We start from the raw sequence: 41,792 nt of genomic DNA on the forward strand, positions 1-41,792 counted from the left end.
AAACCTACTTCGGATGGCTTACCAAGGACAAGGTTGTGGACCCGGCTTCCATCGGATGGAGCAACAGCAACGCAGTTGCCGCCTTTGCCTCCGGCAAGGCCGGGTACCTGATGATGACCACCTCCAGCTCCCTCCCGACGCTCGACAAGTCGGCGGTCGCGGGCAAGTACGCCTACACGGCCATGCCGACGACGGCGCCGGGCCAGTCGTCCCCGAAGGGCGACGGCGCGAATGCCGCCAGCATCCTGTCCGGTGACAACGTGGTTGTCGCCGACTACTCCAAGCAGAAGGACCTGGCCTTCGCCTACATCAACCTGATCACGTCCAAGGACGAGCAGTTGAACTACCAGAAGATCTTCGGTGACCTGCCTGCCAACGCCGAAGCGCTGAAGTCGCTGGACAACCCCGCGCTGAAACCGGTTGCCGACACCGCAGCGAAGTCCAAGGCCACTCCGTTCACCGGAGCCTGGGGTGACATCCAGCTCGCCCTCACCAACGTAGTGGTCCAGTCGATCCCTGACCTTTCCAAGGGTTCCGTGGACGACTCGAGCCTCCAGGCGCGCATCAAGGACGCACAGTCCAAGGGCCAAGCCTCACTCGACCGGGCATCCAAGTAAGCAGGAACCGACATGTCCACCGATTCACTGACTGCGGGCAAGCCGATGCGCCGTAAGTCGTCCCGCGACGCCAAGCCGGGCCCGCAGTCTCAGGACAATACCTCGAGGCGCCGCAAGGGGCTGAGCGAACGCAACCGCCCCTTGTGGATGCTGATCCCCGGCGGCCTGCTGATGATCATCATCATCGTGGTGCCGCTCCTGCTCGGCATCTTCATGTCAGGCCTGGACCTTGACCAGTATTCGCTGCGCAAGTGGGTCAGCGCTCCGTTCATCGGAGTCCAGAACTTCGTCGAAGCGCTGACCGCATCGCCTTTGCTGCACGCCATCTGGCTCAGCGTCAGCTACTCCTTGCTCGCCATGGTGGTCACCATCCCGCTCGGCATCGCCGGTGCGGTCGCCACCCAGAACGCGTTCAAGGGCCGGGCAGTAATCCGTTCCATCTTCCTGATCCCCTATGTCCTTCCCTCCTTTGTGGTGGCGACGGTCTGGCGGACCATGTTCCAGCCGGGCAGCGTCATCGATTCACTGCTGCATTCGGTGGGCATCGATGCCGGCCTGTGGCTTAACGGCCCGAACTCATATTGGACGCTGATCCTGGTCCAGATCTGGGCATCGTGGCCGTTTGTCTACTTGCTGGCGTTGTCCGGGCTCCAGTCAGTGGACCATGAGGTCCACGAGGCCTCGGCCCTGGACGGCGCCCTGTGGTGGAACAAACTCCGCTACGTGGTCTTCCCCTACCTCAAGGGTCCGCTCTCGTTGGCGTTCCTGATCGGCATGCTGCACCACATCAACAACTTCACCTTGCCGTTCGTCCTGTTCGGGATACCCGCTCCGTCCGATGTGGAGCTGCTTCCGATCCTCACCTACGTCACCAGCTTCCAGAGCTTCCGGTTCGGGCTCAGCGCGGCCATGGCGTTCATTTCGCTGATCCTGATCGCGATTCCCTTGTTCGTCTATTTGCGGGCCGTCAAGCTCGACGACGCCGAAACACCCGGAGGCAAGAAGTGAGCACCGCAACTGCAGCCGTCGGACGCCAAGCAAGCGAGGACTTCCGTCCGGGCTCCAAACGCCAGCACGAAGTGACCCGGCTCATGCCGGGGCCCATGCTTGCCATCATCCTGACGGCGTTGTGTGCCCTGGTCCTGATTCCGGTGGCCTACATCTTCCTCGCATCCGTGAACTCGGATATCGGCGTGGCCAGGGGCGAGTTCCTGCCGTCCAGCTTCTCCTTCGAGAACTATTCGAAGATCTGGACGAGCGTTGGACTGGCCACCGGCCTGACCAACAGCGTGCTCGTGGCAGGGTCCACCGCGGTGGTGTCCGCGCTCATGTCGATCGCCACCGCCTACGTCCTGGTCCGTTACCAGTTCCGCGGCCGGTTGACGATCCTTCGCGGGCTGTTGGGTCTCCAGTCGGTGCCCGGCACCCTCATGGTCCTTCCGGTCTTCGTACTGTTCTCCTCGTCGGCCACCTACCTGGGTATCCAGGTCATCGGCACGCAGTGGGGCTTGTTCATCACCTATCTGACCTTCGCGATGCCGTTCTCGACGTGGGTGATGGTCACCTATCTGCGCGGCCTGCCGCGCGAACTCGAAGAGGCCGCAAGGATCGACGGCGCCAGCAACATCGGCGTGCTGGTGCGGATCATCCTCCCCCTGAGCTGGCCCGGCGTCGTCGTCTCCGGTATTTTCGCCTTCCTGCTCGGCTGGAACGACGTCTTGTTCGCCTCAGTCATGACCCGGCCCGAAAGCCAGACGGCCGCCGTCGCGCTCCAGGTATTCGGTGCCTCGCAAGAAGGCGGTGCGATTCCGTTCTACGGCCAGATGATGGCAGCTTCCCTTGTGTGTGCTGCCCCGGTGGTCATCCTGTACCTGATTTTCCAGCGTTACCTAGTGGGCGGCCTGACCGCCGGAGGAGTCAAGTAAGTATGAGTACGCCAGCTGTCGAATGGGAGCTCTCGGGCTTCGGCGACGAAATCGACGACGACCCCAAGGTCCAGATCGCCGTGATGCAGGCCTTGGGCGCCAACCACATTGAGGTCCGCAGCGCCTGGGGCACCAACATCGTGGATCTGGACGACGCGCAGCTTGGTGAATTGAAGTCCTTGTTGGATGCCGCGGACATGAAGGTATCCGCGATCGCCTCGCCGATCGGGAAAGTGGATGTTTCCCTTCCCGTCGAGCACGAGGTGGAAAGGCTCCGCCGCGCAATCAACGCCGCGAAGGTCCTGGGCGCGCGCTACATCCGGATCTTCTCCTTCTACTACGGCGCGGACGTGGCGGTGGAGAGCATCCGGGATGCGGTCATCGAGCGCATGCGTGCCCTCGCGGACGTGGCCGAACAGTCCGGCGTCGTCCTTCTGCACGAAAACGAGAAGGACATTTACGGCGACATCCCCGAGCGGGTCCTGGACATCATCGAAACCGTGGCTTCTCCCGCGCTGAAGGTCGCTTGGGACGCGGCGAATTTCGTCCAGGTAGGCGTCAAGCCTTTCGACGAAGGCTACGCCAAGCTCCGTCCGCACCTTGAGTACCTGCAGGTGAAGGATGCCTTGTTCTCGAACGCTGCAGTGGTCCCGGCGGGCGAGGGCGACGGCGATGTCCTCCGTACCGTAGAAGCCTTGAAGGCCGATGGGTACACCGGGTTCGCCAGCCTCGAGCCGCATCTGGCCGGCGCCCATGGACTCGGCGGCTTCTCCGGCCCGACGGCGTTCGGCATCGCCGCAAGGGCGTTCGCGAAGGTCCTGAGCGAAGCAGGAGTGGAGGCAAAATGAGCGAAACTTCAAACGCTCAGTCGCAGATCCGGGCAGCGATCGTCGGGTGCGGCGTCATCGGCCGCACCCACTCGGCCGCCGCCCGCGAGTTCCCGGAGATCGTCATCACCGCGCTGGTGGATGTGGTTCCCGAGGCATCCGAGGCGCTGGCCGCAAAGATCGAAGCCAATGGCGACCCGAAGCCTGCGGTTTTCACCACGCTGGCCGAGGCGCTCGCCGCTGTACCCGTGGGTCTGGTCATCATCTCTACGCCCAGCGGACTGCACATCCAGCAAGCGCTGGAAGCGCTCGACGCCGGCAAGCACGTCGTGATCGAAAAGCCACTTGACGTTGACTTGAGCAAGGCGGACGAAATCCTGGCTGCGGCCGAGGCTGCCGAGGCGAAGGGCCTGGTGGCCACGGTGATCAGCCAGCACCGCTTCGATCCGGCCAGCAGGGTGGTGGACGAGGCCAGCCGGGCGGGCCGTTTCGGCACGCTGACCTCCGCGGTGGCCTCAGTCAGTTGGTGGAGGAGCCAGAGCTACTACGATTCGGGCGCGTGGCGCGGAACCTGGGCCATGGACGGCGGTGGAGCCATCATGAACCAGGGCGTTCACACCGTGGACCTGCTCTTGTGGTTCCTGGGCCGGCCTGTCGAGATCAGCGCCAAAACCGCCCTCCTCGCCCACGAAGGCGTTGAGGTTGAAGACACGGCCGTAGCCACCGTTACGTTCGAGTCCGGCGCGCTTGCCGTGCTGCACGCGACAACGGCGGCGTACCCTGGCCTGACGGTGCGCCTCCAGGTGATGGGCAGCAAGGGTTCAGCGGTGATTGACAACGACGACCTCGCGTACTTCCACGCGTCAGATGCCGCCGATCCTTCGGAGAGCAGCGCCATGGGCATCCTCGGAGGTGGTAACCAGGCCGCCGTCGAACTCGCCAAATATCCGGACGACAAGGTCGAAGCACTGGATCCGACGGTGTATCCGGCCGGACATGTCCGGCAGTACCGCGACATCCTTGCGGCGATCCGCGAGGGGCGCCCGGCCGGCGTCACTGTCCGGGACGCCCTGACCGCCTTGGCTACGGTGCGTGCCCTGTACGTCTCGGCAACGCTGGGGCAGCCGGTGCTGATCGCCGATGTCATCGCGGGCAAGTACAACGACGTGGAGGTCCGTACCGGCGGGTCCGCTTCCCACCCTGACACCCGTGCAGGGGTCTCGGCATGAAGTTCTCCGTCTTCACCGCTTCCACGCCCGAATGGTCGCCCGAGGAAGCCGCCACCAAGCTTGCCGCCCAGGGCTGGGACGGCGTCGAATGGCGGGTCACGGACCAGGCCGACGCGGCAGAACCGGGCTTCTGGGCAGGGAACCGTGCCACCTGGCCCATGAAGGGACTGGAGGATTCGGTCCCGGAGATTGCCCGGCTCACCGCCGAAGCAGGGCTCGAGTTCTCGGGCCTTGGCGGATACGCCCGCTGCGACAACCACGACGACGTCGAGCGGGTGCTCGCGGCGACCGCGGCCTTGGGTGCCAGGCAAGTCCGGGTGAACGTGCTGCCGCTGGGCAACTCGAACATGGGCGGCGGCGAACCCACAGGCCTGCCCTACCCGGAGCTCTTTGCCGCCACGCGGGAGCACTATGAGTGGGTCGCTTCGCGTGCAGCACACCACGGCGTCAAAGCCCTTGTGGAACTGCACCATGGAACCGTGACGGCGTCGGCCTCCGCGGCCCGGCGGTTGTTGGATGGGCTGGATCCGCGGCACGTCGGCGTTATCCATGACCTCGGCAACCTGCTGATCGAGGGCTGGGAATCACCGCTGCCCGCACTCCAGCTCCTGGGCCCGTACTTGGCACACGTCCACGTGAAGAACGCACGCTGGGTCCGCACCGACTCGAAAGACGAATCGGGCGGTGCGGTGTGGGTCAACGAATGGGCGCCCTTAGCCGAAGGACAAGCAAGCGTCCTGGCCTACTTCCGGGCGCTCGCCGACGTCGGCTACGACTCATGGGTCACGCTGGAGGACTTTTCCACCGAGCTTCCCCTGGAGGAACGGACGGCGTCCAACTTGGCCTATGTCCGCAAGGCAGCCGCGCTGGCTGGTTTCGCCTAGACCGTGCGCGACGCCTTCGCGCGGATATTTCCCAGGTTACGGCGGGTGACGGTGGCGCGCGGACCGGTGGCCTCGCGAGTTCCTGCTATGTTTTCCGAATGGGCCATGCTGTCACGCTGAAGAACGTCGCCGCCCACGCCGGCGTGTCCAGGACCACCGCTTCGAACGTGCTGACCGGCACGGGGCGCGTCTCCTCCGAGACCCGGGACCGCGTGCATCAAGCCATGCGGGAGCTTGGGTACGTTTACAACCGTGGTGCCGCCTCGCTTCGGACCCGGCGCACCACCACGGTGGGAGTCATCGTCACCGACATCGCGAACCCCTTTTTCGGCGAACTGCTCGTAGGGCTCGAGTCAGCCCTCGCCGAGGCCGGGTTCCGTTCCCTCGTGGTCGCGTCGTCGGACGATCCCGTGCGCCAGGATGAGCTCATCGCGGAGCTTCGTGAGTACCAAGTGGCCGGGCTTGCCATCATGCCGGCGACTCGCTCGGGGAAGAGCTTTCTTGAAGGCCTCGAAGCCTCGCGCATCCCGCACGTTTTCGTCACCAAGTACTTGGAGGGCGTATCCGCGCCCTACGTCGGCCCGGACGACCGATTGGGCGGCCGCCTGGCAGCCGAACACCTCCTTGGCCATGGATGCCGGTCGTTCGCGTTCGTGGGTGGGCTTGCGCGCCATCTTTCACGACGCGACCGGATCGCGGGGGTGCGGGCCGCGCTGGCTGACGCCGGAGTGGAACCGGAACGGTTCATCGACATCGAGAGCGCTTCAAATGGCGAAGGCGGGCTGCGGGCAGGGGAGCAGTTGCTTGAACGAGGCCAACTGCCGGAGGCGATCATTTGCCAGAGCGATGCGGTGGCCTTTGGTGTCTACCGGTCCCTGCGCATCGCGGGGAAAGCGGCAGGGGTCCGGGTGATCGGCTACGACGACGTCCGGACCGCGGCGCTTTGGGAACCTCCACTCACGTCGGTCGCAACCCGGCCCGAGCGACTCGGCCGCGCGGCCGCCGAACTGCTCCTCGATGAAATCGCCGAGCCCTCGGCGGGCGTCTCGGAGCGAGTCTTCGCCCCGGAGCTCATGATCAGGGAATCGTGCGGCTGCCACGGCACTTCCCAGTGACGGATGCTTGACAGTGACGTAGATCACCTGACACGATCAGCAAAGTGCTGAATCGATCCGGCAAGACTGTCGCCGGATGGATGCGCTTGTTTTTTACTTTGGTGGTGGATCGATTCGGCAAAGTTGCCGAATCGATCCACCACTAGGGCTCACTCGCCCACCACTCGCACGCCTTCCGACCTCAAGGAGCCGACTTTGGACCGTCCCGCCTTTTCAAACCCGTCGCCCGCCGGACCGCGCGGCGTCCGCACACGCTCAACCCGTCGNCACGCCTTCCGACCTCAAGGAGCCGACTTTGGACCGTCCCGCCTTTTCAAACCCGTCGCCCGCCGGACCGCGCGGCGTCCGCACACGCTCAACCCGTCGCCGAGGTGTGGCCGCCGCCCTCGCCGCCGCTGGTGCGATCAGCCTGGCCCTGAGCGGCTGCGGAACAAGCGCATCGCCGTCGGCCGGTCCCACGGCCCAGGCCGTGGACCCGGCTTCGGCCAAGGGAGCCTCCGGAAGCCTTTCGATTTGTGGCGGGCGGGACTCCGTGGGCCTCTACAAAGGCACGGTCGACGCATTCATGAAGGCAAACCCGGGGATCACCGCGAAGTACATCGTCCTGGGCGCCACGACCGACGATGCCCGGACCCAGGCCGTGCAGCGACTTCAAGCGAAGTCGGGCGAGTGCGATCTCTTCCTCACGGACGTGACGTGGACGCCCGAGTTCGCATCCCAGGGGTGGTTGCAGGACATGACGAAAGTGACCGACGCGGTCAAGGGCACACTCATTCCGTCGACGGTCGCCACTACTCAATACAAGGGCAAGTCCTGGGCCACGCCGTACTACACCAACGCGGGACTGCTCTACTACGCCAAGGACAAGGTGGCCAAGCCCGAAACGTGGAAGCAGGTCTATGCTGAAGCAGCGAAGGCTCCTGGAAATGGCCTGGTGTACCAGGCCAAGCAATACGAGGGCCTCACAGTGAACTTCCTTGAACTGCTCTACAGCGCAGGAGGGGACGTCATCGACGGCCAGGGGAACGTCAAGATCGATTCGCCCGAGACCCGAAAGGTGCTCGACTTCATGGCAAGCGGCGTCAAGAACGGCTCAGCAGACCGCGCCGTGCTGACGTATGAGGAGAACAGCACGCGCCTGGCATACGAGTCAGGCAAGTACGGCTACGAACGCAACTGGCCCAACGTCTACGGGCAGCTCAACGCAACGCCCCTCAAAGGTACGTTCGGAGTCGCTCCGCTGCCCTCCTTCGACGGCAGCTCCAAGGGGAGCGGTGTCCTCGGCGGATGGAACTTGGCGATTTCGGCTTTCTCGTCGAACCCGGGTGCCGCCGTCGCGTTCGTGAACTTCGAATCCTCGCCAGAATGGCAAAAGCACGTAGCGATGGACTACTCCCAAGCGCCGGCCGGTGAGGCGGCTTACTCGGATCCGGAGGTTCTCGCAAAAATGCCCTTTGCCCAAGAGCTCCTCGTCTCCGTCAAGGGCGCCAAGCCCCGGCCGGTTTCCCCGGTTTACGCGCAGATCTCCGAGGCCATCAACAAGAATGTCCACGCAGTCCTGGCCGGTGACTCGAGTACGGAGGACGCCGTGAAGAAGATGGCCGAGCAGATCAAGGCCGCGCAGGCGAGCTTCTGATGACGGCGATCCGCGCTCTGGTTCCCGAACGGTCCCGCAGCACGCGGGACCGGGCGGAGCGGCGCCTCGCAGCCCGGATGACGGCGCCATCGCTCATCCTCATGGCCCTCGTGGCCGCGGTTCCCATCGGATACGCCATCTGGCTTTCGCTCAACCAATACAGCCTGCGGCAGGCCGGGCTTTCGCGGTTCGTGGGCCTCGGCAACTACATCGACGCCCTCGCCGGCCCGGATTGGTGGCGGGCGTTCGGCCAGACCTTCCTCTTCGCTGCCTGCTCCGTTTCGCTTGAGATGGTTCTCGGCACCGGGATGGCGATGCTGCTCAACTTGGCGTTCCGCGGCCGGGCGTTCCTCCGCACGGTTGTCCTGGTGCCCTATGCCATCATCACGGTCGTCAGCGCGATCACGTGGCAGACCATGTTCGATCCGACCACCGGATTCGTCCCCCAGATCCTGGCGGCCTTCCACCTCCCCGGCGCGGGAGTTGTCTGGCTCGGCGAACAGGGCTACGCCTTGGCCGTGATCGTGATGGCCGACGTGTGGAAGACCACGCCGTTTGCGGCGCTGATCATCCTCGCCGGCCTGCAGGCGATTTCGCAGGAGACATACGAGGCCGCAGAGCTCGATGGGGCGAACCGATGGGAAACGTTCTTGCACGTGACGCTCCCGCTCCTTCGGCCCGCGATCGTTCTCGCCGCGATTTTCCGCACGCTGGACGCACTGAGGATCTTCGACTTGCCGTTCGTCCTCACACACGGGGCGAACGGCACCCAGTCGATGTCCATGCTCGCCTACGGCCAGCTGAACGAGAACCGGCTCGTCGGGCAGGGTTCGGCCCTCTCCATCCTGACGTTCTTGACGGTCATGATCGTCTCGGCCGTGTACATCCGGTTCGGGGGCGGGAACATCCGCGATATCGCCCGGGAGGACCATCGATGAGTACCCTGACCGCTTTGCGCCCGTCCGCCCAGCGCACCGGGACCAGCCGCGCCACCCAGCCAAGGCGCGAGAAGGGGCGCCTGCATCCGATCGTGTGGGTGTTCGCCGTCCTGGTCATGGGCTTCTCGCTCGTGCCCTTCTACTGGCTCGTCAGCACCTCGCTCAAGAAGGGCCCAAGCCTGGGCCAGGGCGAGCTCTTCCCAAGTCAACCGACCCTCGACAACTACCTCTCCGTGTTCGGCAACGGCGATTTCCTCCTGGCGCTTCGCAATTCGGTGATCATCGCGGTGGTAACCACGCTCGTCGCGCTCGTGTTCGCCTCGTTTGCCGCATACGCTCTGGCCCGCCTGAAGATGCGCCGCAAGGCGCTGGTCCTGACGCTGGTCCTCTCGGTCACGACGTTTCCCGCAATCGCGATCGCCGCCCCGATGTTCGCCATTTGGCGGGAGATCGGGCTGTACGACACGCTCCTCGGGCTCATCATCCCGAAGCTCACGTTCGCCCTGCCGCTTGCCATTTACACGCTGACCTCCTTCTTCCGGGACATCCCCAGAGAGCTCGAGGAGTCCGCCTACGTGGATGGAGCGACGCCGTTCCAAGCGTTCCGGCGGGTCATTCTCCCGCTCGCGATTCCGGGGCTCGCGACCACCGCGATCCTGGTGTTCATTTCGGTCTGGAACGAGTTCCTCCTCGCCGTGACGCTGACCAGCTCGCCGGCGGCGAGGCCGGTACCTGTAGCGATCGCCTTCTTCAACGGCATGAGCGAATTCGACGTTCCGCTTGGCCGGATCAGCGCCGCGTCGGTCATCGTCACCATCCCGCTCGTCGTCCTCGTGCTCATTTGCCAGAAGCGGATTGTCGCCGGGATGACCGCCGGCGCCGTCAAAGGCTGAGCCGCTTGCACGCCAGTTCACCCTAATCCGAAGCATCACTGAAATCACCGAAGAAAAGGAACCATCCCGTGAACCCCGAGCAGTCCGCAGTTCCCACACCGCTCAAGGTGGGCGTCGTCGGCATCGGCTGGGCCGGCCAGCAGCACCTCAAGGCCTACAGCAGGATTCCCGGCGTCCAGATTGCCGCCGTCGCCGGCATGGAAGAGGAACTGCTCCACTCCCTCCAGGCCGAATACGCCATACCCCACGCCTACCTCCGCTGGGAGGACATGCTTGAGTGCAAGGAGCTCGACGCTATCAGCGTGGCAGTCCCCACGTTCCTGCACGCTCCGATCGCCATCGCGGCCCTGGACCGCGGACTTCACGTCCTGAGCGAGAAACCGATCGCCCGGACCGCGGACGAAGGGCGCACCATGGTTGCCGCGGCCCGAAAGGCAGGCAGGGTCCTGGACGTCGCCTTCAATCACCGAAGGCGTGGAGACATCCAGAAACTCAAGTCAATCATCGACGCCGGGGAACTCGGCCGCCCCTACTACGCAAAGGCCTCGTGGCTGCGAAGGACCGGCATCCCGCGGCTCGGCAGTTGGTTCACGAACCCGGAACTCTCGGGAGGCGGCCCGATGGCCGATATCGGTGTCCACGTCCTTGACTACGCCCTGCATTTGCTCGGCGAACCGAAGGTCGTCAGCGTCACCGCGACTGTCCACGCCGAGCTGGGCCCCAAGGGCCGCGGCGGCAGTGCGCGCTTCTCGCCCATGAGCTCTGAGCACGCTTTCGAAGTCGAGGACTTCGCGTCGGCGTTCCTCCGGCTCGAGGGCGGCACCACGCTCCTCATCGAGGCAGGCTGGGCCAGCTACCGCGAGATGGACGACGTCATCGACTTCATGGTCTACGGCACGGATGGCGGCGCCGAACTAAAAGCCAAGGGATCGCCCTCCGCGCCCGTTGGCGAACTGAGGATCTTCACTGACAAGGACGGTGAAAACGCCGACTACTCGCCCGAAGCGCAACCAGGCCGGGGGCACCAGGCAGTCGTGGAGGAGTTTGTCGAGATAGTGCGTGGCGGCTCGGCCGTCTGGGGGGATCATGACGGTTCCCTTGCCCTCGGGCGGGCAGAGATCATTGATGCGTGCTACCTGTCAGCCCGCGAATCGAGGGAGGTTCAACTGTGAGCAACGCAAAGCCACTACGCATCCTGGTTTGGAATGAGGGCGTCCACGAGGCGCTCAATGAGCCACCGCACATCGGGGAGATCTATCCGGAAGGCATCCACGGCGCAATCGCGGCCGGGCTTCGAGAATCCCACCCGGGCGCCACGATCACGACGGCGACGCTCGCCGGCGATGAGGATCATGGACTCTCGGAAGAGGCATTGGCGGCGACGGACGTGCTGCTGTGGTGGGGGCACAAGGCCCACGCTGACGTCAGTGACCGCGTGGTGGAGCGCGTCCAGAGGCACGTACTCGGCGGCATGGGTTTGATCGTCTTGCACTCCGGGCACTTCGCCAAAATCTTCACCAAGCTCCTTGGTACGAGTTGCTCGCTCGCATGGCGTAATGACGGCGAGCGCGAACTGGTGTGGACGGTCAAGCCTTCGCACCCCATCGCTGACGGTGTCGACAACCCGATCGTCATTCCCGAGCAAGAGATGTACGGCGAGTTGTTCGATATTCCGGATCCGGACGACCTCATCTTCATCAGTTCGTTCGCAGGCGGCGAGGTCTTCCGCTCCGGAGTGACATTCACTCGCGGCAAGGGCAGGATCTTCTATTTCAGCCCGGGCGACCAGGAGTACCCCGTGTACCACCACCCGCAGATCCGCCGGGTCATCGCGAACGGCGTCTCGTGGGCTGCGCAGCCGGACGTGCTCCGTGCTCCGCCCGAGGTCAGCAACCGGCCGCAGGGATGGATCGAAGCGGGTGCGTCGGCGAATTCGCAGCCAATGACCGAGGGGGTCATGCGATGAGCCGTCCGTTGGGCGTAGCCGCCATAGGCTACGCCTTCATGGGCAAGGCCCATTCGCAGGCGTGGCGGAACGTGGGCGCGTACTTCGACGTCCCGGCCGTGGAGCAGCGCGTACTGGTGGGCCGGGGCGCCGGGCAGGTCGCCGAGGCAGCCGCCCGGTACGGGTGGGCGGAGTCCGCCACCGATTGGCGGGAGGTGATCAAGCGGGAGGATGTGGACATCGTGGACATCTGCGCGCCGGGCTGGTTGCACGCCGAAATCGCGATTGCCGCCCTCCAAGCGGGCAAGCATGTGCTCGTGGAGAAGCCGCTCTCCAATACCCTCGCCGAATCCCATGCGATGGTTGATGCCGCCCGGTCTGCCCGGGAACGCGGGGTGCAGTCCATGGTCGGATTCAATTACCGGCGCGTTCCGGCCTTGGCCTACGCGCGCGGGCTTATCGCGGACGGACGGCTGGGCACAGTGCGTGAGGTGCGGGCGGCGTACCTGCAGGATTGGCTTGCCGACCCGGAGGCGCCGATGAGCTGGCGGCTGCGCAAGGAGACCGCCGGATCAGGGGCGCTGGGAGACATCGCAAGCCACGCGATCGATCAGCTCCAGTATCTTTTGGGCGACACCGTCACCGAGGTTTCAGGGCGCCTCCACACCTTCGTGTCCCGGCGGCCCGGGCCGGACGGGGTTGAGGAAGTCACGGTCGACGACGCCGCCTGGGCCACTTTGTCCCTCGCCGGCGGGGCCATCGCCTCCGTGGAGGCCTCCCGTGTGGCGACCGGACGGAAGAACTCGCTGCGGATCGAGGTGTATGGAACCGAAGGGGCGTTGGCCTTCGACCTTGAGCGCCTCAACGAGCTCGAATTCCTCGATGCGACCACGCCTGCGGCGGAGCAAGGCTTCCGCCGCATCGTGGTGACCGAACCGGAGCACCCCTACGTTGGCGCATGGTGGCCGCAGGGCCACGTGATTGGCTGGGAGCATACGTTCACCCACCAAATCCGCGATTTTCTCCTCGCGATCCGCGACGGGTCCGCCCCGTCGCCGTCGTTCGCGGAGGGCCTTCAGGTCCAGCGGGTCTTGGGAGCGATCGAACAGTCGGCAGCCGCCAAGTCCGCCATCATCCAGGTCTAAGGAGCCAAGGTTTCGTGCAGTGCCTGCGACGCCGGACCTCGAAATCCGGCGTCGCAGGCCGGTCGCGGATGAGGCGCGGCGGACGGCTTTACGTAGAATGGTCACCATGACTGTCGCCTCTGATGCTGCCACCGACACTGCCGCCGCCCGTGCCCGCCTCCTTGAACTGATCAAAGAACTGGCGGTCGTCCGCGGCAAGGTGATCCTTTCCAGCGGTGCCGAGGCGGACTACTACATCGACCTGCGGCGCATCACCCTCCACCACGAGGCCTCGAGGCTGGTTGGCCAGGTGATGCTCTCCATGATCGACGACGCCGGAATCGCCGTTGAGTGCGCCGGTGGCCTGACCATGGGTGCGGACCCGGTCGGCACGGCCGTGATGCACGCCGCGGCCGACGCCGGCCGTGCAGTTGACGCCTTCGTGGTGCGCAAGGCGCAGAAGTCCTACGGCATGGGCCGCCAGGTTGAGGGTCCCTCGGTCGAAGGCCGCAACGTTGTGGTCCTCGAGGACACCTCCACCACCGGCGGCTCGGCACTGACCGCCGTCGAAGGCGTCCGGAAGGCCGGTGGCAACGTGGTGGCCGTGGCCGTGATCGTGGACCGCAACACCGGCGCCAAGGAAAAAATCGAGGCCGAAACCGGCGTGCCGTACCTCTTCGCCTTCGGCAAGGACGAGCTGGGACTCGACTGACCCTGCCCAGGCAGGGCTGGTTTGAGGGGGCCGTGAACCCTCCAGCAGAAGCGCCTAAGCTGGCTGCGTGAACTATCGGGCGGAGAAATTCCCTCGGCGGCAGCAACGCTGGCAGGACCCGGGCTCCCTTGCCCGGGTGCTTCGCCAAGCCGCCGAACTGAAGAGCTTTTCCCGCCGTTCCTTCCTCATTGGGGCGGGTGCGTCCACGGCCCTCGCGGCGGACATGCTGTTTACCCGCCAGGTCCAGGCGGAACGCCGCACCACCAAGATCCTCCCGGTGGGGGACGATTTCGCGGCGTCGTACTACCCCAATTCGAGTTGGATTCTCTTCCCCGGCTACAAGACCAGTTGGGAAGAGGCCCAGTGGATCCTCAACTCGATCCGCGGTTCGCTCCGGCAGCGGGGCCAGATGGCCGCCGTCGGATATTCCAACCTTGGGTTAGAAGTCACCGAGGTGGTGGACGCCGTGCTGGACTACGTCAATGCGCACAAGCTGAACACCTTGTATTTCTACGGCCACAGTTTCGGCGGGATGCTGGCCACTGAAGTGGCTGCCGTCCTGCGCGAACGGAACGGAGTCAGCGTCAAGCTGATCCTGTTGGATTCTTCGCCCTACAGCAAGTACGACATCCTCGACCAAAGCTGGTTCGACGGCGTCGTGTTCTTGTATGAGAGCGGCTTCCAGGTTCCTTCCGTCCTCCGCGGCGGCTACGAGCTCGGCGAGCGCGTGGTGAACAAGCACGAACGCACCTGGGGGCAGATTTGGGACCAGACCCTGGAACAGCTCTCGCCGATCGCGCCCTCCAGTGTGCTGATCCAGAGCGAATCGGACTACATCTACCACTTTGACGGCACCCGGTTTGTCGACGGGCTCGGAGACACCCGCATGGCCTTCATCGGAAACCCGAACGATGCCACGGTGAACTACGCGACGGCCCGGGCAGCGTGGGCCAAGGCATTCCCCCTGAACATCGCATCCACGGGCCGCAGGACCGACGGCGCCCGCCCCGCCCATGCGAGCCCCCAGTGGAATCCCTTTATCTACAACCCGATCATTGAGGACCTTCAGAACGAGCTGTTCCCGCTGCCCCGGGCCGGCTCGCGGGTAGTGTTCTACTGAGTACGGTTCCCGATGGAACGCCGTCATGGGCGCCGCAGTCCATCAAGCTCGGAACCGCTGAGCCCGGCGTCGCGCAGGTAATCCGCCGCGCTGCCGAACTCGTGGCTGAAACGGTCCAGGAAGTATTCCATCGCAGCTTCGGGGGATTTCAGGAGCATGAGCGCGGGACTGAACGCCTCTTCCGGAACCTCGGGGACGGCCAGCCGCCAGATGGCTGACATGGTTTCCAGCATGGTGGGCAGGGCGGCGGTGCTTGCGGCGTAGTCCGCCACGACCTCCGCGGGGCCAGCGCCTGTCGCGAGGAGCGCCAAGGCGGATACGACGCCGGTGCGGTCCTTGCCGAGCGAGCAATGGATGAGCGTCCGCTTGCCTTGGGCCGCGGGGCGCAGCGATTCGGCCACCCAATCCGGGCGGGCGCGTACCCATCCAAGGTAGAGCTCGCCAAGGTCTTCTGCCGTGTAGATCGATTGGAGCCCCGCGGACGCCGTGCGCGGATCGAGGGGATTCTCCACGAGTTCCACCTCATGCTTAAGCACTGCGTGTTCAGGCCCCGCATTTGTAAGCCCTGTGCCGTTGGCAAGGTGCCAGGGCACGATCACGCGCTCGTACTCGCTCCGGAGGTCCACAACAGCCTGGATGCCGTGAAGTTCCAGGAACGCCGCCGTCGCCGCAGCGTCCATGCCGAACGGCTGGCTGCCCCTCAGGATCCGGCCACCGGCCAAGGACCGGAGGTTCAGCACAGGCATCGGACCAGCCCCTTCGTCTCAGATCTGGTTTTTGAGGTCCGCTACGGAGTCCAGCACCTGGTTCGGCCGGAACGGGAAGGCCGCGATGTCCTCGCGCTGGGTGATGCCGCTAAGCACCAGGACGGTGTGCAGCCCCGCTTCCATGCCCGCGATGATGTCGGTGTCCATGCGGTCGCCGATCATTGCCGTTGTCTCGGAGTGGGCGTCGATCTGGTTCATCGCGGAACGGAACATCATGGGGTTCGGCTTGCCCACGATGTAGGGTTCCCGGCCGGTCGCCTTGGAGATCAGCGCGGCGATGGCGCCCGTGGCGGGCATCGGTCCGTCCTTCGAGGGGCCGGTGGCATCCGGGTTGGTTGCTATGAAACGCGCCCCGGCGAGGATGAGCCGGATCGCCATGGTGATCGCTTCGAAGGAGTAGGTGCGGGTTTCTCCGAGGACCACGAAGTCCGGGTTCTGGTCGGTGAGGATGAAGCCGGCCTCGTGGAGCGCCGTCGTGAGTCCTGCTTCGCCGATGGTGTAGGCGCGGTTCCCGGACTCGGAGCCGTGCACCTGGTCTTTGAGGAACTGTGCCGTGGCCAGGGCCGACGTCCAGATGTTCTCTTCCGGGATTTCCAGGCCGGAAGAGCTCAGCCGGGCCGCCAGGTCCCGCGGGGTAAAGATGGAGTTGTTGGTGAGGACGAGGAATCGCTTGGAGGTGTCCACCCAGCGCTGGATCAGTTCAGCCGCTCCGGGAACCGCTTGGTTTTCGTGGACAAGGACACCGTCCATATCCGTAAGCCAGCATTCGATTTCATGTCCGTTGCGGTAAGGGTTTGAGCTCTTGGGGGCCTCGGTTGCGTTCTCCATGCTTTTCCTCCGCGTAGTGGCTGTTTTCTCGTCCCAAGTCTTTCATCTTTCGGTCCCGGAGACATCCGGCGGTCCTGCGCCGGGCTGCCGGGTTTGGACGTCCGCGGGTACTGGCCGGGCTTAGGGTTGAGGAGTGACTGACCGGCCCCAGAACCCTGCCCCCACCGACTCCGCTGCTGCGTCTCCCGTCTCCCCAGGCGAGGGTGGGTCCGAAGCGAAACCCGAGGTCGGCGTCGGGCCCTGGGAAGGCGACTGGCCGGAAGGCGAGCAATGGGACCCGGACCTCCTGGCCGACGGCGACCGCCGGAACGTCGTGGACAAGTACCGGTACTGGAAGCACGAAGCGATCGTCGCGGACCTGGACGCCCACCGGCACGATTTCCACATTGCCATTGAGAACTGGCAGCACGACCTGAACATCGGCACCGTGGTCCGCACCGCCAATGCGTTCCTCGCGAAGGAGGTCCACATCATCGGACGACGCCGGTGGAACCGCCGCGGCGCCATGGTCACTGACCGCTACCAGCACGTCCGCCACCACCCCACCGTGGAGGACTTCGTGGCGTGGGCGCAGGGGGAGGGGCTCGCGATCATCGGCATCGACATCTTCCCGGATTCCGTGCCGCTCGAGACCTACGATTTGCCGCGCAACTGCGTGCTGGTGTTCGGGCAGGAGGGGCCGGGCCTGACCCCCGAAGTGCACGACGCCGCCGTCGCGACCTTGTCGATTGAGCAGTACGGCTCCACCCGGTCCATGAACGCCGCCTCGGCCGCCGCGATCGCGATGCACGCCTGGATCCGGCGCCACAACTTCGGGCAACGCGTCGGGTAACCGCACCTCGAAATGCCGTGGGCACCCCAAAAGGACCCAGGCGCCCGTTGCAACGGGTGCGCCGGTCCTTTCGAGGTGCCCGAGCCTCGCTCCGCAAGTGTTACCGACGGGTGACCCGAAACACGGCCTCGGATTCTGAGTCGCTAGGATGGTGCCTAGCCGTACAGGTCTACTCCAGGGTCAACAAAACCCAAAGACGAAAATCAGCATAGGAGTCAGCATGCCAATCGCAACCCCAGAGATTTACTCCGAGATGATCGACCGCGCGAAGGCCGGCGGCTTCGCATTCCCGGCAGTGAACGTCACCTCCTCGCAGACCCTGAACGCCGCGATCCGCGGCTTCGCCGAAGCTGAGTCCGACGGCATCATCCAGGTCTCCACCGGCGGCGCGGCTTACTGGTCCGGCGCCTCGGTCAAGGACATGGTTGCCGGTTCCCTGGGCTTCGCTGCCTTCGCCCGCGAGGTCGCGAAGAACTACAACGTCAACATCGCCCTGCACACGGACCACTGCCCGCAGGATAAACTGGACGGCTTTGTCCTCCCGCTGCTGGCTGCCTCCGAAGAAGCCGTCAAGGCCGGCAAGGACCCCATCTTCAACTCCCACATGTGGGACGGCTCGCACGAGACCCTGGAAGACAACCTGCGCATCGGCCGGGAACTCCTGGAGCGCGCAGCGGCGGCCAAGATCATCCTCGAGGTCGAAATCGGCACGGTCGGCGGCGAGGAAGACGGCGTTGAGAACGAGATCAACGAGAAGCTCTACACCACCACCGGGGACGCCCTCGCCACCATCGAGGCCCTCGGCGCCGGTGAGAACGGCCGCTACCTGACTGCCCTCACCTTCGGCAACGTCCACGGCGTGTACAAGCCGGGCAACGTCAAGCTCCGTCCCGAACTGCTCAAGCAGATCCAGGCAGAAGTCGGCGCCAAGATCGGCAAGGAGAACCCGTTCGACCTCGTCTTCCACGGCGGCTCCGGCTCCACCGAGCAGGAAATCGCGGACGCTGTTTCCTACGGTGTCATCAAGATGAACATCGACACCGACACCCAGTACGCGTTCACCCGCCCGGTTGCCGGCCACATGTTCTCGAACTACGACGGCGTTTTGAAGGTCGACGGCGAAATGGGCAACAAGAAGGCCTACGACCCCCGCGTCTGGGGAGCATCTGCCGAGGCTGGCATGGCTGCCCGCGTCGTGGAAGCCGCGAAGCAGCTCGGTTCGGTAGGTAAGACCTTCTAATGTCCGACGAATTCCGCAAGAACCTGATGGGCCCGGAGCCAACGCTCCTGCCTGCCGAGACCGAGGTGTACCAGCACTTGGCCTTGGGGCAGGAGGCGATGGATCTCGTGGCCAAGTACCCCACATCTTCGTTGCTGTGGGCGATCCTGGCCGAAGAAGCCTGGACTGAGGGCCGGATCATCGATTCCTACGCGTATTCCCGCGTGGGTTACCACCGCGGCCTTGATGCCTTGCGCCGGAACGGGTGGCGCGGCGTCGGGCCCATCCCGTGGGAGCACGAGCCCAACAGGGGATTCCTGCGCGCCCTGTACTCCCTCGGCCGGGCATCCGCCGCCATCGGCGAGGCTGAGGAGCCGGAGCGGATCGAGAAGTTCCTGAACGACTCCGATCCCGCCGCGAAGGCAGCGATCGAAGGCTAAGGCAACTGAATTAAACGCCGACGGCGGCCGTTCACCTAAGGTGGGCGGCCGCCGTCGCGCTTTCCCGGGCTTGGCGGGTCCTAGGCGACGGGCGTGAGGCCGGTGCGGGCCATGGCCTCGGCATAGGCGGCGTGGATGGCGTCCAGGTATTCCTGCTGGCGCGCCGGGGAGCCGGCGAAGGAGCGTCCACCCAGCGAGCGGACCTTGAAGGTCTTGAAACCACGGCGGTGGATGCTCCGCGGAGCAGCCTTCATCAGCTGGTCCGCCAAACGATGGGCTTCGTTGCCGTGCGCGACGAGCGCGGATGTGCGCGGAGCGATCGCCAGGAGGCGCAGGAGCGGCTTGAGGCCTTCGGTGATGTTGGCGGGCGTCAGCTTGCCCGGCTCGCCGTCGGGCTCGATCCAGGGGTAGACGTTCCACGGCATCATGAGTTCCGGACGCAGCCCCAATTGCCACTGCATGCCCGCCATGCGGGTGGTGGCATCCGCGTCGCCCGGGACGATGAAGCCGGAGCCCTCCGTAGTGCGGGTGTTGGAGAAAAGGCTGATGATGCGGCACTCGTCAACGCTGTGGGCGGGGTCTACGTAGAGGACTTCGCTGCCCGGCTTCTGTTCCTTGAGGGAATCGCAAAGCCCTGTGACCTCGGCGATTTGGGGTTCGGAACGGCGGTTCCAGAGCTGTTCTTCGAGTGTTTCAGTCGCCAGGTCCTGCATGTTGGCTGGGGTCTCCTACGTGTAGCGGGGCGCACTTGCCCGGCGGGAGCGGTTGGCCGCGACCGGTCAGAACGGGTGCATGTTGGGGGCTGGTCAACTCTACCGGAAGGGCCGCGGGCATGAACCGGGGCGTGCGCTAAGCCGCGCATTAAACGAAAACGGCACCGTCCCGTGGATTCGGGACGGTGCCGTTTCGGAACTGGCTGTTACTGCTCGTTCTCGTTCCGGTCGTCGCTTTCGTTGGTCCGGGAGACCACGGTGCCGTTCGACTCGTTGAGGATGAGCTTCACGTCACGCCCCTCTTCGAAGTTGAACATCCCGTTGATGGAGCCGGCCTTGGCGTCGGCCGAGGAGTCGCCGATCTGGCCGGTGTGCCAGTTGTCCTCGATGAAGCGAAGGATGGATGACTGGTCCGTCTGGGTGTGGTCCACGAAGTTCTTCTTGGCGAAGGGAGAGATCACCACGAGCGGCTGGCGCGGGCCGGGGCCGCAACGGTCCGCGTATCCACCGGCCATGGGGACACCCTTGTTGTACGCGTTGAGGCACCATGCGGCGTCGTCGGTGGTGTTGGAGGAGTTCTTCACGCCGGCCGCGACGTGGTCGTACCAGCCGTCGGAGTCATCGTAGGCGAGGACGATGGCGGTGTTTTCCCAGTTCTTCGAGTTCTGGATGGCGTTGACCTGCTGCGTGATGAACTTCTGCTCGTCCAGCGGGTCGGAGTAGCCGGCGTGGCCGTCCTGGTAGTTACCCGCCTTCAGGAAGGAGACTGCAGGCATGTTGTCCGAGTTGACCACCTTGGCGAAGTCCGCCGTGTCGTACTGGTGGTTGGCCTGGCCGTTGTGTCCGATCTCGTTGACGCTGGCCGGCGCAAGGTGGTGGGGGTTGGAGGTCGACTTGTAGTACTGGAACGGCTGGTGGTGCGGGTTGTAGTCCGTCACCGTCGCACCAGTAATGTTCTTGTGGCTGGTCATGCAGGCCGCCGGGGTAGTGCCCGTGGCCGGCGTCGTCGGGGCGAAGCCGCCCTGGAACCAGCCCCAGCTGACGCCCTTGTCGTTGAGCAAGTCACCGATGTTCTTGCCCTGCATGCCGGCGAGGTTGTAGTTGGTTGTGTGGCTCTTGTTGGAGCAGTCGTCGTAGACCGGATCCGGGTCTTCCGTCATGGTGCCGACGCCGTTGGCGTCAGGGAACTTGACCGTGTAGTCGCTGGTGGCCGGCTTGACCGGCTGTCCCGCCGCCGTGAATTCGGTGACGCCGTGGGTCTGGCCGGAGACGAGGTTGAGCGCGCCGGGGGTGGACGGACCGAAAACGGTGCTGAAGTGTGAGTCGCTCATGGCGAAGTTCTGGGCGTAGTTCCAGATGCCGGTGACGGTGTTGCCGTCGTAGTAGTCCATCGTGAGGCCGGGACGCCCGTACTGGCCACCCGGACACTTGTCCATGCTGGTGTTCTCGACGAACTTGTTCATCAGGCCGCCGTTGTAGGCCTTCTGCTCCGCGGTGTATTCGTGGTCCTGGTCGCACGTGACTGCCTGGCCGGGCGTCAGGCGCTGCGGCTGGACGGAGTTCGGGTTGTTCGGCGCGAGCAGCTTGTCGTGCGCAAGCGTGGCGATGTTCTTCGGCGTGTTCTTGGCCGCTGTGAACGCGGGAGCCGCAATGCCGGTGCCCTGCTGGGTTTCACCGGGGGTGTTGGCCGCTTGCGGATAGGTCGCGAAGTAGTGGTCGAAAGAGACGTTCTCGCCGAAGATGACGACGACGTGCTTGATCGGGGTCGAGGTCTCTTTATGGTCGCTATCGGCGGAGGCCGGCGTCATGCCGAACCCGATCATGCCGGCGGCGATGGTGGATGCCGCAAGTGCGGACACCCCTGCCGTCGACAAGAGCCGCTTGTTACGGATTTTCATGGATTTCCCTTCGGATTGGCGGAAAATGGCCGCCTGGCGGGTGGGGATTCAGAAAGAATCTATCCGCTCGCCGAGGGCTCCGGGGCCGTTTTGGGGACTCGAAGCGGACTGTTTGGGAAGAGTTCACATTCTGCTTACGGGGGATATTCGAGGCCGTCCGCCCTGTTTCATGTCGCCTTCCAGCAGTGTGACAACAGGTCTAAGAGCGGCATCGGCTAAACTTGGCTGGTAAGAGCCCCGGAACTCTTGCTGATCTCGCCGGTGAACTTTTGCGAAAGTCTGCGGGCAGGGCCGATAGATTCGGGGCGTTCTCATGTACGGTGCTGAGCCTTGGTGATCCCGCCAGGACCGGCCCGAAAGAATGGGGGAGGATCCCATGCCAGCTATCGTGATCGTCGGAGCCCAATGGGGCGACGAAGGCAAAGGCAAAGCAACCGACCTGCTCGGTGGCCGCGTTGACTACGTGGTCAAGCCCAACGGCGGCAACAACGCCGGGCACACCGTTGTGGTGGGCGGTGAGAAGTACGAGCTCAAGCTCCTTCCTGCCGGCATCCTGAGCCCCAACGCGGTTCCGATCATCGGCAACGGCTGCGTGGTGAACCTCGAGGCACTGTTCCAAGAGATCGACGGCCTGGAAGCCCGCGGCGCGGACACGTCCCGATTGCGCGTTTCAGCGAATGCCCACCTCGTGGCGCCGTACCACCAGGTGTTGGACAAGGTCACGGAGCGCTTCCTCGGCAGCCGGGCCATCGGCACCACGGGCCGGGGCATCGGCCCGGCCTACATGGACAAGGTTGCCCGCCTGGGTATCCGGGTCCAGGATGTCTTCGACGAGTCGATCCTCCGCCAGAAGGTGGAAGGCTCGCTGCGCCAAAAGAACGAGCTCCTGGTCAAGGTCTACAACCGCCGCAGCGTGGTGGTGGACGAGATCGTGGAGTACTTCCTGTCCTACGCCGAACGCCTGCGGCCGCTGGTCATTGACAGCACCCTGGTCCTCAACAACGCATTGGACGAGGGCAAAGTGGTCCTCATGGAAGGCGGCCAGGCCACGTTCCTGGACGTCGACCACGGCACATACCCGTTTGTCACCTCTTCCAACCCGACTGCCGGCGGCGCGTCCGTTGGCTCGGGCATCGGCCCCACCCGGATCTCGCGCTCCATCGGCATCATCAAGGCCTACACCACCCGTGTTGGCGCCGGTCCGTTCCCCACGGAACTCTTTGACGAGATGGGCATGTACCTGCAGAAGACCGGCGGCGAGTTTGGCGTCAACACGGGCCGCCCCCGCCGCTGCGGCTGGTACGACGCCGTCCTGGCCCGCCATGCGTCCCGCGTCAACGGCTTCACGGACTACTTCGTCACCAAGCTGGACGTCCTGACCGGCATTGAGCAGATCCCCGTGTGCGTGGCCTACGACGTCGACGGCGTCCGCCATGACGAAATGCCCATGACCCAGACCGAGTTCCACCACGCTGTGCCGATCTTCGAGTACTTCGACGGCTGGACCGAGGACATCACCGGCGCCAAGACCCTCGAAGACCTCCCCGAGAACGCACGCAACTATGTGCTTGCCCTTGAGAAGCTGTCCGGCACGCGTTTCTCCGCGATCGGAGTCGGCCCGGACCGTGACCAGACCATCGTGGTCCATGACCTCATCGAGGACTAGTCCCCAAAGCGAGTCACGACGACGGCGGGCGGCCTTTCCGGGGCGGCCCGCCGTCGTCGTTTCCCGTCAAAAGAGCCCAAAAACAGGTGCGAAAAAAACTTTTGGAATCCGCGTAACCCTTTGGTGCGCTCCGACGATTACCTCTTTGAAAGGCCGAGCTGAGATTTGTCCCCCATCATGTCTCAGCTCGGCCCTTTTCATGTCTGAAGGGGTTTCGTGGATGTGCAGAGTGTCCGGGAGAGGCAAGCCCCCGGAACCAAAGGCCGGTCCTTGGGCAAAGCCGGGGCAGCGGTTAGGCTAAGTGAGGTTGCCGGGCCCTGCCGCGTTTGGGCGGCACCGAGGATCTCGCTTGGATCCGGACATTCGCTCCTCAACGAAAGCCACGCTTCAGTGACCGACGCCTTGACCGACTCAGCCTTGCTGGCCCTTCGTGGCCGGGAAACTGAACTGTTCAGCGCCGTCTACCAGGCCTTCGCGGGCCAGGTTCTCGGATACCTGACGGCAAAGGGTGTTTCGGATCCGGAAGCGGTCACTCAGGATGTGTTTCTTGCCGTCCTGCCGCGCGTCGAGACGATCACGGGCGGCGTCGCCGGTCTGCGGACCTTCGTATTTTCGGTGGCCCACGCCCGGATGGTTGACGATCACCGCCGGCAAAGCCGGGCGCCGGAGCAGCATGAGTTTGAACCTGAGCGTGACACGCGCCAGTCGGATTCGGCGGAAGCCGAAGCGATGGACCGTGTGGCGCCCGGCGAAGTCATGGCCCTACTCGATCTCCTTCGGGAAGATCAGCGGGAAGTCCTGACGCTTCGTATTGTTGCCGGTCTGACAGTGGACCAGGTAGCCGAAATCATGGGGAAGAGCCAAGGCGCTGTGAAGCAACTGCAGCGCCGGGCGTTGAATGCACTCCGCGAGCACTCGGTAGTAAAGGAATACGTGGCCCCATGATGCGTTGGGATTGCAAGGACGTTGATCGCGACGCGATCATCCTCGAGCTCATGCTCGAGGCCGGCATCACGGATGCCCCCGAACTTACTGATTCGTTGACAGCGCTGGAATCGTTCGCCGCCATGCCCGCCCCCGTTCCGGGCCCCGCACTCGCGGCGATGCTGGCGAGTGGCTCGGCAAGCAATGTTCCCCTCGATGAGCTCGGCAAACGGCGCCAGTTGCGCAAGCACCGCCCGATCGTCGTTGGTGCCGCCGTCCTGACCGCCATGGGCCTGGGTGTTGGTGGTGTCGCTGCGGCGAGCGGCGGATTCAGCAAGGGAACGCCGGAATTCATGCAGACGCTGGTCTCCGGCTGGGCGCCCGCTTGGACCACAGCTCCGCCGTCGCTGGTTCCTCCAGCGCCCGCACAGGACTCCCCGAAGGTCGCGACGCACCCTGCTCCCGTCGACCTGCCGCCGTCGGCGCCTCCAGTTGCGGTCCCCCCGGCGGAGCCGGTGGCGCCTGTTCCGGCTGGCACCGCCGAGGCGGTTCCCGAGAAGGCAGCGCCGGTGGCGGGTCGGGATGGGGCGAGCCAGCCTGCGCCAGAGCAGTCCGAAGCGCCGAAGGAAACGCGCACCGAGCCGAAGACCCATTCGCAGGGAAACGGGCCGCAGCCCAAAACTGCCATCCCATCCGCACCCTCTGTGAAGGACCTCCGAAACGGGGTGGAGAAAGCAGCCGGAAGCGCCGAGGAGGACTTGACCCCGAAGGCTGGCGGGCAGTCGTTGCGCTGGCTCCTGAGACTGCTCTCCCGTTAGCAGGCTGATACGGCTTTCCCGCTAGTAGGCTGAAGCTATGACACACGTCAACGATCCGGCGGTCATTGACCGGCTGATGCGAACAAAGGGCCGCTGGGCCATCGTAGGACTCAGCACGAATGAGTGGCGCTCGGCGTTTGAAGTAGCTCTCTACATTCGTGACACCATGGGCATGGAGATCATTCCGATCAACCAAAAAGGCGAAGACGTCCACGGCGAAACCGGTTACAAGTTCCTTGCGGACGTGCCCTTCGAGAAACAGCCGATCGACGTCGTCGACTGCTTTGTGAACTCCTCGCGCGTCGGCGCCGTGGTGGACGAAGCGATTGCCGTCGGCGCGAAAGCCGTGTGGCTCCAGCTCGGGGTAATTGACGAGGACGCAGCGGAGCGGGCCAAGGCTGCCGGCCTGGACGTAGTCATGAACGCTTGTCCGGCACAGGTAGGCTGGCGGAGCGGCATCTAGTGTCATTTCCCGTTAACCGGCCGCTGGTATCGTCCGAGGGCATTTATCTCCTCGAGACCAGGGATTCCCGTGTGTGACGACCACCCCTCCACAGTCAGCCGACGCGCCGCGCTCGGCTTGCTTGGGACATCCCTAGCGGCCGGGTTGGGGGCATGCACTGTCCCGGGAAACCCGTCCGCAGAAAGCCCGACGGCGGCCCCCCGCACGGAGGGTGCCTCGCCGTCGGCGTCCGCTAGCGCCACGATGAGTTCCACGCCAAGCCCCACGGCTTCCGCGCCGGCCAAGAAGCACTTCGACCCCGACTTCACGCTGCCGCCAATCCAAGGCGGGCTGGCTCCCGTGATCACCAAAATCCCCACCAAACAACCCGTGGTGTTCCTCACGATCGACGACGGCCAGGTCAAGTCCCCCGAAAGCGTGCGGCTGCTCTCGGAGACCGGCTACCCGGCCACGCTCTTCCTGACGAGCAACACAGTGCGCGACAACCCTGCCTTCTTCAAGGCATTCATGGCGCAGGGCAGCCTGGTTGAAAACCATACGGTCAGCCACAACGTCAACATGACCACCCAATGGAGTTACCAGCGGCAGCTTGACGACATCGTGGGCATGCAGGACTTCGCCCTCCAGCAGTACGGACGCAAGCCCACCCTGTTCAGGCCTCCCGGAGGGGCCTATTCGACCGCCATGCGGCAAGCCGTGGCAGCCGCCGGCTTGAAGGCGATCATTACGTGGGAGGCCAAGGCCAACGCCGGTCGCATGGATTACCAATACGGCAACTCCCTCCGGCCCGGCGACATCGTCCTGATGCACTTCCGCCCCGAATTCGCGGCGGACTTCGAGGCATTCCGCTCGGCGCAAGTGGCTGCCGGCTTGGAAGTGGTGCTCCTTGAGGAGTTTCTGGGCGTTGTGTGATGCCCGCGTTGCTCACCGTCTTGCGGCGCATTCATCAGGGTACGCGATGGTGAATTCGCCGCAGGAGGGTGAATACTGCGGGTCGGGCCTCCGCTAGTCTCGGATCATGGATGCTTCGACGCTTCGCGACATTTGCTTGAGTTTCCCGGGTACCTACGAGGATTTCCCCTTCGGTCCGGAAACTTCGGTCTTCAAAGTGCGTTCGGCGATTTCCGGCGGATCCAAGCAGGAAGGCAAGATGTTCGCGGCATCTGCCTTGGACGACCACAACCTGGCAGTAAGCCTCAAGTGCGATCCCGCCTTGGCCGTGCAGCTTCGCTCGGCCCACCCGGAAATCACAGGCGCCTGGCACATGAACAAGACGCACTGGAATGGCGTGCGCCTGGATGGCGCCCTCCCTGACTCGATGGTCCGGGATATGGTGGAGGACTCCTATGACCTGGTGGTTTCCTCGTTGAGCCGCAAGCAGCAGGAGCAACTGGGCTGGTCCCGGCTCGCGAAGGACTGACACCCGGGCTCCTGCAGCTTCGGCTAGATTGTGAGTGGACCGCACCTTCCGTCCCCTCGAATCACCCAGGAGAAGCCAGATGCTGGAACAAAAGACCCTCGATGAACTGTGGAATTTTGACGACCCCGCGTTGTCGGAAGCCCGATTCCGCGAAGCCATGACGGATCCTGCTTACGACGACTTTGAACGGGCGGAGCTCGCCACCCAACTGGGCCGGGCGATCGGCATGCAGGGCCGCTTCGAGGAGGCGGACGCCCTCCTGGACGGGATCGACGCCGCAGAGGAGCCCACCATTGCTGTGCGGGTCCTCCTGGAACGCGGCCGCCTGCTCAACTCCGCCGGCCACCCAGCCATGGCCGTTCCGCTTTTTGAGCAGGCTGCCGAGATGGGAGACCTCCTGGGCGAAGATTTCCTGGCCGTGGATGCCCTCCACATGCTGGCCATCGCGGACTCCGGCCACCAGGAATCCTGGACGCGCAGCGCGCTTGAGTACGCCTCCGCCGTCGACGATCCGCGCACCAAACGGTGGATGGTTTCCCTGCACAACAACCTGGGTTGGGCGATGTACGACGACGGCCGCCGCACCGAGGCGATGGTGGAGTTCCAGCTCGCTGAGCAATGGGCCGAGCGCGTGGGAACCGAGCAACAGCAGCAATGGGCGCGCGAGGCTATCGCTCAGTGTGCAAAATCCCTGAATTTACAGGGCTAAGACCCCGAAACTACTGCTCTGGACGGCGGAATCGTCAGATCACGTTTTGACAAAAGTTGATTGAAACTGCCCTCAAATATTGCTTTTCAATCACTCGTGGTGAAGTATGTCACACGAAGGGTGCGTCGCAGCGGCGGTGCCCGGACCGATCGACTGCCGGCCAATAAGCCGCCCGGGATCGGCATAACGAGTCTCTGGAGGGTTTTAGGATGAACGTTCAGCAGCAGCCCCTTGCACGCCGCGGTTTCCTCCGCGGCGCGCTCGCCGCGGCCGTGCTTGTGCCGTTGGCCGGCTCAATGGCCTCCTGCGCGGGCGGTGGCGGCGGAGGAACCACGGGCCCCACGGGCACCGTTTCAGATACCAATCCTTTTGGTATGGCAGACAAATCCACCGTTGACGCCGTGATCTTCAAGGGCGGCTACGGGATCGACTACGTTGAGTTCGCGGGCAAGGCCTTCGAGAACGCACACTCAGGTTCCACCGCCAAGATTTCCCCCTCCACGGACATCGCGCAGGAACTCCAGCCGCGATTCGTCGGAGGAAACCCGCCGGACCTGATCGACAACTCCGGTGCCAAGGCAATCGGCTTCAGCACCATCCTGGCCCAACTTGAAGACCTGACCAGCGTGGTCAACGCCAAGAACCTCGAGGGCAAGGTAATCAAGGACACCCTCTACGGCGGGGTCCTCGCCCCGGGTACTTTTGACGGAAAGCTGGCGGCGTTGAACTACGTCCTGACCGTCTATGCGATGTGGTATTCCGATGCCCTGCTCAAGGAGAACGGCTGGTCCGTTCCCAAGACCTGGGACGAAATGTACGCACTCGGCGAGCAGGCCAAGGCCAAGGGCAAATATTTGTTTGTGTGGGGCAAGGAAGCCGCCACGTACTACCAGGAAATGGCGATTGCTTCCGCCATCAAGGAAGGCGGCCACGATGTCCGCCTCGGCCTTGAAAACCTGAAGCCGGACTGCTGGTCCCACCCTGCGCTCCAGAGCGTCTTCACCGCTATGGCAAAAATCATCAAGGCAGGCTACTTCAAGCCCGGCGGCTCGGGCACACAGTTCACGGCGGCACAGGCGCAGTGGAGCAACGCCCAGGAAGCGGTGTTCTACCCGTCCGGTTCATGGATCGAAAACGAGATGAAGGACCAGACGAAGGCCGGCTTCAAGATGACCGGTGCTCCCGTCCCTTCAGTGACCACCAGCTCCAAACTCCCGTACTCTGCCCTGCACAGTGCAGCGGGCGAGCCGTTCGTTGTTCCTTCGCAGGGCAAGAACGTTCCCGGCGGCAAGGAATTGCTCCGCGTCATGCTCTCCAAGGACGCTGCCACCAACTTCGCCAAGACCAAACTGGCGCCCACCATCGTCAAGGACACCGTTCCCTCCGATGGATTCGGCTCAACGGCACTGGTCTCCCAAACCAAGCTGCTCAGCGACGCAGGCGACAACATCTACACCTGGAACTTCATTGACCTCTACGGCACCAACAAGGACCAGCTGGTCGTCTGGAACACGTTCCTCGATGGAAAGTCCGACGTCGCCACACTGACGTCGGACCTGCAGAAGATCACCGACAAGGTCCGTAACGACAGCTCGGTCAAGAAGATTGAAGTGAAGTGACTTCAGTGAAAGGAAAGTCACTCCGGGTCGACGGCGGCGCCTCCGCCGTCGTCGCTCCGGAAGCAGCACCACCGGTCTACAAGAGGCGGCGCAAGCCGCTGACATTCGACAAGATCAGTTTCTTCGTGGTTTTCCTAGGCCTGCCCTTGGCGATCTACATCGTGTTCGTGATCTCACCGTTTGTCCAGGCGTTCGGCTACTCCCTGACCGACTGGAGCGGATTCTCGCCAAAGCAAAACTTCATCGGACTTGAGAACTACCGGCGGCTCTTCACGGATGACATCTTCATGAAAGCCATGGGGAACAACATCCTGTTGGTCATCGTCCTGCCCATCGTCACGATCGTCCTGAGCCTCGTACTGGCAACATTGGTGACCGTTGGCGGCAGCAGCAGGGGCCAGACCAAGGGACTGCGCAATTCCAGCTTCTACCGGGTAGTCTCGTTCTTCCCCTACACGATTCCGGCGATTGCAATCGGCATCATGTGGGGCCAGATCTACGATCCTTCCGGGGGGCTCCTGAACGGCATCCTCACGTCCCTCGGCATGGAACAGTTCAAGTCCTTTGCGTGGCTCGGGGATAAGAACACCGCCATGATTGCCACGATGTTCGTCATCGTGTGGGGCTTCATCGGCTTCTACATGGTGTTGTTCGTGGCGGGCATCAAGGGCATCCCGGCAGAACTGTTCGAAGCGGCGAGGATCGACGGCGCGGGACGCTTCCGCACTGCCGTATCGATCACCATCCCCTTGATCCGCGACAACATCCAGACCGCCTACATCTACATGGGCATCCTGGCGCTGGACGCCTTCGTCTACATGGCTGCCCTGAACTCCGGCGGCGGTCCGGACAACTCAACCTTGGTGATGTCCCAGCAGCTCTTCTTCACCGCCTTTACCAAGGGCCAGTTCGGCCTGGCCAGCGCCATGGGCGTGGTCCTTGCCATAGCAACCCTGATCTTCTCCGGCCTCGTGTTCCTGGTCAACAGGCTCACGGGTGGGGACAAGGATGTGTCCCTCTGATGACTACCCAAACAGCAAGCCGGGAAATGAAGTCGCTGCACTTTAACGAGCGCAAACCTGCCATGACGCCCGCGGACAAGGTGGTCGGCGCCGTTTCCCACACGGCCCTGACCATCTGGTCGCTCATCGTGATCCTGCCGTTGTTGTGGACTTTCATGTCCTCCTTCAAGACCTCCAGCGAGATCTTCGCCTCGCCGTTCGCGTTGCCCTCCCAGTGGCGGTTCGACAATTACGTCAAGGCCTGGACCGAGGCAGGGATCGGAAGCTACTTCCTCAACTCCGTGATTGTGGTCGGCTCCGCGTTGGTGATCGTCATGGTTCTGGGCGCAATGTGCGCCTACGTCCTGGCGCGCTATGTCTTCTTCGGCAGCAAGGCGATCTACTACCTCATGCTGGCCGGGCTCACGTTCCCGATCTTCCTCGCCATGGTGCCGCTGTTCTTCATCATGCGGAACATCGGTCTCTTGAACACCCTGCCGGGTCTGACCTTGGTTTACGTCGGCTTCGCCCTTCCGTTCACAGTCTTCTTCCTGTTCTCCTTCTTCAAGTCGCTCCCGCACGAAATCACGGAAGCGGCTGCCTTGGACGGAGCAGGCGAGTGGCGGACGTTCTTCCAAGTCATGCTCCCGATGGCCAAGCCGGGACTCGCCTCGGTGGCCATCTTCAACTTCCTGGGCCTGTGGAACCAATTCCTGATTCCGGTGGCCATCAACGCGGCCGGGCCGCGCGTGCTATCCCAAGGACTGGCCGCTTTCGCGGGCCAAATGGGTTACGCGGTGGACTTCGGCGCCTTGTTCGCGGCGGTCACCGTCACGGTGGTTCCGGTGCTGATCGTTTATGTCATCTTCCAGCGCCAGCTGCAGGGTTCGGTGTCGCAAGGCACGTCGAAATAGCACAGCCGGACTAAATAAGCGCCCGACGGCGGTCCCCACCTATGGTGCGGCCGCCGTCAGAGCCGCTGGTAACGGGAACGGACCAACGAGTAAACCCCGTAGGCCATGAGTCCCACACTCACGAACCCGAGCACTAACCCGCCGAAGGGCTGTTTCAGGAAGGCCTTGAGCGCCGCGTCGAGCCCGCCTTGTTGGGAGGGGTCGTGCGCGGCCGTCGCGATCAGGATGAGCAGGCCGACGGCGCCGAGGGCCACCCCTTTGGCGCAATAGCCCACCACGCCAAACACCGTAAACGCATCTCCCAGTACTCCTGGCGGTTTACCCGTCAGGTTCTTTTCGTACTTGCGTGTGATCCCCAGGAAAATGTAGGTGCCGGCGGCCGCCAGCAGCGCTACCCCGATGACCACCAAGAAGACAGTGCCCGGAGCACTGGACATGAGGTCTGCACTGGCCGAGCGGGATTTCTCGCTGCTGTTGCTCGGACGGCTGAGCGCAAAGCTGCCAAAGGTCACCGCGACCACCGCGAAGACTACGGCCAGCCCGGCTGCCTTGAGCCGATTCAGCCAAGGTTTCGAGCTGCCCCCGCTCCACCCCATCACGGCATTAGTGGCCATGTAGAGCGCGAGGGCACCGGAGGCTATCAGCCCCGCCCACAAGAGGACCACGCCGCCTGGCGTCGCAGCCAACTGGGCCACGGCACCGCTTTCGTCGGCCTGGCCGCCGGACGCACCCAGCGCGACCTCCAGAGCGATACTCCCGATCAGGATGTGTATCAGTCCCAAGGCCACGAAGCCGGACCGGGCCACGACCCGGACCGTGCGTGATTCTTTGGCCTCGTCAACTGCGTTCCCCACTGAATCGGCGCTTTGGGAAACTGCACTGCGTGCCTTGTTCGTTTTCTCTTCTGCGCCCATGGAGCTCCTTCGGTCTGTCCCCATCTTGCCACCGGCTGCCCCGAAGCGGGAGGTCGGGCGACCACTGGATACGATGGGCGCATGTGGATCGCGTGGATCGAGTTCGATATCCTCCTCGGCGAGGTGCACAGCCTGAAGGAGAAACGATCCCTCGTGCGCCCGCTGATCGCCGAGTTGAAACGGCGCTACGAGGTCTCGGCCGCGGAGACGGGGTACCTGGACCAGCATCGCCGTGTGCTCATCGGCGCGGGCGCTGTGGCCGCAGACCGGGCGCACCTCGTGGAGGTGCTCGACGCCGTCGAACGCTTCGTTGCCGCACGCCCGGAACTGGAACTGCTCAGCGCCAGGCGCCGCGACCTCCACAGCGAAGACTGACTCTTTTTTGCATCGATTGCTGAGCAACGGTCGTTTTGAGCGCCCAAAACGACCGTTCTGGAGCAATCGATGGAGGCTGTGGATAACTTCTGCAGGGGTGGGCCCTTTTCTGTTCTGATTGGGCAATGAAAACCCCGCGTCGCCTCCCTTTGAGCCTCCAGGCTCGGCCGTTCACTATCTCCGAGGCGGTCCGAGAGGGTGTCAGCCCTGGGCGTCTGCGGCACGGTTCCCTGAACAGGCTTGGTAAGGGGATCCGTTCGGAGAGCCCGACGGCGGAACTCCCCTTGTATGTCCGCGTGCGCCCATTCGTCGAGGTCAATGAGCGATGCGCCGCCTCTCATCACACCGCGGCAGAGCTTCTTGACCTGCCGCGACGCCGCCAGAAGGAGTCAACCCAGATGTTCCACATGATCAGACCGGAGGGCGCTGCCCACCTTAACCGTCCTCACGTCGTCGTCCATCGCATGAAGCTCTATGCGGACGAGGTCACGACGGTTGATGGCGTTCTTGTCACCACCGTGGAGCGCACTTGGCTGGACATGGCCGAGATGCTGACCGTGGACGAGTTGGTGGTGATGTGGGACAGCTGTGTGCGGATGCCACGGGTTGAATTCGAAGGGCGACACGAGCCGCTGTGCACTGTCGCGGATCTTCAGCGGATGATTGATCGCCACAAAGGCAAGCGAGGCCTGCGCAAAGCCAAGGAAGCGATCCGGCTGATCCGCATGGGCTCCGATTCGCCACAGGAGTCATTGCTCCGGCTTGCCATTGTCAGGGCAGGTCTGCCGGAGCCCGAACTCAACGTGCCAGTTGAAGCCCGGGACGGCGGGAGGTTCCTGCAGCCTGACTTGTCGTACAAAAGGTACAGGATCGGCATCGAGTACGAAGGCGAGAACCACGGCAACGAAGCACAGGTGGTGCGGGACATCAGCCGCTCGGAACGGTATGAGGCTTTGGGCTGGACGGAGGTCCGGATCTCAAAGCGCCACATGGTGAACGATGCCAAGCCAGCCGTGGCGAAGATCCGGACCGCACTGATCCAAGCCGGTTGGCGTCCTTCCCGCTCTTAAGAACGATTGCTCCGTAACTGTCGTTCTGAAGGTTCAAAACGACAGTTACGGAGCAATCGACAGTGGATTAGCCGAAGTACTTCGGCAGGGTGCCTTCGTGGGCTTCGCTGAGCGCGTCCAGGGACAGGGTGTCCACGCCGTTGATCTCCAGCTGGCCGCCGGCAGCGTCAACGACGCCGATCCGGAGGTGGGCGAAGCCGCGGGCGGTGCACATGTCCTTGAAGCGGATTTCCTCGGACCGGGGAACGGAGACGATGGCCCGGCCCTGGGACTCGGAGAACAAGGCGGTGAACAGGTCCACGCCGTCGCGTTCCATGAGTTCGTCGAGCGCAATCCGGGCGCCGACGCCGTAGCGGAGTGCGGACTCCACCAGGGCCGCGGCGAGGCCGCCCTCGGAGAGGTCGTGCGCGGCGTCGATCATGCCATCACGGGAAGCGTTGACGAGGATCTCGCCGAGCTGCCGCTCGATGGAGAGGTCAACCTTCGGAGGCAGGCCGCCGAGGTGTCCGCGCAGGTTGGACCATTCCGAACCGTCCAGCTCAGCTGCCGTGGTGCCCAGCAGGTAGATAGCCTGGCCGTCTTCCTTCCAGCCCGACGGCGTGCGGCGCGCGACGTCGTCGAGCTTGCCCAGCACTGCGACCACGGGGGACGGGTGGATGGGCACGGTACCGGTCTGGTTGTACAGCGAAACGTTGCCGCCGGTGACGGGGACGCCGAGCTCCATGCACGCGTCGGACAGGCCCCGGATCGCCTCGGCCAGCTGCCACATGACCTCCGGATCCTCGGGGGAGCCGAAGTTCAGGCAGTCGCTCACGGCCATCGGCACGGCGCCGGACGTGGCGACGTTGCGGTAGGCCTCGGCCAATGCCAGCTGCGCGCCGTGGTACGGATCGAGGTAGGTGTAGCGGCCGTTGGCGTCGGTGGCCAGGGCCACGCCGAGGCCGGTTTCCTCGTCAACGCGGACCACTCCGGCGTCGTCCGGGAACGCCATGGCGGTGTTGCCGCCGACGTAGCGGTCGTACTGGTTGGTGATCCAGGCCTTGCTGCACATGTTCGGCGAAGCAATGAGTTCGGTGATCGCTGCGGCAAGTTCCCCGGAAGTGGCGGGACGGCCGGCGTCCTGCACGGAACCCGTGAAGGTGTCGGCCTGCACTGAGTCCTGCCAGGACGGACGCGCGAACGGACGGTCGTAGACCGGGCCGTCATGGGCAACCGTGCGCGGGTCGACGTCGACAATGACTTCGCCTTCCCAGGTGATGATCAGGCGGCCTGTGTCGGTCACCTCGCCCAGCCAGGAGTACTCCACGGCCCACTTGTCCATGACGGCTTCGAAAGCAGCCACGTTCTCTGGCGTGACCACGGCCATCATGCGTTCCTGCGACTCGGACATCAGGATTTCGCCCGGGGTCAGCGTGGGGTCGCGGAGCAGCACGGAGGTCAGTTCAACCTGCATGCCGCCATCGCCGTTGGAGGCGAGCTCGGACGTGGCGCAGGAGATGCCGGCGGCGCCGAGGTCCTGGATACCCTCAACCAGCGAACCCTTGAACAGTTCAAGGCAGCACTCGATGAGCACCTTTTCGGCGAAGGGGTCGCCCACCTGGACCGCAGGACGCTTGGAGGGCTTGGTGTCGTCGAAGGACTCGGAGGCCAGCACGGACGCACCGCCGATGCCGTCGCCGCCCGTGCGCGCACCGAACAGGACCACCTTGTTGCCCTTGCCGGAGGCGTTGGCCAGGCGGATGTCCTCGTGGCGCATGACGCCGACGGCAAGCGCGTTGACCAGCGGGTTGCCCTGGTACACGGAATCGAACACCATTTCGCCGCCGATGTTCGGTAGGCCGAGCGAGTTCCCGTAGCCGCCGATGCCGGCAACGGCACCGTGCATGACCCGGGCGGTGTCCGGGTGGTCGATTGCACCGAAACGCAGCGGGTCCATGACGGCCACGGGGCGGGCGCCCATGGAGATGATATCGCGGACAATACCGCCGATGCCGGTCGCGGCACCCTGGTACGGCTCAACGAACGACGGCGAGTTGTGGGACTCGATCTTGAACGTCACGGCCCAGCCGTCGCCCAAGTTGGTCACACCGGCGTTTTCGCCGATGCCCACCAGCATGTCCTTCTTCATTTCCTCGGTCACCTTTTCGCCGAACTGGCGCAGGTGGTTCTTCGAGGACTTGTAGGAGCAGTGCTCGCTCCACATGACGGAGTACATGGCGAGCTCGGCGCCGGTCGGGCGGCGGCCGAGGACCTTGATGATCTCCTCGAACTCGTTCTGCTTCAGGCCGAGTTCGGCCCAAGGGAGCTCGGTATCCGGGGTCTTGGCCGCGTTCTCGACGGTGTCGATGTTGAACTTCTTGCCGACGGTTTCAGCTGAGGTGGTCACTTGGCGCCTCCCACGATCTTGTTCAGGACGGAAGTGAAGAAGCCCAAGCCATCCGTTCCGGCGTTGGACTCCGGGCCGAATCCGGGCTCCACCGCGTGCTCAGGGTGCGGCATGAGGCCTACCACGTTGCCGGCGGCGTTGCTGATGCCGGCGATGTCGCGGCGCGAACCGTTCGGGTTCCAACCGACGTAGCGGAACACGACGCGGCCCTCGGCCTCGAGGGCGTCCAGGGTCTTCTCGTCGGCGATGTACTGGCCGTCCTGGTTTTTCAGCGGAACGGTGATTTCCTCGCCGGCCCGGTAATCCGAGGTCCAGAAGGTCTTGTTGTTCTCCACGCGCAGCACCTGGTCGCGGCACAGGAACTTCAAGTGGTCGTTTTTGATCATGGAGCCGGGGAGCAGGTGCGACTCGGTCAGGATCTGGAAGCCGTTGCAGATACCCAGGACGGGCAGCTTGGCGTCGCTGTTGGCAGCATCGATGATGCGGGACATCAGCGGAGCGAAGCGGGAGATCGCCCCGGCGCGCAGGTAGTCGCCGTAGGAGAAACCGCCCGGGATAACGACGGCGTCCACGTCGCCCAGTTCCGTATCGCCATGCCAGAGAGCGACGGCGGTGCCGCCGGCGAGGCGGACCGCACGGGCGGCGTCGCGGTCGTCAAGGGTGCCGGGGAAGGTGACGACGCCGATTTTGGCGCCGCCCAAATGGGGTTCGACGGCCACGGGGGCTCCGCCGATCAGGGGAAGTTCAGTCATGTCAGGCCTCGACGACCTCGACGTTGACGACGTCTTCGATCACCGGGTTGGACAGCAGGGTCTCGGCGGCTTCGCGGGCCTGCGCGAGGATGGCGTCGGTCACCTCGCCGTCCACGGTCAGTTCGAAGCGCTTGCCTTGGCGGACTGCGCTAAATCCGGTGAAGCCGAGGCGGGGCAGCGCGCCCACGATGGCCTTTCCCTGCGGGTCCAGAATCTCGGGCTTGGGCATGACGTCGACGACGATCCGGGGCATCCGGCAACTCCTGTGCGTGAGCGTTGGTTAAACCTTGGTTAAAGGCTGCCGCGGAGTGGTGCCGTCTCACGCCGGAACTGCCTCCAAACAGTGTTCAGCAACAGTGTTCGGCGGCAGAGTCTTACGGAATAAGATGGGCGCTCCGCGAGCTTGCATGCCCATTCTACCGGCCAGATCGCGACATACCCTATTTGCGGGCGATCGGTGAAGAGGGGGCAACCAGGCACATGGGTACGCGCCGATTCGCGCCCGTAACCCGCCGTCGTCGGGTGTTTTCAGGGCCCCGCCAACGGTTCCGGACACTGCACGACGGCGGCTCTGGCCGGGGGTGGTTTGCGTCACTAGGATTGCGGCATGGCCGAGAACGCTAAGTCGATGGTTTTGCCCGTGGTCCTTGCTGCTGTTTTCGCGGGCCTGGGGAGAGTGGTTTTCCAGCGGATCATGGACGAGCGGGCGGCCCGGGAAAACCGCATTTCCGTCCCGCCGGATGCTTCGGCGAGGGCCAAAATCAGCGATGCGTTGCGCGGGATTCGTTCCTAGGGCGGCCTGTCCGCCGCCAAGCCTCGCGCCGAAATAGGGTACGCACAAATGCGCTAATCGTCCCGGTCAAAGGTGCGCATTCGGGAGTAGTTTTGAATTGCTGTCCCGGAAATTCCCCGTAGAAGCGGATCCAAAACGGATCCAAAACAGGAGGAGCAATGACCGAACACGTCGCCGAAGTATCTGCCTGCAGCGTCGGGAGCTGCGGATTCAACCACCATGGCTGCACCGCCTTCGGGATCACGATTGGCGGAACTACGGACCACGCATCCTGTGCCACCTTCATCGACACCACGCTCATGGGTGGGCTCCCCAAGGTCCTGGCGCACGTTGGTGCATGCCAGCGCTCGGAATGCGTCCACAACAACAACCTCATGTGCGAGGCCCACGATGTCCGGATCGGCCCGGGTGCCGAAGCGGCCGATTGCTTGACGTACCAACACGCCTAAGGTTTTTCGGCCCGCCGTCGCCGTCAATATCTGAATATCCGCGCAACGGGCACGTCCCCTTCCGACGGGGGCGTGCCCGCTGCTGCGTGCGGATGTATTCTGATGCCGAATGACGTGACAAAAAACACCAAATGTGTTCTATGTCATATTTGACTATCGCTCTGTACTCTATGAACCAACTGGGCATTCCCTGATTACAAGAACTGTCAATCGGTGTCCATCCTTAGTTGGTTGATCTTGACATGACCGCCACGATCGCCCGGAAAGGTGCAATCACTCGTGAATTCACAAGGAAAGAGCTTCATTGGAAGCGGGGGGCTTCGAAAGGCTGCGGCGTTCGCCGTCGGACTGCCGGTTCTGCTCTCCTCGGTGGCGCTGACCCCCGCACAAGCGGCGCCCGCATCCGGCTCAACGGTCTTTGGTTCAACGGCCACGGGCATTGCCCGAAATGTCGACCCCAAGTCGTACCAGGATGGCCGCTACGTCGTGGTGCTGGCAGAGAAGCCGGCGGCCACTTACGACGGCGGAACGCCCGGCTATGCGCCTACCAAGCCGCAGGCGGGCAAGAAAGTGGACGTCGGCAAGCCCGAAGTGAAGCAGTACCAGGCCCACTTGCAGCAGAAGCAGCAGGATGTGGCCAAGCAGCAGAACGTGAGCATCAACCGCGACTACACCACGGCCCTGAACGGCTTCAGCGCCACGCTTTCCGCGAACCAGGCCGTCAATCTGGCGAGGAACCCCGACGTTCTCCTCGTGGCCCCGGACACGCAGTCCGCTCCTGACTACTCCACCACCGATTTCCTTAACCTCAGCGGACCCAATGGTGCTTGGAATACCCAGTTCGGTGGCCAGGACCAGGCCGGCAAGGGCACCGTGGTGGGTGTCATCGACACCGGCTACACGCCCACCAGCAAGTTCTTCGCGGGGGACCCCGTCCAGCCGCTGGTCGGAGATCCGCAAGTCGGCGTCCCGTACCGCACGAGTGACGGCAAGATCGCCATGCTGAAGGCCAACGGAGACACCTTCGTAGGCGAGTGCCAGAAGGGCACAGACACCGGTGCCGCCTTTGACGGCACCGCTTGCAACTCCAAGGTCCTCGCTGCCCACTACTTCGCGGATGCCTTCCTGCAGACGGTTCCGCCAGCCGAACGGGCACCGCAGGAACAAATCTCGCCCATCGACATCGTGAGCCACGGTACGCACACTGCCAGCACCGCAGCGGGCAACCCCGGCGTGGAAACCTTCGTGGATGGCCGGAGCTTCGGCAAGACGAGCGGCGTGGCACCAGCTGCCAAGCTTTCCATCTACAAGGTGTGCTGGGAAGACACGAACCCCAATACGGGTGGTTGCTACAGCTCCGCGGCCATCGCCGCCATTGACCAGGCCATTGCCGACGGCGTGGACGTCCTGAACTACTCCATTTCCGGCGCTACGGACACCACCACCGACCCGGTTTCGCTTGCGTTCCTCTCTGCCGCGTCGGCCGGCATCTTTGTGGCCGCGTCCGCCGGTAACTCGGGACCCCAGGCCAGCACCGTCAACCACGGCGCGCCCTGGATGACCACGGTTGCGGCTACCACCTTCTCCCAGGAACTCCAGGGAACGGTCGAATTCTCCGATGGCAGCAAGTTCCGCGGCGCCAGCATCATGAACCACCAAGTGAGCGGGGCCGGCGTCGTGCTGTCCGCAAACGCCGGGTCAGGTACCGGTAACGCTGCACTTTGCGCCCCCGGGTCCCTGGACCCGGCAAAAATCGCCGGCAAGGTAGTGGTGTGTGACCGCGGGGTGGTTGACCGCGTCGCGAAGAGCGCCGAGGTGCTCCGCGGAGGCGGCGTGGGCATGATCCTCGTGAACCTCGCCACTTCCTCGTTGGACACGGACAAGCACGCTGTGCCCACCGTCCACGTGAATCCTCCGGCGTCGCAGGCCATCAAGGCCAAAGTCGCGGCGAACTCTGGGCTTACTGTTTCCCTGGTTGACCATGACACCACCGGGCTTCCGCTCGAGGCCCAGCCGCAGATTGCCGGGTTCTCTTCCCGCGGCCCGCTCCTCGCCACCGACTCGGATCTCCTTAAGCCGGACGTCTCGGCCCCCGGTGTCGCTGTGCTGGCAGGAGTTTCGCCGATTGGCAGCCATGGCGATGAGTACGGTTTCATGTCCGGTACCTCGATGGCGTCCCCGCACATTGCAGGTTTCGGCGCGCTGATCCTGGCGAAGAATCCCGGTTGGTCACCTGCCGCGGTCAAGTCGGCCATGATGACGACGGCGAGTGACGTCAAGCTGGCCGATGGAAGCAAAAACCAGGACGTGTTTGCCACGGGTGCGGGAGAGATGAACCCTGCCAGCGTCCTGGAACCGGGCCTCGTCTACGATGCCGGAACCGAGGACTACCTCAAGTTCATCCAGGGTACCGGCGTCGATCTCGGCAAGCCGGGACTTGGCTCGACCTTGCCGCGCGACATGAACCTTCCCTCGTTCGCCCTGGGCAACCTCGCGGGCAAGATCGAGGTCACCCGCACGGTCACGGCCCTCACCCCGGGACAATACCGGGCCACGGTCAACCTCCCCGGTGTCGACGTCAAGGTCACCCCGTCCGTGCTGAACTTCAATGAAGCCGGCCAGACGAAGACCTTCAAGGTCACCTTCGAAAACAAGACGGCGACCCTGGGGACCTTCGCGATGGGATCGCTGAAATGGGAAGGTGCCGGAAAGTCGGTGGTCTCTCCGATCGCGGTCCGTCCGCAGTCGGTGCTGGCTTCCAAGAACGTCGCCTTCACGTCCCAGCAGGCAAGCGGATCGGGGGACATCAACATCGTCTCCGGGTCCGATTCGCCCACGGCTGTGACCATTGACGGTCTCTCCAAGGCCGATTCCTCGCCGGCTGAGCTTGTTCCCGGTCCCGTGGCCCTGGCGAACAACGCCTCGAACTTCGTCAAGACCGCCACGGTTGCCCCAGGGACGGCATTCGCGAAGTTCTCGGTGATTTCCTCCGACCCAACGGCGGACTTCGATCTGTATGTCCTGTCTCCGTCGGGTCAGCTGTTCACCGCGGCGACACCAAGTGCCAGTGAGTCGCTTTCGCTCAACAACCCGCAGCCGGGAACCTACACCATCATCGCTAACCTGTACGCAAGCCCCAACAACCGGCCCACAAAAGCCAGCGTTGATGCGGCGATCCTGGGTGCGAACCAAGGCAACGCCACTGTCACGCCCAACCCGATCGAGATGAAGAACGGCAAGTCCGGGAAACTCACCTTCGCGTGGAACAACCTGACACCGGGTTCATACATCGGCCGGCTCACGTTTGCCGGCACCAGCTCGCCGACGTTTGTGTCCGTCCTTGTCTCGGCAAGCGGCGCAGTGTCCGTGGTGCCGAACGATGACAAAGAAGGCGAACACGGCAAAGGCAAACTACAGAATGAAGGGGACGACGAGTCAAACAACGCGCAATAGCGCAGCAGTGATCGTCTGACGCAAACGCGAAAAGCGGCCGGTGGGAGATCCCGCCGGCCGCTTCCTTGTCCCCCGGACGCCCGGTCACCTTTGGGGCCCTTTTGGTGCACGCTCGGTCACCTTTGGGGTCTTTTGGGCGGACGCCCGGTCACCGTTGGGGCCCTTTTGGTGCACGCTCGGTCACCGTTGGGGTCTTTTGGGCGGACGCCCGGTCACCGTTGGGGCCCTTTTGGTGCACGCTCGGTCACCGTTGGGGTCTTTTGGGCGGACGCCCGGTCACCGTTGGGGCCCTTTTGGTGCACGCTCGGTCACCTTTGGGGTCTTTTGGGCGGACGCCCGGTCACCTTTGGGTTCTTTTGGGCGGGCGGATTCCAGTGGTGGTTGCAACACGTCCTTTTATGCTG

Annotated in this window: 41 protein-coding genes (1 of these 41 cut by a window edge); 33 read left to right on the forward strand and 8 right to left on the reverse strand. The window is 64.0% G+C overall.

Annotated elements, in window-relative coordinates; genetic code table 11:
* The 15 genes from L0B83_RS11410 to L0B83_RS11480 all read left to right on the forward strand — a co-directional run.
* On the forward strand, positions 1-617 hold the 3' end of the coding sequence (locus L0B83_RS11410) for an ABC transporter substrate-binding protein (protein WP_234758561.1). It extends 748 nt beyond the left edge of the window; only the last 617 of its 1,365 coding nucleotides appear in the window; its start codon lies beyond the left edge, outside the window; its stop codon occupies positions 615-617.
* 45 nt (positions 618-662) lie between these two features.
* Positions 663-1,625 (forward strand): carbohydrate ABC transporter permease, encoded by a 963-nt coding sequence (locus L0B83_RS11415; RefSeq protein ID WP_234758613.1) that lies wholly within the window; start codon positions 663-665, stop codon positions 1,623-1,625.
* 83 nt (positions 1,626-1,708) lie between these two features.
* The gene (locus L0B83_RS11420; RefSeq protein ID WP_234758614.1) at positions 1,709-2,542 is read left to right on the forward strand and encodes a carbohydrate ABC transporter permease; all 834 of its coding nucleotides are present in this window, start codon (positions 1,709-1,711) and stop codon (positions 2,540-2,542) included.
* Between the two features lie 2 nt (positions 2,543-2,544).
* Positions 2,545-3,390 (forward strand): sugar phosphate isomerase/epimerase family protein, encoded by an 846-nt coding sequence (locus L0B83_RS11425; protein ID WP_234758563.1) that lies wholly within the window; start codon positions 2,545-2,547, stop codon positions 3,388-3,390.
* Positions 3,387-4,598, forward strand: a complete 1,212-nt coding sequence (locus tag L0B83_RS11430; protein ID WP_234758564.1) for a Gfo/Idh/MocA family protein — start codon at positions 3,387-3,389, stop codon at positions 4,596-4,598. Before L0B83_RS11425 ends, L0B83_RS11430 begins: the two co-directional genes overlap by 4 nt.
* A complete protein-coding gene (locus L0B83_RS11435) occupies positions 4,595-5,482 on the forward strand; it encodes a sugar phosphate isomerase/epimerase family protein (RefSeq protein ID WP_234758566.1) in 888 nt (295 codons plus the stop codon). Before L0B83_RS11430 ends, L0B83_RS11435 begins: the two co-directional genes overlap by 4 nt.
* Positions 5,483-5,580: 98 nt before the next feature.
* Complete coding sequence (locus L0B83_RS11440) at positions 5,581-6,597, forward strand: LacI family DNA-binding transcriptional regulator (RefSeq protein WP_234758567.1); 1,017 nt, start codon at positions 5,581-5,583, stop codon at positions 6,595-6,597.
* A gap of 295 nt (positions 6,598-6,892) precedes the next feature.
* Complete coding sequence (locus tag L0B83_RS11445) at positions 6,893-8,233, forward strand: ABC transporter substrate-binding protein (RefSeq protein ID WP_234758569.1); 1,341 nt, start codon at positions 6,893-6,895, stop codon at positions 8,231-8,233.
* Positions 8,233-9,171 carry a carbohydrate ABC transporter permease gene (locus L0B83_RS11450; RefSeq protein WP_234758571.1) on the forward strand — a complete coding sequence of 313 codons (939 nt, stop codon included), beginning with the start codon at positions 8,233-8,235 and terminating at the stop codon, positions 9,169-9,171. Before L0B83_RS11445 ends, L0B83_RS11450 begins: the two co-directional genes overlap by 1 nt.
* Positions 9,168-10,064 (forward strand): carbohydrate ABC transporter permease, encoded by an 897-nt coding sequence (locus L0B83_RS11455; protein WP_234758572.1) that lies wholly within the window; start codon positions 9,168-9,170, stop codon positions 10,062-10,064. The genes L0B83_RS11450 and L0B83_RS11455 overlap by 4 nt, the downstream gene beginning before the upstream one ends.
* 68 nt (positions 10,065-10,132) lie before the next feature.
* On the forward strand, positions 10,133-11,236 hold the full coding sequence (locus tag L0B83_RS11460; protein ID WP_234758573.1) for a Gfo/Idh/MocA family protein: 1,104 nt from the start codon (positions 10,133-10,135) through the stop codon (positions 11,234-11,236).
* Entirely contained in the window at positions 11,233-12,030 is a 798-nt protein-coding gene (locus tag L0B83_RS11465) for a ThuA domain-containing protein (protein WP_234758574.1), read from the forward strand. The genes L0B83_RS11460 and L0B83_RS11465 overlap by 4 nt, the downstream gene beginning before the upstream one ends.
* Positions 12,027-13,154 carry a Gfo/Idh/MocA family protein gene (locus L0B83_RS11470; protein ID WP_234758576.1) on the forward strand — a complete coding sequence of 376 codons (1,128 nt, stop codon included), beginning with the start codon at positions 12,027-12,029 and terminating at the stop codon, positions 13,152-13,154. The genes L0B83_RS11465 and L0B83_RS11470 overlap by 4 nt, the downstream gene beginning before the upstream one ends.
* A 106-nt stretch (positions 13,155-13,260) precedes the next feature.
* On the forward strand, positions 13,261-13,845 hold the full coding sequence (gene pyrE, locus L0B83_RS11475) for an orotate phosphoribosyltransferase (protein WP_234758578.1): 585 nt from the start codon (positions 13,261-13,263) through the stop codon (positions 13,843-13,845).
* 67 nt (positions 13,846-13,912) lie between these two features.
* Positions 13,913-14,965 (forward strand): thioesterase domain-containing protein, encoded by a 1,053-nt coding sequence (locus tag L0B83_RS11480; protein ID WP_234758579.1) that lies wholly within the window; start codon positions 13,913-13,915, stop codon positions 14,963-14,965.
* A gap of 23 nt (positions 14,966-14,988) precedes the next feature.
* On the opposite strand, the gene L0B83_RS11485 is transcribed toward L0B83_RS11480, so the two are convergent.
* On the reverse strand, positions 14,989-15,711 hold the full coding sequence (locus L0B83_RS11485) for a tyrosine-protein phosphatase (RefSeq protein WP_234758581.1): 723 nt from the start codon (positions 15,709-15,711) through the stop codon (positions 14,989-14,991).
* Between the two features lie 18 nt (positions 15,712-15,729).
* Entirely contained in the window at positions 15,730-16,560 is an 831-nt protein-coding gene (locus L0B83_RS11490) for an HAD-IIA family hydrolase (protein WP_234758582.1), read from the reverse strand.
* 133 nt (positions 16,561-16,693) lie between these two features.
* On the opposite strand from L0B83_RS11490, the gene L0B83_RS11495 reads away from it, so the two are divergent.
* The 3 genes from L0B83_RS11495 to L0B83_RS11505 all read left to right on the forward strand — a co-directional run bounded on the left by L0B83_RS11495 (position 16,694) and on the right by L0B83_RS11505 (position 19,051).
* A complete protein-coding gene (locus tag L0B83_RS11495) occupies positions 16,694-17,392 on the forward strand; it encodes a TrmH family RNA methyltransferase (protein ID WP_234758583.1) in 699 nt (232 codons plus the stop codon).
* Positions 17,393-17,540: 148 nt separating this feature from the next.
* Positions 17,541-18,632 carry a class II fructose-bisphosphate aldolase gene (gene fbaA / locus L0B83_RS11500; protein ID WP_268820821.1) on the forward strand — a complete coding sequence of 364 codons (1,092 nt, stop codon included), beginning with the start codon at positions 17,541-17,543 and terminating at the stop codon, positions 18,630-18,632.
* The gene (locus L0B83_RS11505; RefSeq protein WP_234758585.1) at positions 18,632-19,051 is read left to right on the forward strand and encodes a DUF3151 domain-containing protein; all 420 of its coding nucleotides are present in this window, start codon (positions 18,632-18,634) and stop codon (positions 19,049-19,051) included. The genes fbaA and L0B83_RS11505 overlap by 1 nt, the downstream gene beginning before the upstream one ends.
* Before the next feature lie 80 nt (positions 19,052-19,131).
* Here L0B83_RS11505 and L0B83_RS11510 read toward each other — a convergent pair whose 3' ends face one another.
* Complete coding sequence (locus tag L0B83_RS11510; protein WP_234758586.1) at positions 19,132-19,764, reverse strand: uracil-DNA glycosylase family protein; 633 nt, start codon at positions 19,762-19,764, stop codon at positions 19,132-19,134.
* Positions 19,765-19,970: 206 nt separating this feature from the next.
* Positions 19,971-21,662 carry a phospholipase C gene (locus tag L0B83_RS11515; RefSeq protein ID WP_234758587.1) on the reverse strand — a complete coding sequence of 564 codons (1,692 nt, stop codon included), beginning with the start codon at positions 21,660-21,662 and terminating at the stop codon, positions 19,971-19,973.
* 376 nt (positions 21,663-22,038) lie between these two features.
* Between L0B83_RS11515 and L0B83_RS11520 the strand changes: the two genes are divergently transcribed.
* The 10 genes from L0B83_RS11520 to L0B83_RS11565 all read left to right on the forward strand — a co-directional run bounded on the left by L0B83_RS11520 (position 22,039) and on the right by L0B83_RS11565 (position 31,196).
* Positions 22,039-23,328 (forward strand): adenylosuccinate synthase, encoded by a 1,290-nt coding sequence (locus L0B83_RS11520; protein ID WP_234758588.1) that lies wholly within the window; start codon positions 22,039-22,041, stop codon positions 23,326-23,328.
* A gap of 390 nt (positions 23,329-23,718) precedes the next feature.
* On the forward strand, positions 23,719-24,273 hold the full coding sequence (locus tag L0B83_RS11525; protein ID WP_234758589.1) for an RNA polymerase sigma factor: 555 nt from the start codon (positions 23,719-23,721) through the stop codon (positions 24,271-24,273).
* Positions 24,270-25,070, forward strand: a complete 801-nt coding sequence (locus L0B83_RS11530; RefSeq protein WP_234758590.1) for a hypothetical protein — start codon at positions 24,270-24,272, stop codon at positions 25,068-25,070. The genes L0B83_RS11525 and L0B83_RS11530 overlap by 4 nt, the downstream gene beginning before the upstream one ends.
* A gap of 37 nt (positions 25,071-25,107) precedes the next feature.
* Positions 25,108-25,533: a CoA-binding protein gene (locus tag L0B83_RS11535; RefSeq protein ID WP_234758591.1), complete on the forward strand. Its 426-nt coding sequence runs from the start codon at positions 25,108-25,110 to the stop codon at positions 25,531-25,533.
* A 243-nt stretch (positions 25,534-25,776) separates the two neighbouring features.
* Positions 25,777-26,445 (forward strand): polysaccharide deacetylase family protein, encoded by a 669-nt coding sequence (locus tag L0B83_RS11540; protein ID WP_234758592.1) that lies wholly within the window; start codon positions 25,777-25,779, stop codon positions 26,443-26,445.
* A 106-nt stretch (positions 26,446-26,551) separates the two neighbouring features.
* Positions 26,552-26,953, forward strand: coding sequence for an MmcQ/YjbR family DNA-binding protein (locus L0B83_RS11545; RefSeq protein WP_234758593.1), 402 nt, complete (start codon positions 26,552-26,554; stop codon positions 26,951-26,953).
* A gap of 79 nt (positions 26,954-27,032) precedes the next feature.
* Complete coding sequence (locus L0B83_RS11550) at positions 27,033-27,662, forward strand: hypothetical protein (protein WP_234758594.1); 630 nt, start codon at positions 27,033-27,035, stop codon at positions 27,660-27,662.
* Between the two features lie 209 nt (positions 27,663-27,871).
* Complete coding sequence (ngcE, locus tag L0B83_RS11555; RefSeq protein ID WP_234758595.1) at positions 27,872-29,281, forward strand: N-acetylglucosamine/diacetylchitobiose ABC transporter substrate-binding protein; 1,410 nt, start codon at positions 27,872-27,874, stop codon at positions 29,279-29,281.
* Positions 29,278-30,303 (forward strand): carbohydrate ABC transporter permease, encoded by a 1,026-nt coding sequence (locus L0B83_RS11560; protein WP_234758596.1) that lies wholly within the window; start codon positions 29,278-29,280, stop codon positions 30,301-30,303. The genes ngcE and L0B83_RS11560 overlap by 4 nt, the downstream gene beginning before the upstream one ends.
* Positions 30,303-31,196 (forward strand): carbohydrate ABC transporter permease, encoded by an 894-nt coding sequence (locus L0B83_RS11565; protein WP_234758597.1) that lies wholly within the window; start codon positions 30,303-30,305, stop codon positions 31,194-31,196. The genes L0B83_RS11560 and L0B83_RS11565 overlap by 1 nt, the downstream gene beginning before the upstream one ends.
* 56 nt (positions 31,197-31,252) lie before the next feature.
* On the opposite strand, the gene L0B83_RS11570 is transcribed toward L0B83_RS11565, so the two are convergent.
* A complete protein-coding gene (locus L0B83_RS11570; RefSeq protein WP_234758598.1) occupies positions 31,253-32,110 on the reverse strand; it encodes a DUF1206 domain-containing protein in 858 nt (285 codons plus the stop codon).
* Between the two features lie 81 nt (positions 32,111-32,191).
* Between L0B83_RS11570 and L0B83_RS11575 the strand changes: the two genes are divergently transcribed.
* Together L0B83_RS11575 and L0B83_RS11580 are read left to right on the forward strand one after the other, a co-directional pair.
* Positions 32,192-32,485 carry a DUF503 domain-containing protein gene (locus L0B83_RS11575; protein WP_234758599.1) on the forward strand — a complete coding sequence of 98 codons (294 nt, stop codon included), beginning with the start codon at positions 32,192-32,194 and terminating at the stop codon, positions 32,483-32,485.
* A 296-nt stretch (positions 32,486-32,781) separates the two neighbouring features.
* Positions 32,782-33,555 carry a type IV toxin-antitoxin system AbiEi family antitoxin gene (locus L0B83_RS11580; protein ID WP_504745245.1) on the forward strand — a complete coding sequence of 258 codons (774 nt, stop codon included), beginning with the start codon at positions 32,782-32,784 and terminating at the stop codon, positions 33,553-33,555.
* A 67-nt stretch (positions 33,556-33,622) separates the two neighbouring features.
* On the opposite strand, the gene purL is transcribed toward L0B83_RS11580, so the two are convergent.
* Genes purL through purS form a run of 3 tightly spaced genes read right to left on the reverse strand, consistent with a single transcriptional unit; the run spans position 33,623 to position 36,946 of the window.
* Positions 33,623-35,941: a phosphoribosylformylglycinamidine synthase subunit PurL gene (purL, locus tag L0B83_RS11585; protein WP_234758601.1), complete on the reverse strand. Its 2,319-nt coding sequence runs from the start codon at positions 35,939-35,941 to the stop codon at positions 33,623-33,625.
* Positions 35,938-36,693 (reverse strand): phosphoribosylformylglycinamidine synthase subunit PurQ, encoded by a 756-nt coding sequence (gene purQ / locus L0B83_RS11590; protein ID WP_234758602.1) that lies wholly within the window; start codon positions 36,691-36,693, stop codon positions 35,938-35,940. The genes purL and purQ overlap by 4 nt, the downstream gene beginning before the upstream one ends.
* Position 36,694: 1 nt before the next feature.
* Complete coding sequence (gene purS / locus L0B83_RS11595) at positions 36,695-36,946, reverse strand: phosphoribosylformylglycinamidine synthase subunit PurS (protein WP_074590667.1); 252 nt, start codon at positions 36,944-36,946, stop codon at positions 36,695-36,697.
* A gap of 354 nt (positions 36,947-37,300) precedes the next feature.
* On the opposite strand from purS, the gene L0B83_RS11600 reads away from it, so the two are divergent.
* The 3 genes from L0B83_RS11600 to L0B83_RS11610 all read left to right on the forward strand — a co-directional run bounded on the left by L0B83_RS11600 (position 37,301) and on the right by L0B83_RS11610 (position 41,388).
* A complete protein-coding gene (locus L0B83_RS11600; protein WP_234758603.1) occupies positions 37,301-37,486 on the forward strand; it encodes a hypothetical protein in 186 nt (61 codons plus the stop codon).
* Positions 37,487-37,644: 158 nt separating this feature from the next.
* Positions 37,645-37,935, forward strand: coding sequence for a DUF1540 domain-containing protein (locus L0B83_RS11605; protein ID WP_234758604.1), 291 nt, complete (start codon positions 37,645-37,647; stop codon positions 37,933-37,935).
* A 279-nt stretch (positions 37,936-38,214) separates the two neighbouring features.
* Complete coding sequence (locus tag L0B83_RS11610; protein WP_234758605.1) at positions 38,215-41,388, forward strand: S8 family serine peptidase; 3,174 nt, start codon at positions 38,215-38,217, stop codon at positions 41,386-41,388.
* Positions 41,389-41,792: the final 404 nt, after the last annotated feature.

This window comes from Arthrobacter alkaliphilus (genome assembly GCF_021483235.1).
Classification (GTDB): Bacteria; Actinomycetota; Actinomycetes; order Actinomycetales; family Micrococcaceae; genus Arthrobacter; species Arthrobacter alkaliphilus.

What these genes read in the sequence shown, in the direction of transcription:
- L0B83_RS11530 (WP_234758590.1), top strand. Translation starts at nt 24,270, where the DNA reads ATGATGCGTTGGGATTGCAAGGACGTTGATCGCGACGCGATCATCCTC.
- L0B83_RS11430 (WP_234758564.1), top strand. Translation starts at nt 3,387, where the DNA reads ATGAGCGAAACTTCAAACGCTCAGTCGCAGATCCGGGCAGCGATCGTC.
- L0B83_RS11535 (WP_234758591.1), top strand. Translation starts at nt 25,108, where the DNA reads ATGACACACGTCAACGATCCGGCGGTCATTGACCGGCTGATGCGAACA.
- L0B83_RS11600 (WP_234758603.1), top strand. Translation starts at nt 37,301, where the DNA reads ATGGCCGAGAACGCTAAGTCGATGGTTTTGCCCGTGGTCCTTGCTGCT.
- L0B83_RS11485 (WP_234758581.1), bottom strand. Translation starts at nt 15,711, where the DNA reads ATGCCTGTGCTGAACCTCCGGTCCTTGGCCGGTGGCCGGATCCTGAGG.
- L0B83_RS11570 (WP_234758598.1), bottom strand. Translation starts at nt 32,110, where the DNA reads ATGGGCGCAGAAGAGAAAACGAACAAGGCACGCAGTGCAGTTTCCCAA.
- L0B83_RS11520 (WP_234758588.1), top strand. Translation starts at nt 22,039, where the DNA reads ATGCCAGCTATCGTGATCGTCGGAGCCCAATGGGGCGACGAAGGCAAA.
- L0B83_RS11515 (WP_234758587.1), bottom strand. Translation starts at nt 21,662, where the DNA reads ATGAAAATCCGTAACAAGCGGCTCTTGTCGACGGCAGGGGTGTCCGCA.
- L0B83_RS11470 (WP_234758576.1), top strand. Translation starts at nt 12,027, where the DNA reads ATGAGCCGTCCGTTGGGCGTAGCCGCCATAGGCTACGCCTTCATGGGC.
- L0B83_RS11505 (WP_234758585.1), top strand. Translation starts at nt 18,632, where the DNA reads ATGTCCGACGAATTCCGCAAGAACCTGATGGGCCCGGAGCCAACGCTC.
- purQ (WP_234758602.1), bottom strand. Translation starts at nt 36,693, where the DNA reads ATGACTGAACTTCCCCTGATCGGCGGAGCCCCCGTGGCCGTCGAACCC.
- L0B83_RS11420 (WP_234758614.1), top strand. Translation starts at nt 1,709, where the DNA reads ATGCCGGGGCCCATGCTTGCCATCATCCTGACGGCGTTGTGTGCCCTG.
- L0B83_RS11425 (WP_234758563.1), top strand. Translation starts at nt 2,545, where the DNA reads ATGAGTACGCCAGCTGTCGAATGGGAGCTCTCGGGCTTCGGCGACGAA.
- pyrE (WP_234758578.1), top strand. Translation starts at nt 13,261, where the DNA reads ATGACTGTCGCCTCTGATGCTGCCACCGACACTGCCGCCGCCCGTGCC.
- L0B83_RS11550 (WP_234758594.1), top strand. Translation starts at nt 27,033, where the DNA reads ATGCTGGAACAAAAGACCCTCGATGAACTGTGGAATTTTGACGACCCC.
- L0B83_RS11565 (WP_234758597.1), top strand. Translation starts at nt 30,303, where the DNA reads ATGACTACCCAAACAGCAAGCCGGGAAATGAAGTCGCTGCACTTTAAC.
- L0B83_RS11540 (WP_234758592.1), top strand. Translation starts at nt 25,777, where the DNA reads ATGAGTTCCACGCCAAGCCCCACGGCTTCCGCGCCGGCCAAGAAGCAC.
- ngcE (WP_234758595.1), top strand. Translation starts at nt 27,872, where the DNA reads ATGAACGTTCAGCAGCAGCCCCTTGCACGCCGCGGTTTCCTCCGCGGC.
- L0B83_RS11605 (WP_234758604.1), top strand. Translation starts at nt 37,645, where the DNA reads ATGACCGAACACGTCGCCGAAGTATCTGCCTGCAGCGTCGGGAGCTGC.
- L0B83_RS11490 (WP_234758582.1), bottom strand. Translation starts at nt 16,560, where the DNA reads ATGGAGAACGCAACCGAGGCCCCCAAGAGCTCAAACCCTTACCGCAAC.
- L0B83_RS11575 (WP_234758599.1), top strand. Translation starts at nt 32,192, where the DNA reads ATGTGGATCGCGTGGATCGAGTTCGATATCCTCCTCGGCGAGGTGCAC.
- L0B83_RS11510 (WP_234758586.1), bottom strand. Translation starts at nt 19,764, where the DNA reads ATGCAGGACCTGGCGACTGAAACACTCGAAGAACAGCTCTGGAACCGC.
- fbaA (WP_268820821.1), top strand. Translation starts at nt 17,541, where the DNA reads ATGGTGCCTAGCCGTACAGGTCTACTCCAGGGTCAACAAAACCCAAAG.
- purS (WP_074590667.1), bottom strand. Translation starts at nt 36,946, where the DNA reads ATGCCCCGGATCGTCGTCGACGTCATGCCCAAGCCCGAGATTCTGGAC.
- L0B83_RS11450 (WP_234758571.1), top strand. Translation starts at nt 8,233, where the DNA reads ATGACGGCGATCCGCGCTCTGGTTCCCGAACGGTCCCGCAGCACGCGG.
- L0B83_RS11435 (WP_234758566.1), top strand. Translation starts at nt 4,595, where the DNA reads ATGAAGTTCTCCGTCTTCACCGCTTCCACGCCCGAATGGTCGCCCGAG.
- L0B83_RS11455 (WP_234758572.1), top strand. Translation starts at nt 9,168, where the DNA reads ATGAGTACCCTGACCGCTTTGCGCCCGTCCGCCCAGCGCACCGGGACC.
- L0B83_RS11415 (WP_234758613.1), top strand. Translation starts at nt 663, where the DNA reads ATGCGCCGTAAGTCGTCCCGCGACGCCAAGCCGGGCCCGCAGTCTCAG.
- L0B83_RS11440 (WP_234758567.1), top strand. Translation starts at nt 5,581, where the DNA reads ATGGGCCATGCTGTCACGCTGAAGAACGTCGCCGCCCACGCCGGCGTG.
- L0B83_RS11545 (WP_234758593.1), top strand. Translation starts at nt 26,552, where the DNA reads ATGGATGCTTCGACGCTTCGCGACATTTGCTTGAGTTTCCCGGGTACC.